Genomic DNA, 57399 nt, shown 5'->3' on the forward strand with positions numbered 1-57399 from the left:
TGGGTGGTCGGGTTAGGCGCCGGTGGCGACCGGCAGGTCCGAGCGGGATGACCATTGGGACCAGGACCCCGGATAAAGCGCCGCCGGGTAGCCAGCGATTTCCAGGGCAGCGATCTGGTGGGCGGCGGTAATGCCCGATCCGCAGTACACTGCGACGTCGACGGCGTCGTTGACGCCAAAGGCTTCGAAGCGCCGGCGCAGATCGGCGGGTGTCTTGAACCTTTGGTCGGGGGCAAGATTCTCGCTGGTGGGCGCACTCACCGCACCCGGAATGTGGCCGGCTTTGGGGTCGAGTGGTTCCACCTCGCCGCGGAAACGCTCTCCGGCACGCGCGTCCAGCAGCACACCGTGCTCGGCGATGCCCTGCACACCATCGATGTCGGTGACCGGCATTGCACCACTGCCGCCCTCTTCGTCGAGGCCCAGCTCCACCTCGCCGAGGCAGTGCTGTTCCTCGCCCCCTTCAGTCTCGTACCCGGCGTCGACCCAGGCAGCGAGGCCGCCGTCGAGCAGCTGTACCGTGTCGAGACCCGCCCACCGCAGCAACCACCAGAGCCGGGCGGCGGAGGTATTACCTGAATTGTCATAGGCCACCACCACGTCGCCGTCGTTGATGCCCCACTGCCGGGCGGCTTCCTGCAGTTGCTCGAGGCCAGGCAGCGGGTGCCTGCCCTCCCGCGCCGACGGTTCACCGCTCAGTGTGGCTTCGAGGTCAACGTACACGGCGCCGGGGATGTGGGCTGATTGGTAATGACCGTGGCCGTGGGGATCGCCCAACGCCCAGCGGACATCCAGCAGAACCGTCTGCAGGCCGGAGGTCATCCGGTCCCGCAGGGTCTGCACGTCCATCAGAGTCTTCATCAAGATCTCCTTTTAATGTGACCGGCAACACTGCCGGACCTGATGCAATCCAGTCCACCACAGCCCGGGCCGGTACTCCAATCTCGCCGCCAACGACTTTCCGCCCCTCCGTTGGGCGGCCCGGTAGGCTGAACCAGTGAACATCCCGAGCCCCCTCTCCAACCGGTCCTGGGCTGCTGAGGCCATCCGCCGGATCGAGGCTGAAAACAACCGGTCAGCCGACACTCATCTCTACGCGGTCCCCCTGCCTGAACACTGGGGAGTCGACCTGTTCCTGAAGGACGAGTCGACCCACCGGACAGGCAGCCTCAAACACCGATTGGCTCGGTCGCTCTTCCTGTTCGGACTGGTCAACGGCTGGATCAACGAGCATACGACGGTCGTTGAGGCGTCCAGCGGGTCGACGGCGGTTTCCGAAGCGTACTTCGCGCAGCTTCTGGACCTGCCGTTCATCGCTGTGATGACCCGCACCACGAGCAAGGAAAAGATCGACCAGATCGAACAGTATGGCGGCGCCTGCCACTTCGTTGACCACGCCTCCGAGGTTTACGCCGCCGCAGCAGGCCTTGCCGCCACGACTGGCGGCCACTACATGGATCAATTCACTTACGCTGAGCGGGCAACGGACTGGCGTGGCAACAACAACATCGCCGAGTCGATTTTCGGGCAGCTGGCCCTGGAGCAGCATCCGGTTCCCGACTGGATCGTGGTGGGCGCCGGGACGGGCGGCACCAGCGCCACCATCGGGCGTTACATCAGGTACCAGCGCCACCACACCCGGCTGGCCGTGGTCGACCCGGAGAACTCGGCTTTTTATCCGGCCTGGCGTACCCCCGGCACCGCGGCGGCGGGGAGTCCTTCCCGGATTGAGGGCATCGGACGGCCGCGGCTGGAACCAAGTTTTGTACCCGGCGTCATTGACCACATGATTCAGGTCCCCGACGCCGCGTCGGTCGCGGCGATGCGCCACCTACGCCAGCTCACCGGACTGCATGCGGGCCCGTCAACCGGCACCAACCTGTGGGGAGTCTGGGGGCTGATCGCGGACATGGTCGGCCAGGGTCGCCGCGGCAGTATTGTCTCGCTGATGTGCGACGCCGGCACCAGATACACCGGGTCCTACGACGACGACGCCTGGCTGGCAGCGCGGGACCTGGATCCAGCCCCCTACCTGGCAGTGCTGGAGCGCTTCTTTGTCACCGGGAGTTGGCCCGGTGATCCTGCCAGATAGCGGCGGTCTCGGGAACCGGGTAGAACTGAATAATGACTGATTCCCTGGTACTTGGCCCCATGATGCGCTACGTCGATCTGACCTCGGCCAGCATCTGGGTGGAAACCCGCCAGACTGCACGGGTCACGGTGACGGCCGGTGACCAGTCCTGGACTGCCCGGACGTTCGGTGTGCATGGCCACCACTACGCCCTGGTGGAGGCTAACGGTCTGGAACCGGGAAGCGTCACCGCCTACACGGTGTCGATTGATGGGGAGCAGGTGTGGCCCGTGGAAGGGTCAGCGTACCCGCCGTCAATGATTGCGACGCTGACCCCTGACAAGCCCATCAAAATGGCGTTCGGTTCGTGCCGGACCAGTGTCCCCCACAACGAAGCGAGAAACAGTAAACACGGTGTCGATTCGATGCGTGCCTACGCCCTGCAGATGGCCGCGGGAGTGGACGACGTCGCCTGGCCCGATCTGGTGGTGTTCCTGGGCGACCAGGTGTACGCGGATGTGACGAGTGACGCGATGCAGGAGTTCATTAGGGCGCGCCGGGACATTGACGAGGAGCCCGGGGAGGAGCTCAAGGACTATGAGGAGTACGCCCACCTGTACAACCTGGCGTGGTCCGACGACGCCAACCGCTGGCTCCTGTCCACCCTGCCCAGCGCAATGATTTTCGACGACCACGACATTCGGGACGACTGGAACACCTCCCTGGCCTGGAAGCACGCGATGGAGGCTACCTCCTGGTGGCAGGGCCGGATCGTCTCGGGGCTGGCTTCCTACTGGGTGCACCAGCACCTGGGCAATCTTTCACCCGAGCACCGGGACCAGGACGAGATCTGGCAGTTGATCAGCTCGCACGACGGCGAGACGGAACTGGACATCAGCAACGTGCTGGACCAGTTCGCTGACCGGGCCAATCAGGAGCCGTCCACCTACCGGTGGAGCTTTGCCAGGGAAATTGGTGACGTCCGACTGGTGGTCCTGGACTCCCGTGCGGGCCGGGTACTCGACCCCGCCCAGCGGTCAATCCTCGACGACCGGGAAATGAAGTGGCTGGATGGACAAATGCAGGGCGGCTTCCGGCATCTGCTGATCGCCACCTCGCTGCCGTTCCTGCTCCCTGCGGGTTTGCACCACATCGAAGCCTGGAACGAGGCACTCGCCGACGGCGCCTGGGGCAGGTTTGGGGCGAAGATCGGCGAAAAGATGCGGCGCACTGTGGATCTGGAGCACTGGGGTGCGTTCCAGCGAAGCTTCCGACAAGTGGCGACGATGGCGGTTGAGGTGGCAGATGGGAAGCGTGGCAAGGCACCCGAAACCGTCACCTTCCTGTCGGGGGACGTGCACTTCTCGTATGTCTCCGAGGTGGAGCGCACCTCCGGGAGCCGGATCATCCAGGCGGTCTGTTCGCCGATCCGCAACCCGCTCCCCCGCGCCATGCGTTTTGCTACCGCCATCCTGTCCTACGGCGTCGCAAGCCCGGTGGGGGCACTGGTGGCCCGGTCGGCGAAGGTGCCGAGTCCGCCCTTCCGCTGGTCCGGGCTGAAAGGCCCCTGGTTCGACAACAACCTGGCCGGCCTCGAAGACGGCCCAGCCGGTCTGCGGTTCTGGTGGGAGCGCGGGGTGGTGGTCGACGGCGACCACCTCTCACCCCGGTTGGAAGAGGTCTCCACGGTGACCGTCTCACCGCGGAACTAGCTCATCACGGAGTTTGAATCCGTCACTGCGTTGGATGTACTGACCGGAGCGGCTGATTGAGTGACTCACCCGCTCCGAGCGTGCACCGGTCTGGCGTTCGCTGGGGGTTCTCCGACCTCGTGGATGGTATGGCCGACGCAAGCCGTCCTGGTTACGCTGGCTCGTTCGATGCGAGACACAGTGAACCATCGCATTGCGTTGCGCAGTCGGCACCACCCCACCAGGTAGCACTGGCCGTTCGTGGCGGCGAACAGCACTGGCTCAGCGTCGCGGGTGGTCGTGGTCTCGTCTCCCGATGTGTAGGAAATGCGGAGTACCCGCTGCTCGGCCATCGCCTCCTCCAGCGCCGACTTGGTTGCGCGCGAAGAGGAGGGAAGCGCGTTGACCCAGACGCGGTGAGCGAGTTCGTCGGCTCGGGCTCGGGTTTTAGGATCTAGGACGTCCATAATCTTCTGGATACCTGCTGCCGCCAGATCGGCGTAGGGGGCATCGGGTGCAGCGGATACGGCTGCCATGAGGGCCACGGCCTGGGCTGGGGACAGGCTGACCGGCGGCAGGGACCCTTCTACAGCCAATCCGTAGCCACCGCCCGGACCTGGGCGGGACCATATCGGCGCACCGCTGTTCTCTAACGCATCGAGGTCTCTCTTGATGGTGCGCACGGATACCTCAAACTCTCTCGCCAACCGCTCAGCGGAAACGCCGCGCGCACCGCTGCGGCGCAACATCTCGGATAATGCGTGGAGCCGTTCGACTCGTCTCACAGTTCAGCACCCGACAAATTCATGACATAAATAGTGACACACCGTTGTCTTGGGTGCCTGCGATGGTTGAGGCATGACAACTACTACAAGCAATCCGATCATCATTCTCATCGCCGGCCACTGGCTGGGGGCCTGGGCGTGGGATGAAGTCCTTGAACACCTGACCACCGACCACTTTCGTGCAATCGCGGTGACACTGCCCGGTCTTGACGGGGACGATCCCGAGCGTGCGGCGAAGACTCTCGACGATCAGGCCGCAGCGGTCCTGGATGTCATCACCCAACTCGGGATTTCCGAGGATCAGCCCGCAACTCTCGTCGCTCACAGTGGGGCGAACGCCCCCGTCAGCCTCGTCCTTGACCGACACCCTGAGTTGGTTCATCGAGTAGTGTGGGTCGACTCCGGCCCGGTGGCGACGGGAACCGCCTTCGCCCCAGACATCCCCGAGGAGTTGAAGGAACTTCCGCTGCCACCCCTCGACGTCCTCGCACAGCAGGCGAGCCTCGAGGGCCTGAGCGCAGAGGTCCTCGAGCGTTTCCGGGCCCGGGCCGTCCCCGAACCCGGCCCCGTGCTTCGTCAGCCCGTCGATCTCACGAACGATGCCCGCCGCAAGGTCCGGACCACCCTGGTGTGCTGCTCGATCCCGAGCGCGCAGGTGCTCGAGCTTGCCCGCGCGGGCCATCCCATGTTTGCCGAAGTCCCGACCATCGAGCACCTCGACGTCATTGACCTTCCGACGGGGCATTGGCCTATGTGGAGCCGTCCCCGCGATCTCGCCAGGGCCATTCAGTCAGCGGCTTCTCAACCCGACGCTGCCCTAGATCGTCACGCTCTCACCGGGGGCAAGATGACGGAACTCGGTGCCATATAGGCCTCCGATCCGCGCCAGATGGCCTTCGACCAGCTGCAGACCGGTTTCGTTGAGGAGCGCATCGTGGATCTGGAACGCCCGGGCCGCCCGCACTGAAGTGACGAAATCGATCACTTCGGCTGTCTTGGACCACGGCGCGTGCACCGGCACCAGAACCGTCGACACGTCAACGCCATGCGGGACAATGAACGAATCGCCCGGGTGGTAGAGAGAACCATCGATGAGGTACCCAATATTGGCCACCATCGGAATATGCGGGTGGATCAGCGCATGCTGACCACCGAAGGTCTGCACCTCAAAACCTGCAACACTGTACCGCTGCTCGGGCTCGGCCGTATGCACCCGGTCCAGGCCATCGGCGTCGAGCCGCTCGGCCAACATACCGGCCACCTTCGCTGGTGCATAGATCAGCAGTGACTGGTCCCGTTGCAACGCCGCCACCACCTTCTCCTCGTCGAAGTGGTCGGCATGCTGATGGGTGATCAGCACCGCGTGTGCCCCCGCCAGTGCCGTCTCGGCCTCCGAGAATGTTCCCGGGTCGATCACGAGCACGGCACCGTCCTTCTCCAACCGGACACAGGCATGAGTGAATTTGGTGAGCTTCATCGCGTCAGCCTACCGCCGACCACCCCGGCAGCAACAGGACCGGCAGCTGAGCGCTGGTAACCTTATTCGCGACAGTCAGTAACACCCGAGCCGTCAGGAGGCGATCCGTCAGTGCCACCAACAGCAGAACCGACAGCACGCAAGGGACCGGAACAACGGGTCACCAAGCAGCGGCTGGCGGTAGGCGCGGCGCTGGATAAGCTCGACGATTTCGTCAGCACCCAGGAGCTTCACCGGCGCCTGCACGAAGCCGGCAACGCGGTGTCACTGGCCACCACCTACCGGATTCTCCAGTCGATGTCCGAAGACGGGTTGGTTGACGTGCTGCGCAACGGCGAAGGCGAAGCCGTCTATCGCCGGTGCGACGCCCCACATCACCATCACCATCTGCTCTGTCGGAGTTGCGGGCGCGCTGTCGAGATCGAAGCGCCGGCCGTTGAGAAATGGGCTGCACGGATTGCTGAAGAGTATGGCTACACCGAGGTGGCCCACACCGTTGAAATTTACGGCCTCTGCCCCGCCTGCACTGCCGGCGCTGCGGGTTAGGCCGGGCGCACCACTGCTGGTGTTGAAGTGGTCAACGCGGTGCGTCTTCCGCGCTGCCAGCTAATTCCCCGGCAGACGAGGTAGATCACGAAGGAAATTGTGGTCACGTAGGGACTGATGGGGATCCGGCCACCCAGGGCCAGAAGGATCCCGCCGACCACTGACACACAGGCAAAAATCACGCTGAGCAACACCACGATTCGTGGCGACGACGTCACCTTCAGCGCCGCTGCTGCCGGGGTGATGAGCAGGGCCAGGACGAGCAGCGCTCCCACCACCTGAATGGACAGCGCAACCGACACGCCCAGCAGGAACATGAACATGATGGAGAGCCCCCGCACCGGCACGCCGCGAGCCTCGGCGAGGTCGGCGTCGGCGCTGGCAAAGGTGAGCGGCCGCCAAATGGCGAGCAGCGCCACCATCACCGCCACTGCGCAACCCGCCAGCAGGGACAGCTGGACATCATCGACCGAGACAATCTGCCCAGTCAGCAGGCCAAACTTGTTGGCAGCGCGGCCTTCGTACAACGCCAGGAACAGGATGCCCAGGCCGAGACCGAAGGGCATAATCACACCGATGATCGAGTTCCGGTCCCTCGCTCTGATCCCCATGACGCCGAGGACCACCGCTGCGAGCACTGAACCCACCAGGGATCCGTAGATCACATTCGCCCCGATGAGGAGGGCAAACGCTGCGCCGGCAAACGACAGCTCGGCGATGCCGTGGACGGCGAAAGCGAGATCGCGCATCATCACGAACGTGCCGATCAACCCGCCGAGAAGCCCCAGCACTGCGCCCGCCCAGAGCGAGTTCTGCACCAGAGGAAGCAGATCCGAGTAGTTGTCGAAGTTGAAGATTGCGGTCAGGATCTCCTGCAGGTCCACTGTCAGTGTCCTTCCGCGTGATGGTGGGTGGTGTCATCGGGCAGCCCGACGACGATGATCCGGCCCTTGCTGTGCAGGACCTCGACGTTGCTTTTGTAGAGCTCGGACAACACTTCACTGGTCATTACCTCGTGCGGTGCGCCGACCCTGAACTGGCCTTCGGCAAGATAAAGCACCCGGTCGACGTAGTCGATGATCGGGTTGATCTCATGCGTCACGAAAACCACTGCCGACTCGTTGACCCGGCACTGCGAGTTGATCAACCCGCTCACTGCCTGCTGGTGGTGGAGATCAAGGGAGAGCAGCGGTTCATCGCAGAGAAGCACCTGCGGATTGGTCGCGAGGGCCTGGGCTGCGCGCAGCCGCTGTTGCTCTCCCCCGGAAAGCCGCCCGACCGGCGCGTCGGCATAGGAGGATGCACCCACCTTTTCCAGCAGGGCATCGACCGTGGCGTTGTAGTCCCGGCCCCTCCATCTGAGCCCCCACCGGTGACCGTCGACGCCGAGGCCCACCAGGTCACGGGCCCGCAGCGGGGTTTCCGGCGGAAAGGACTTCTGCTGGGGGATGTACCCGATGTCGCGGCTGCCGCGACGCACCGCCGAGCCGTTGACGGTCGCCGAGCCGGAGTCAAGTTGCTGAAGGCCCAGGAGGACCTTCAGGAGACTGGTTTTCCCTGAACCGTTGGGGCCGAGGACAGCGAAAAACTCGCCCTTACCGATATCGAGGTCAAGATTCTGCCAGAGGACACGGTCGCCGAAGGAGAGCGACGCCGATCGGAGCCGAACCATAGGTGCTGTTTCCGGCCGCTCGGCCGTGCGGTGGTCTTGGGTCAAAGCCAGTAGGTTCATCTCCAGCGAAAAGGTAGGTGGCGTGGCGTTTCCACCATCAGTTGATCAGGGGGCGAGGACGCTCTCGATACCGTCCACATTGGAAGTCATCCAACTCAGGAAGTCTTCCCCCTCAGGCACTGTCTCCGTGAAGTTGACGATTTCCACCCCGGCCTCGTCCGCGGCGTCACGAACGGTCTGGGTCTGGGGACTTTCAGTTTGCTCATTATAGGCAAGGAACGCCAGCGATTCGTCCTCCATGAGGCTCATCATTTCGTTCAGAACGGCAATTGAGACATCCGATCCCTCTTCAATCGCCTCACTGTAGCCATTCGGCGTGACGTTCTCCAACCCTGCCGCTTCGAGCAGGTAGACGGGGACCGGTTCGGTGATTGCGACAGTTTGGCCTGCGGAGGCCTCACCCAGTTCCGAGAGCCGCTCGGTCAGGGCGGTGATGCCCGCGTCAAACTCCTCAACATTGGCGCTGTACACCCCGGCGTTGTCGGGATCCAGCGCGGTCAGCTTCTCGCCAATCGCAGCGGCCACGGCCCGCATGGTGTTCAGGTCATACCAGACGTGCTCATTCGCCGAGCCGTGGGCATGTTCCTCTGCCGACTCACCGGCATGTTCCTCTGCCGACTCACCGGCATGTTCCTCTGCTGACTCGCCGGCATGCTCGTCCTCACCAGCATGCTCGCCCTCATCCTCGTGCTCCTCCTCGAAGCCCTCGAAGCCTGACTCGCTGACTGCAGAAATCAGGTAGTCATGGTCCATCTCCACCTCGTCGGCCAGCAGGTGCAGGAACGGGTCGTACCCACCACCATTCTCGATCAGCAGGTCGGCCTCGGAAACCGCCAGCTTGTCCTGAACGGTCGCCTCATAGGAGTGCGGGTCCTGCGCCAGGCTGTCAACAATCGAGTTCACCGAGACGTTCTCTCCACCGATGGTCTGCGCGATGTCTCCGTAGACATTGGTGGAGGCAACCACCTGGATCCCATCCTCGGAGGTGTCTGCTGCAGTATTGCCGCTGTCCGCCTGACCACAGCCGGTCAGGGCCAGCGCCATCGCTGCTACTCCGAGGAGGCCGGTTGAGGTGGAAAGACGTTGCATGTATCCCTCGATCTACGTGATTGGAACTTGGATCAATAACTCCTGACCTTGAGTCTAACGCAAACGCGAATCATTCGCATATCGAGGGATACGCTGTCGAAGCCGGGTGCCTAGCTAATGCTGCGGTCGAGGCCGAGCTCGTCCACACTGGAGCCAGTCCGCCGGTGTCCCTGATTTTGCGTGGCATCCCGGATCTCTCCGATCAGCTGCTCAATAACATCCTCGAGGAAAAGGACTCCGTGGGTTGCGCCGTCGGGACCCAGTACCCGAGCCAGGTGGGACCCGGTGCGTTGCATGGTGGTCAACGCCGTCTCGATCTCATCATCCATTCTCAGGTTCGCAAGGGTGCGGACCTTGTTTTCAGTAATCGGTTTGGAGTACATCTCCTCGGAAATCGACATGATGTCCTTGAGGTGCATGTACCCGGTGAGGACGTCGTTCTCATCCATCAACACGAACCGCGAGAATCCGGTTCGCCCCACAGTCTTCTCGAACTCTGCTGGGGTGGAGTCCGTCCTGACGCTCACCAGCTCATCCAGCGGCACCATGACCGTCCCGGCAGTCTGGCCCGAGAACTCGAGGGCGCCGGAAATCAGACCGGAGCCGTCGTCAACGAGCCCGTGGCGAGTGGATTCCTGAACGATCGACTGCACTTCCTCAAGGGTGAACGAAGAGGTCACCTCGTCCTTCGGCTCAACGCGCATAGCCCGAAGAATATGGTTCGCCAGCCAGTTCAGCGACCCAATAATGGGATTCACCACCCGCGCAATCATCACGAGCGGTGGTGCCAGCAGAAGCGCAGCCTTATCGGCGACGGATACCGAAATGTTCTTCGGGACCATTTCGCCGAACGTGACGTGCAGGAAGGTCACGATCAGCAAGGCGATGGCGAAAGCGATGATGTCAGCGGGTCCCGCAGGGATCCCCACTGATTCAAACGGAACCACCAGGAGGTGATGGATCGCGGGTTCGGCGACCTGCAGGATCAGCAGCGAGCACACGGTGATGCCCAGCTGCGCGCAGGCGAGCATCAACGAGACGTGCTCCATCGCCCAGAGCGTAGTTTTGGCACGCTTGGAACCCTGGTCGGCCAGAGGTTCAATCTGGCTGCGGCGCGCCGACATGACAGCGAATTCGGCGCCAACGAAGAAGGCGTTTCCGATCAACAGGACAATCAGCCATACGATTCCGGCCCAGTCGCTCATCGCTGACCTTCCATTGCGGCGTTTGATACTCCGCCAGTTTCATCTTCAGGGGGCAGCGGGATGAAGCTGACCCGGTCGATTCGACGACCATCCATACGTTCCACCTCAAGGATCCCCTCGGGGACATCGACCCGGTCACCTGGGGCAGCAATCCGGCCCAGCTGGGCATGATGTACCCGGCGACGGTTTCATAACCAGCCTCGTCGGGTACCGAGAGGTGCGGAATCTGCTCGGTGACCTCGTCCGGACGCATCAGGCCCGGAAAGAACCAGTTACCCGAAGCGCTCTGCAGCACCCCAGGTTTCAGCTTGTCGTGTTCGTCCGAGACCTCGCCGACAATCTCCTCGACCAGATCCTCGAGGGTGACGACGCCGGCAGTGCCGCCGTACTCGTCGAGCACCACCGCCAGCTGAAGATTCGCTTCACGCAGCTCTGCCAGGAGGGAATCCAGGTGTACCGTCTCGGGCACTCGTAGTACCTCGGTCATGATGGTCCCGGCTGGCAGCCCCGCACGCTTGCTGCGGGGAACCGCCACTGCCTTCTTGACGTGGACCACGCCGCGAATGTCGTCGGGTGAGTCAGCGATCAGCGGGAACCGGGAAAAGCCGGTCCGACGGGCCAGGTCGACGACGTCGGCCACGGTTTGATCCGAATCGATCGTTTCCATCCGGATCCGCGGGGTCATAACATCGGCGGCGGTCCGTTCGGAGAAGCTGAACGTCCGGGCCAGGAAGTTGGCGGTGCCAGCGTCAAGGGTGCCCATCTCAGCCGACCGGCGGACCAGGGAGGACAGTTCCGAGGGGGTGCGGGCGCCGGAGATTTCCTCTTTCGCTTCCAGTCCAAAGAGGTTCAGGACACGGTTGGAAAAACCGTTCAGCACCACAATCGCTGGCTTGAACACCCCGGTGAAGATCAGCTGAGGCCGCGCCAGCAGCTTGCCGATCTTGAACGGAAGGGCGATCGCCAGGTTTTTCGGAACCAGCTCGCCGATCAGCATTGAAAGCAGGGTGGCAAGTGTCATCGCGATCACCAGCGAGACCGTGCCGAGGATCGCGGCGGGGATACCGATCGCGCTCAGCGGGCCCTGGATCAGGCGGCCGACGGACGGTTCCATGACGTAACCGGTCAGCAGCGTGGTGAGGGTAATTCCCAACTGGCAACTGGAGAGCTGGGTGGAGAGCGACTTCAGACATTTGAGGAGGGGCACAGCCCCCTTGTCGCCATTGTCAACGGCCCGTTGAACGTAGGTCTGATCCAGCGCCACGAGCGAGAACTCGACCGCGACGAAAAAACCAGTACCGAGGATCAGCAGCAGGCCCGCTATCAGGAAATAGATTTCCACGGTGCACTCACCGCCAGCCGGAATTGATCGTGTAAATCACCCTGGTGGCATCGAAAAGACCCGGGCTCAACCGGTCTAGAAGGCTCCGATAAAGACTCCACTGAGCTGGCACCGGAAACGCTTGGTCCGTTGGGATCTGGTTCGATGGGGCTCAATACTGCCTGGAGTTGGCGATGGGCATTAATGCGGGGTCTGCCGGCGCAAGTCGACCGTTTTGCGGGAAAATGCCGCGAACGCATCGAGGGCCAGCCCCTAGAGGAACTGTCCATAAGAGCTTCAGTTTACATTAGGGACCGGCCCGCGCCAGTTCTGTTTCTACCAGCTCTGCGGCAGGGGCCTGCCCTCTTCGTAACCTGCGGCCGACTGCACCCCGACCACCGCGTTCTCCCTGAATTCAGCCAGGCTACGTGCCCCTGCGTATGTCATCGAGCTGCGTAGCCCCGCCGTAATCAGGTCCAGAAGATCCTCAACCCCGGGCCGGGCCGGATCCAGGTACATTTTCGAGGTGGAGATACCCTCCTCGAAGAGGCCCTTCCTGGCTCGCGCGAAAACGTCGTCGCGCTGGGTCCGGTTCTGGACCGCACGAGCGGAGGCCATGCCGAAGCTTTCCTTGTATTGCCTGCCGCTGCTGTCAGTCTGCAGGTCACCAGGGCTCTCATAGGTGCCAGCAAACCAGGAGCCAATCATCACCTGGCTGGCGCCCGCAGCGAGCGCCAGGGCAACGTCGCGTGGATACCTGACACCGCCGTCGGCCCAGATCTGCGCCCCGAGCTCGCGCGCCGCCTCAGAGCATTCCTGGACCGCGGAGAACTGGGGGCGTCCCACCGCGGTCATCATTCGGGTGGTGCACATGGCACCTGGGCCGACTCCCACCTTGACAATGTTGGCGCCGGCCTCCACCAGGTCACGCACGCCATCGGCGCTCACCACGTTTCCCGCGACGATGGGCACTGGCCGCGCGAGGCCATTGACGACACCTCTAACGGCTCGCAGCGCGTCGATCATCTTTCGCTGGTGGCCGTGGGCGGTGTCCACCACCAGCACGTCCACGCCGGCGTCGAGAAGTTCAGCAGCCTTCGCCTCGACGTCGCCGTTGATGCCCACCGCTGCTGCGACGCGAAGGGAGCCGTTCGCGTCGAGCGCCGGCCGATAGATTGTCGACCTGAGCGCACCCGTGCGGGTCAGGACGCCGAGCAATTCACCGTCACGGGAGACGGGTGCAAGATTGGTGCTCGCCGCGTCGAGTTCCTCGAACGCGAGTTGCAGTCCCGCCGCGGTGTTGCCCTCGAACCGGGAGGACTCGAAACTGATGAAGCTGGTGCGCATCACCGACTCCAGTGAAGCAAAACGGTCGACTCCTTCACAGTCGGATGCCCGGATTATTCCTACGCAACGATTTTGCTCGTCCACGACCATCACTGCCCCGTGGGAGCGTTTGTTCATCAGGTGCAGCGCATCGATCACCGTGTGCTCCGGCTTGAGGCGCAACGGAGTCTCGTATACGGCGTCCCGGCTCTTCACCCACTGGGTAACCTCGGCGATGACCGCCGAAGGAATGTCCTGAGGCAATACCGCCAGCCCTCCTCGACGCGCCACCGTTTCCACCATCCGCCGTCCGGTGACAGCCGTCATGTTGGCCACCACCAGGGGGATGGTAGTTCCGGTCGAATCGTCGCTCGCCAGGTCGACATCAAACCGGGAGATCACTTCGGAAGCGGAGGGGACCAGAAAAACGTCCGAATAGGTGAGGTCGGTGGCTGGCTGATTGATAAAACGCATGAGGGTTGCTCCTGGATCGGCATCAGCAAAAAGTCTATGTGCTGCACCGGACACTTCGAGCATTCGAGGGATTGGCTTGTTACCTCGGACTGTCATTAGACTGGCAACGGGTCTGTATACAGTTTTATCTCGCAATAAAACACGCTGCAGGCGACTGAACCGGGCTCAGGGCAACTTACGGAAGAGGCGTATTACTAGTGCCAGAACAACCCAACCACCGTTTACCTGAAGAATTCGGCGGAAACGAGTGGCTTGTCGACGAGTTATACGAAAAGTTCCAGCAGGACCGGAACTCGGTGGACAAGAAGTGGTGGACCCTGTTCGATTCCTTCGCGGCCGACGACTCAAAGTCCGAGAACGGCCGCCACACCGCCCCCCGCGCCGCGACAGCCAGCGCCAACACCAGCAGTGTCGATAACAGCAGTGTCAATAACGGCAGTGTCGCTAACAGCAGTGGCGATCTAGGCCACAACCCCGCCACCCGCGAGTTGCCCGTGGTGAACGCCGAATCCAACTCCCCCAAGTCGTCTGGCGAGTCTCCGGCCAGCTTCGAGGAGTCGGCAAAACCGCCGGTTCCCAAAGAGACCCATTCTAAGGCCGAGGTCAGAGCCGAAGACAACGCTGATCGGGCGATCGAAAAGGCAGCCCAGGAAAGAGCCGAGAAGCCCGTGTCCAGGCAGTCCGACAACGCCAAGGCCGAGAAGCCCTCGACGACGCCGATTCCCGCCCAGCTGCCCAAGTCGGACCGGACCACAGAGATGGACGAGGACACCGTCAAGGTGCTGCGCGGCCCGGCCAAGGCCATTGCCACGAATATGGACGCCAGCCTGACCGTTCCCACCGCCACGAGTGTTCGTGCCATTCCCGCCAAGCTCCTGATCGACAACCGGGTGGTCATCAACAACCACCTGGCCCGGGCCCGCGGCGGCAAGGTGTCATTCACCCACATCATCGGGTACGCCATCATCCGGGCGCTGGCCCAGTTCCCGTCCCAGAACGTGTACTACGACGTCGTCGACGGCAAGCCCGCAGCGGTGCAGCCGGCGCACGTAAACTTCGGCCTGGCCATCGACATGCCGAAGCCTGACGGGACCCGCCTGCTGGTGGTGCCCAACATCAAAAAGGCCGAGACAATGAACTTCTCGGACTTCTGGCACGCCTACGAGGAGCTGGTCAAGAAGGCCCGCGGCGGAAAGCTCGGCGCCGACGACTACGCAGGGACAACGGTTTCGCTGACCAACCCGGGCGGGATCGGTACCGTCCACTCGGTGCCGCGCCTCTCCAAGGGCCAAGCCTGCATCATTGGTGCCGGCGCCCTCGAATACCCGGCCGAGTTCCAGGGCTCCAGCGAAAAGACACTCGCTCAGCACGCGATCAGCAAGACCATCACCCTGACCTCAACCTACGACCACCGTGTCATTCAGGGTGCCGGTAGCGGCGAGTTCCTGCGGATCATCCACCAGTTGCTGCTCGGTGAGCAGAACTTCTACGACGAAATCTTCGAAGCCCTGCGGATTCCCTACGAGCCGGTGCGGTGGAGCGCCGACATCCAGGTTGATCCGATGGATGAGATCAACAAGGTTGCCCGCATCCAGCAGCTGATCCACGCGTACCGGGTGCGCGGCCATCTGATGGCCGACACCAACCCGCTGGAGTACGTGCAGCGCAAGCACGCCGACCTCGATGTACGGACCCACGGGTTGACCCTGTGGGATCTGGACCGTGAATGGCCCACCGGCGGGTTCGGTGGCAAGCCGATGCTCAAGTTCCGCACCATCCTCGGTGTGCTGCGTGACGCCTACTGCCGCACGACCGGCATCGAGTACATGCACATCCAGGATCCCGAGGAGCGTCAATGGTTCCAGGATGAGCTGGAGCACTCATACTCCAAGCCCAGCCGCGAAGAACAGATGCGGGTGCTGCACCAGCTCAACGCTGCTGAAGCGTTCGAGACCTTCCTCCAGACCAAGTTCGTCGGTCAGAAGCGTTTCTCCCTTGAGGGCGGCGAGTCGCTGATTCCGCTGCTCGATTCGATCATCTCCAACGCAGCCGACGACGGCCTCGACGAGGTAGCGATCGGTATGGCCCACCGCGGCCGGTTGAACGTGCTGACGAACATTGCCGGAAAAACCTACGGTCAGGTCTTCCGCGAATTCGAAGGCACCCAGGATCCCCGCTCGGTGCAGGGATCGGGCGATGTGAAGTACCACCTCGGCACAGAGGGCACCTTCACCTCGGACAGCGGCAATGAGACCAAGATCTATCTGGCCGCGAACCCGTCCCACCTTGAGGCAGTCGATTCCGTGCTGGAGGGGATTGTCCGGGCAAAGCAGGACCGCCTCGACCTGGGCGATGCGTTCCCGGTCCTCCCGATCCAGATCCACGGCGACGCGGCTTTCGCGGGCCAGGGTGTTGTTGCCGAGACCCTGAACCTGTCACAGCTTCGTGGCTACCGCACCGGCGGCACCATCCACATCATCGTGAACAACCAGGTTGGTTTCACCACCTCCCCCACTTCGTCACGGTCCTCGGTGTACTCCACCGACGTCGCGAAGATGGTCCAGGCCCCGATCTTCCACGTCAACGGAGACGACCCTGAGGCAGTGGTTCGGGTAGGCCAGCTTGCTTACCAGTTCCGGCAGAAGTTCAACAAGGACGTTGTGATCGACATGGTGTGCTACCGCCGTCGTGGTCACAATGAGGGCGACGATCCGTCGATGACCCAGCCCATGATGTACAACCTCATCGAAGCGAAGCGTTCGGTGCGCAAGCTGTACACCGAGGCGCTGATCGGTCGCGGCGATATCAGCCAGGACGAGGCGGAGCAGGCACTGCGGGATTACCAGGAGCGCCTGGAGCGGGTCTTCGCTGAAACGCATGCTGCCCAGACCTCCCCTATCCCGATCGTCACCAAGGACGCCGCAGCAGTATCGGACATCGAACGCCCCCTGTCGCAGCAGTCCGACACGGGGGTCGGCGTACCTGCCAGCACAGCGATCACCCCGGAAACCCTCGCCCACATCGGCAAGGTTCACACCGCAGTCCCCGAGAACTTCACCGTTCACCCGAAGCTGAAGGCGCTGCTCGACAAGCGCGAGCAGATGTCCCGCGAGGGCGGCATCGACTGGGGCTTCGGCGAACTGGCAGCGTTCGGCTCGCTCCTCATGGAAGGTGTCCCAGTCCGGCTGGCAGGCCAGGACTCACGCCGTGGAACCTTCGTGCAGCGCCACGCGGTCTTCCACGACCGGGCGACCGGCGAGGAATGGTTGCCGCTCGACGACCTCAGCGACGCCCAGGCGAAGTTCTGGATCTACGACTCGCTATTGTCGGAATATGCTGCCATGGGGTTCGAGTACGGCTACTCGGTGGAACGCCCTGATGCCCTGGTGCTCTGGGAGGCCCAGTTCGGCGACTTCGTCAACGGCGCCCAGACCATCATTGACGAGTTCATCAGTTCGGCAGAACAGAAGTGGGGTCAACGCTCCTCACTGGTGCTAATGCTGCCGCACGGTTATGAAGGGCAGGGGCCCGACCACTCGTCGGCCCGCATTGAGCGCTTCCTGCAGATGTGCGCCGAAGACAACATGGTCGTGGCCAACCCCACGTCCGCGGCATCCCACTTCCACCTGCTGCGGCGCCAGGCCTACACCCGGCCGCGGAAACCGCTGATCATCTTCACGCCAAAGCAATTGCTCCGGTTGAAGGCGGCGGCCAGCTCTGTCGAGGACTTCACCAACGGCACCTTCCTCCCGGTCATCCCGGACAAGCAGGAACCCAATGCCAAGGACGTCGACCACGTCATCCTGGTCTCCGGTCGCCTGTACTACGATCTGCTGGCATCGCGCCAGAAGACCGAAGACCAGAAGAGCGCGATTATCAGGGTGGAACAGCTCGCACCCCTCCCGGTCGAGGACATCAAGGCGGCCGTCGGCAAGTACCCCAATGCCGACCTGGTATGGGCTCAGGACGAACCGGCGAATCAGGGACCGTGGCCGTTCATCGGTCTGAACCTGCCGGAACACCTTGACCGGCCATTGCACCTGGCGTCGCGTCCAGCCTCGGCTTCGACTGCCACCGGCTCGGCCAAACGCCACGCAGTGGAGCAGGAGATCCTGGTGAAGAAGGCATTCGAACGGCAATAACAACCGGCCCATAGGTAGTTACGTATGATGTTGGGTGGGGTGCCGTGCACCCCACCCAACAGTTTTTTTGAGCTCGGTTCGAAACCCGGATCGCAGTGGCGCAACCAAGTGATAAAACGATGAGCGGACAAAGGTAACCAACCAGTGGAACAACGCAGAATCCGGCTCGCAGCCGTAGGTGACGAACTGCTCGCAGGCCTGGGCGATCCTCGAGCCCTTGGCTGGTTTGGCCGCGTCCTCGCCCGGACAGCCCCCGACGGCGTCTCCCTGCAGGCGTTCACCCTCGCCGCCCCGCAGGAGGGCACTGAGGCACTCGCGAACCGGTGGCTGCAGGAAACCGGACGCCGTTTCGATGACGGATTCGAGAACAGGCTCGTCATTGGCCTCTCCGATCGGGACCTCGATCTGGATCTGTCAACGGCGCGCAGCCGGCTCAACCTCGCCAACATCCTCGACGGTGCCGCGCAGATGAGCGTCAAGGTACTGGTGGTGGGGCCTCCCCCCGGTCTGGATGCCGAGCGTAACCGGAGACTGGCTGACCTTTCGGCGGCCTTCGCCGATGTCACCACGCGTCGGAAACATGTCTACGTGGACACGTTCACTCCCCTGCAAGCCCATGAGCAGTGGCGGAGCGATCTCGCGGCGAATGGTGGCGGGCCTGGTCAGGCTGGCTACGGTCTGATGGCCTGGCTGGTTCTCCATCGTGGCTGGTTTCAGTGGCTCGACGTGCCCGCACCGGAGTAGGGCCACTTCCTGATGGGGCCCTACGTTCCGTGACTCCGCCGCGCCCACTCCCGGTCCGTCGCGGAATCGGGTTCGCCACCGAAATACTGGTCCAGAGCGTCACGGAATAGTCCGCCGTCGGGGTCTGCCAGGCTGAACAGGGTCATCGAAGAGCGGAGCTTCTGCGCGTCTACTGTGCCGAAGATCTGCTCCGCACTCCCGGGCTGCAGGGTCCTGAGAATTCCGGTGACGTTCAGCAGCCGTGGCCCCAGGACCGGATGTCTGAGATACTCCCTCGCCTCCTCGGGCGACGAAATGGCGTACCGCCTCGCGGTGGCGCTGCGACCCAACCCGGCAATCTGCGGGAAGACGAACCACATCCAGTGGGATTCTTTTCGGCCGTCCGCAAGTTCCTTCAGTGCGGCATCGTAGGCCCCGCCGGCATCCTGGGCGGACACAAAACGCTGCAGATCATAGGTGTCCATGGTTTTGGCCTCCTGCGGGTGTCCAGGTACTGGGACCTAGTGAGTGAAGACGATCTTCCCGAATACCTCGCCCTCAAGCATTTTCCTGAAGCCCTTCTCGGCCTGCTCGAGGGGAAACACCTCGTCGATTTCAGGGCGCACCCCCGTGGCAACCAGGAAGCGGGTGAGCCTGATCAGTTCTTCACGGGTCCCCATGGTGGACCCCAGGACCTTCAGCTGGAGAAAGAACACCCGGTTGAGGTCGGCCCCTGGCGCGGCGCCGCTCGTGGCACCACAAGTTACCACCGCACCGCCGGGCTTCAACGATTTCAGTGAGTGGGACCAGGTGGCCTCGCCGACTGAATCGAAGACAACGTCAACCCGCTCAGGCAGGCGCGCGCCGTCGTCGAACACTGCGGCAGCGCCCAGTTCCAGCGCGCGCTGCTGCTTGGCCTTACTCCGGCTGGTCACCCAGACCCGGAAACCTGCCGCGCTGGCCAACGAGATGACAGAGGTGGAAACCCCTCCCCCCGCCCCCTGCACCAGGATGGTGGACCCGGGCGCGGCGGGTGAGACGGTGAACAGCATCCGATAGGCGGTCAGCCATGAGGTGGGCAGGCAGGCGGCCTCCTCAAAGCTCAGCTCGGGAGGCTTGGGAATCAGGTTGCGTTCCGGGACCCAAACGACGTCGGCCATCGCGCCGGGCAGCTTCTCGGAGAGAAGCGAACGCCGCGGGTCAAGGGTCTCATCCCCCTCCCAACCGGGTGAGGAAATCACCCCGTGAACCAGCACCTCGTTGCCGTCGTCGTCAACTCCCGCCGCATCACACCCGAGGACCATCGGAAGTTTGTCGGCGCTCAGGCCCACACCGCGGAGCGACCACAGGTCGTGGTGGTTCAACGCAGAGACCCTGACCGTGACCCGGCGGTACCCCTCGGGCGGATCGCTGGCTGTCAGCTCGCCAATCACCAGACCATCCAATGGGTCCTCGGTGGAAAATGAGTCAACGTATACGGCGCGGGTCACGTGGTGCTCCTTCGGTTCGACTGTCCTACCATCCTAGGACCGCTGGACCCTGCCAACGACGATCCCCGGTTGACGGCTGAGACGACGAAGTGTGGGAGACTGGATGGTAGTCCAAATACTTTAGAAGCAAGGAGGCAGCCATGAGCAAGCGAGCACGCAAGAAGCGCGACCGCAAGAAGGGCGGCGCTAACCACGGTAAGCGCCCCAACGCCTGAGCAGTCGGGCTAATAGCAAAGAGGAGCCCCCGCGCCGATTATCGGCAGCGGGGGCTCCTTTTTGCTGGGCTCAGTTTTGCCGGGTCTAATGCTCGGCTGTCTTGATCTGGCTGATCCGGTCCAGGATGCTTGTCTTCAGAGTAGTGGGAGCTACCTCGGTGCAGGATCGCTTGACCACCGAGCGAATGACGCACTCGAGGTCGTGCTCCTCGGCACACTCGGGGCAATCCTCGAGATGGTTCTTGATCTCCACCAGGTCGTCGTGGGACAACGCCCCGTCCAGATAGTCGTACAGGCGCTCGATTCGGGAATCGGCGCAGTCGCCAAGGCTCTGACAGTCGCTCATTTGCCACCCTCCTGTGTCTTCGCCGTGCCGCTACCCGCTACAGCCTTCGCGGCGCCAAGGCCCCGATCGTGAGCATATTCGGCGAGCAGTTCACGCAACAGCTTGCGCCCCCGGTGCAGCCGCGACATTACGGTGCCGATCGGGGTGTTCATGATCTCGGAAATTTCTTTGTAGGCGTACCCCTCCACATCGGAGAAGTAGACGGCCAGCCGGAATTCCTCCGGAATGGCCTGCAGCGCCTGCTTCACATCTGAATCAGGAAGATGATCCAGTGCCTCTACCTCGGCCGACCGGAGGCCGGCGGGGGTGTGTTCCGCCGCTTTGGCGAGCTGCCAATCCTCGATCGTGTCCGAATGGGACTGCAACGGCTCGCGCTGCCGCTTGCGGTACAGGTTGATATAGGTGTTCGTGAGAATGCGGTATAGCCAGGCCTTCAGATTGGTGCCCGGTTTGTACTGATGGAACGCCGAGAAAGCTTTGGTGTAGGCCTCCTGCACCAGGTCTTCAGCATCGGCCGGGTTCCGTGCCATCCTCATGGCAGCCGAATATAGCTGATCCACATACTGCATGGCGTCCCGTTCGAAGCGGATCTTCCGATCTGCATCCGATTCCGTTGACACATCCAGTTGATCGTCTTCGGCTGGGGCACTACCCGCCGCGGCTGTTGTATTCATTGAGGAAAAGTCTACGCGCCCACGCCCTGGGGGACGCACTGGCGCCACCGTCAGCTGGAAATCGGGCGTCTCACTGACTGTTGCGGCGATCGCCGTCATCATCCGCCTCTCATTAGTTCGGTTGGTTGTCTACTGCTCATAACCGACGGCGCTGGTTGGTTATTCCACTGCTGCATGTCAACCGGCCCCAACCGGACACCCCGGGATGGGCTCGCCAGAGATACCCGTGTCGCCTTACCAATTTAAAAGTGCAAAACTAGGACTCAAGTGCCCGATCAGTCAATAGCCAGGAGGCAATCATGACCCTTGTTCGCGTAGTAGCCCGCCCAATGCTTGCAAGTTCGTTCGTGGTGGCCGGGATCGACCGGCTGCGTAACGCCGAAGCCGCCGGCGCACAGCTTCGCCCCACCCTCGACCGGCTCAACAAAGCGGTACCCTCGGCGGCATCGGTCACCGCCAACGAGAAAGTCGTTGCCCAGGCCCTCGGCGCCGCTCAGGTAGGCGCCGCAGCCCTACTCGGCATCGGACGTTTCTCGCGGGTCGCCGCACTGGTGCTGGTCGGCACGGCGGGGCTCAACACCCTAGTCGATTTCAAGTCCGCGGATTCCTCGACGGCCGAGGCACGCAAGAACCGGCGCAACCAGCTCCTGAAGAACGTCTCGCTGATCGGTGCAGTTCTGTTGGCATCGGTGGACACCAATGGCCGCCCGGGCCTCGCGTGGCGTGCCGAGCACTTCGCGTCCGACGCAAAGCGCAACGCCAAGGCCCTTGGGAACGACACCCGCAAGAACGCCAAGACCATTGCCAAAGACACTGAGAAGCAGCTGAAGAAGGCCAACAAGTCGGTCCGCAAGACTGCATCCGAGCTGGTGGGTTAGCAGGTCAATGACCCCCGTGGAACTGTCGCATTGGCCAGCACCCTACGCAACCTCGTCCGTCAATGCGACAGTTCAGGTGCCCGGCTCCAAGTCGCTCACCAACCGTTTCCTGATCCTCGCGGCCCTCGCTGACGGGCAATCGAGGTTACGGGCCCCACTGATCTCCCGGGATTCCATCCTGATGGTGGAAGCTCTTCGGGCCCTTGGCGCCGAGGTGACCGAAATTGCCGGCGACGGCGCATTCGGTCCCGATCTGCTGGTGACGCCCATAGACCTCTCAGTAGGCGGTGACGCCGCCATCGACTGCGGCCTTGCCGGCACCGTGATGAGGTTTGTGCCTCCGCTCGCAGCCCTGCGGCAGGGAACTACTTCCTTCGACGGTGATCCTCACGCCCGCCAACGCCCCATGGGCGCCGTCATCTCCGCACTCCGCGGGCTCGGGGTGGACGTGGATGACGACGACGACGGGCTGTTGCCATTCACCCTCACCGGTACGGGCTCCGTCCCCGGCGGCAGACTAGTCGTCGACGCCAGTGCCTCCTCCCAGTTCGTCTCGGCGCTCCTCCTGGTCGGCGCACGCTTCACTGATGGGCTCCAGCTGGAACACGTCGGCCCACCCGTGCCCAGCCTCGACCACATCGCCATGACCGTCGACGTCCTACGGGGGGTCGGCGTCGATGTCGACGATTCAGTACCCAACCAGTGGCGAGTATCCTCCGGGCGGATCAGCGCCTTTGACCTACGGATTGAACAGGACCTCTCCAACGCAGGACCATTCCTCGCCGCAGCCCTGGTAACAGCCGGCACCGTACACATCCCGAATTGGCCCGCCGGCACTTCACAGGTTGGCGACCAGTGGCGTCAGATCCTCACGCAGCTCGGAGCGACGTCACCCTCGCCCGGGGAACATTGACCGTCACCGGCGGCCCGACCATCCGCGGCGCCAACCTCGCAGACACCAGCGAACTTGCGCCGACCGTGGCGGCGCTGTGCGCCCTGGCTGATACCCCCTCAGTCCTCACCGGAATCGCCCACCTGCGCGGCCACGAGACGGACCGGCTGAAAGCCCTCGCCACCGAGATCAACCGGCTTGGCGGTGACGTCACCGAAACCGCTGATGGGCTGTCCATCAAACCAGCCCCCCTGCACGGCGGCGTGTTCAGGACCTACGAGGATCATCGGATGGCGACAGCGGGCGCCATCATCGGCCTGGCCGTCCCTGGGGTGGAGGTCGAGAACATCGGCACCACCGCCAAAACCATGCCCCAGTTCCCCCAGCTCTGGGCTGACCTCGCCGCTACCGGAAATCCAGCTGACGCCGGGTCCGGTCTCTGACGTGGCAACCGGAGGAAACCGCGGCGGGGCTCGGTCCTGGGACGAATCCGATATCAGGGTGCGGCCCAACAAGAAGGGCACCCGGCCCCGCACCAAAGACCGGCCAGCCTATGACGATGCAGTCACCGGGCGGATTGTCACAGTGGACCGCGGACGGTACACCGCGGTCGTCGATGAGGACGGCGACGGCGAGCGGGTAGTCATCGCGGCCCGGGCCCGAGAACTCCGTCGAACTCCGGTGGTTGCCGGTGACCTGGTCGCCCTGGTGGGCGACCTTTCGGGCGGCCCGGACGCACTGGCACGGCTGGTCCGTGTTCAGGAGCGCCGGACTTTGCTGCGTCGGAGCGCCGATGACACCGATCCGGTGGAGCGCGCCGTCGTCGCCAATGCGGACCAGCTGGTGATCGTGGTGGCCGCTGCGAACCCTGAACCTCGCACCGGTTTCATCGATCGCGCTCTGGTGGCAGCCTACGACGCCGGCATCCAGCCCATCCTCTGCGTCACCAAGGCAGACCTGAAAGACCCCACCGAGTTGCTCGACAACTACCGGCACCTCGATCTTCCGGTCATCATCAGCCGAACAGCCACCGCCGATGAAGGAGTGGAGAGCACCTCGGACGACGGCCTGTCCGCCCGGCTCCTCGGTGACGCCGTCAACCAGTTGCGGTCCCATCTCGATGGGAAAGTCAGCGTGCTGCTGGGACACTCGGGCGTGGGTAAATCGACTATGGTCAACGCGCTCACCGGATCCAACCGGGCAACCGGCGGAGTGAACGCGGTGACAGGCAGGGGAAGGCACACGTCGTCGTCGGCGGTTGCCTTGAAAGCCGGAGATTCCCTGCCGGGGACCTGGATTATCGACACCCCGGGTATCCGCTCGTTCGGTCTGGCCCATGTTGACCCGGATCGAATTCTTCAGGCCTTCCCCGACCTTGAACCAGGTACAGCTGAATGCGCCAGAGGATGCCGCCATGACCGGCTAGCGGTGAAGTGCGGCCTGGACCCGTGGGTGAGCGAGGGGCGGGCAGGCGTTTCGGGCCCAGTCCGGCTGGCCTCCCTACGGCGGCTGCTCGGCTCCAGCGTCCCCGAGCCCAAGGGAAATACGCAAGAAGCTAAAGAGCTCGGCGAACAGTAGACCTGATAGGCTTAAAGCAGTTGTGGTGTTAAGCACTAATTTTCGCCTCAACGAGAACCCCGAAGCACGGGGGGATTCTCACACACAAGGAATATGAAAAAAATGGCAACAGGTACAGTCAAATGGTTCAACGCTGAAAAGGGCTTTGGATTCATTGCTCCTGATGACGGCGGCGCGGATGTATTCGCCCACTTCTCAGCAATCAACTCCAGCGGATTCCGCGCCCTCGAAGAGAACCAGAAGGTCAACTTCGAGACCACGCAGGGCCCCAAGGGACCGCAGGCCGAGAACATCACCGTTATCTAATAACCCAGATACGTAGCCCGTCCCACTGGACGGCTCCCCACAGGACACCGAAGCGGCTCACCGCCGCCGGTGTCCTGTGGCGTTTAAGGTGCCTCCTGCCCACCGTGTCCGGGTAATCGATGGGCAGCTACGGAACTCTCCACCGAACCGGGCCATACAGTGGGCAAGCGAGTGGGCAAGCGAGCAAACTCCGGAAAACCTGGACCTGGTGATGGCCCGTTGGTGCAGGGCTGGTGCCACGGGGCCGGGCACATCCCGCACTATCGCGGGGTTAGGCGATAGGTTGAAGGTATGAACCACCGCCAAAGCTATAACGATGATCTGCGCCTTGCCCACGTCATGGCCGATTCTGTAGACGACCAGACCATGTCGCGATTCAAGGCCCAGGACCTGGTGGTGGAGACCAAGCCAGACCTGACCCCGGTAACCGATGCCGATAAGGCTGCCGAGGAGTCGATTCGTGGCCAGCTCTCCCGCGCCCGCCCCCGTGACGCGGTGCTCGGCGAAGAGTTCGGAAGCAGTGGTGCCGGCTCGCGTCGCTGGATCATCGATCCCATCGACGGCACCAAGAGTTTTGTGCGGGGCGTCCCGGTCTGGGCCACCCTGATCGCGCTGATTGACGAGGGGCAACCGGTGGTCGGGTTGGTCAGCGCTCCGGCTCTGGGCAAACGCTGGTGGGCCGCCACCGGGACCGGCGCCTACATGGGCAAGTCCCTCGCGGCGGCAAGCCGGCTCAAGGTATCCAACGTGTCCCGGCTCGAGGATGCCTCGATGTCTTATTCCAGCCTCTCGGGCTGGAAGGAACGCGGGAACCTGCCGGAATTCCTGACGCTGACCGACTCGGTGTGGCGCAGCAGGGCCTACGGCGACTTCTGGTCCTACTGTCTGGTTGCGGAGGGCGCAGTCGACATCGCCTGCGAGCCCGAGTTGAACCTGTATGACATGGCGGCCCTGGTGCCGATCATCACCGAGGCCGGCGGGCGCTTCACCTCGCTGGAAGGCACCGACGGACCGTTTGGCGGGAATGCTTTGGCCACCAACAGCACCCTCCACAATGACGTGCTGCAGATCCTCAACCCTGATGTTGATGACTTGCTTTAAGAAGCCGTAATAAAAAGCCTGGGGCGCCTGCCGTGCCCTAGGCTTTTTCTATTGGTCACGAGTGTCAGCGCTAAACCCCGGTTTGCTGGCCGGCAACCCTCCTCTTCGCGGCGGGGTGCCCCGGGTGACGACCAGGCCGTCCCTGACTGGGATGGCAAGCGCGGACACCCTGCTGCGGGGTCCACCACCGTTGGAGATCCAGCATGACTATTGCAACCATCGAGCCGTTCCACCATTCCACCTCAACCGTGAATCAGTTGGCGAAGGTGGTGGGAGATGACCTGTTGGTGCCGCTGCTTGGGGGCAGCGAGGTACGCTACGTCAATCTCGACTACGCCGCGTCCGCTCCGGCGCTGGTCGAGGTCCTCGACTTCGTCAATACGGTTATCCCCTTCTACGCCAGCGTCCACCGCGGCGCCGGCTACACCTCCCAGGTTTCCACCTCACTGTACGAAAATGCCAGGACAACAGTCCGGCGTTTTGTGGGTGGACGCAGCGACGACTTAGTGATCTTTACCCGCAACACCACCGACTCGCTGAACCTACTGGCCGGCTGTGTGCCCTCCACAGGGGAGGTGTTGTACCTGGATGTTGAACATCATGCCAACCTGTTGCCCTGGCAGCAGCTCCCCCACCGAAGCCTCACGGCCGGCGTGACGCTCGCCGACACCCTTGAGCGGGTCCGCGCCGAGCTATCCACGGGTGGGGTCAGTCTGCTGGCGGTCACCGGGGCATCCAATGTCACCGGCGAGCTTCTACCGATCAGCGAGTTGGCTGAATTGGCGCACGCCCACGGGGCGCGAATCGTGGTGGATGCCGCCCAGCTCGCACCCCATCGTCGGATCGACATCAGCCGCGATGGTATCGACTATGTGGCATTCTCGGGTCACAAGCTATACGCGCCGTTCGGTGCTGGCGTGCTCGTGGGCCGTCCGGACTGGCTGGACGCTGGCACCCCGTACCTGCCCGGCGGTGGAGCAGTGCGGAGGGTCAAAGTCGATTCAGTCTCCTGGGCCACCGGACCGGCCCGCCATGAGGGTGGCTCGCCCAACGTGGTGGGCGCCGCTGCCCTCGCGCATGCTGTCGAGGTGCTCGCGTCGCTGGACGAGGATGCCTGGCTGACCCATGAACAGGCCCTCCGGTCTGCGTTGACTTCCGGACTCGAAACGCTACCGGGGGTCACAGTGCACCAGCTTTTCCCGGACAGTGCCGACCCCATCGGGGTGGTGAACTTTTCGGTGTCCGGTTACGACGCCGGACTTGTCGCCGCGTATTTGTCTGCCGAACACGGGGTGGGCCTCCGCGATGGCAAGTTCTGCGCTCATCCCCTACTCAAACGGCTCGGGCTGCCGTCGGGTTCGTTGCGGGCCAGCGTGGGTCTGGGATCCCAGCTCGCGGACGTCGAGCGGCTGCTGAGCGGCCTCCGGTCCCTCCTGGCCGATGGTCTCACCGCAGATTATGTAGTGGACGAGGAACGCTGGGTACCGGCCGCCGAGACACGAACCTTTCCGGTGTGGGCTCCCCACACTCCGGGGACGGCGGGCGCTGCGCCGTGCTCGAGGGACTAGCCTCAGCAGCTGGTGGGCCAGGAGGCGATTGACCGGTGCGGGATAGGCTTGGATCCCACCCATCGACAACAGGAGCGCACAGATGCCCCGCGGCGGCCCACGTCTGCACGACACCCGGCGAGTCCACCTCGCCGGCGGCTACCTGGACGGTGGTGCGCAGTACGACCGGGTCCGGCCCGGGTATCCCACCGACATTGTTGACTGGCTGATTCCCACCGGCGCGTCCGCCGCAGCCGACGTCGGCGCGGGCACCGGAATCTTCACCGCAGAACTCGTGAGGTGTGGGCTGAAGGTGACCGCCGTCGACCCCTCGGCGGACATGCTGGGGGTCCTTAGCACCAAGCTCCCCGCTGTGGTCGCTGTCGTCGGGACCGCCGAGGCCACCGGCCTGCCAGCTTCCTCGGTCAATCTGGTAACCATGGCGCAAGCCTGGCACTGGGTTGATCCGGTGGCAGCCACCACGGAGGCTGCACGGATCCTCACACCGGGAGGCCGCCTGGGACTGATCTGGAATCAGTTGGATGTTTCTTTGCCGTGGGTGCACCGGCTTAGCCGGATCATGCATGCCGGAGATGTCTACAAACCGGATCATCGGCCGGCGATTGGACGGGAGTTCGGGGCGCTTGAACAGCGATCGGCGCGGTGGGCGCAGCCGCTGGGCACCTCAGATATCGTCGACCTCGCCAAATCCAGAAGTTACTACCGTCGGGCGGGTCCAGAGATTCGGGCCAGGGTCGAGGCCAACCTCGACTGGTACCTCCACGAACATCTGGGATTCGCCGCCGATGCTCAGGTGGAGTTGCCGTACTTCACCCATTCCTGGCGGGCAGACCGCTTGTAAGAAGACCGGAACACTGTTGCTAAGGCATGCCAATGAGTTAGATTTAGGTATGCCGAAACTTTTCGTTCCGTTGGTTCTTCTTCTCGTACTGGCACTCACCGGCTGCGGTGCCAGCCCGGCCGTGCAGGCGAGGCCAGCCGACGACGATGACCGCCCGCTGGTGCTGACCACCTTCACTGTGCTCGCGGATCTGGCAGATCAGGTGGGCGGCGGGCACGTCAGGGTTGATTCCATCACCAAAATCGGCGCTGAAATCCACGGCTACGACCCGACGCCGTCGGACCTGGTCAACGCTCAGGACGCCGATCTGATTCTCGACAACGGTCTGGGCCTTGAGCGCTGGTTTGAACGCTTCCTGCTTTCGGTGGATGCCCCGCGCGCGGTCCTCTCCGACGGCGTCGAGCCGGTCGACATTCGCTCTGGCGCCTACAACGGACTGCCTAACCCCCATGCCTGGATGTCCCCCGCCGCTGCGCAGATCTACGTTGACAACATCGTGGTGGCCCTGACGGACCTGAGCCCACCGCATGCCAACGATTTTGAAGCCAACGGATCCCGTATCAAGGCCGAACTGCAGTCCATGCTTGACGAGCTACGCGCTGCCTTCGCCGACACCTCAACCCCTGCCCTGGTCACCTGTGAGGGGGCCTTCTCCTATCTGGCGCGGGACGCGGGACTCGACGAGTCATTCATCTGGCCGGTCAACTCTGACGCTGAGGGCACACCGCGGCAGATCAGAGAGGTGATCGGTTTTGTCCAAACCAACGAGGTCCCGACCGTCTTCTGCGAATCGACTGTCAATCCGTCGGCGCAGGAGCAGGTTGCGTTGGCCACGGGCGCGGAACTGGCCGGGCCGCTGTACGTCGACTCGCTGTCCGGTCCGCAAGGCCCGGTTCCCACCTTCCTCGACCTCCTCCGGTACGACATCAAAGTAATTACTGAAGGGCTGGCCCCATGACCTCATCCGTTCCACCGCAGGCCGTCACGCCGGGAACCGAGGCGGTTGCGGCCATCTCTGTCTCCGGCCTCACCGTCAGCTACAACGAGGTGCGGGCACTGAGCGACGTCGACCTCAATCTGGCGAAAGCGCGCATCTGCGGGCTGATCGGCGTCAACGGGTCAGGCAAGTCAACCCTGTTCAAATGCCTGATGGGGCTGGTCCAGCCGCAGTCCGGCGCCGTTGCGATTTTCGGCAAAGACCAGCGCACCGCCCGGCGTAGCAACCTCGTGGCCTATGTCCCCCAATCCGAGGACGTCGACTGGACCTTCCCCCTCTCGGTGGGCGACGTCGTCCTGATGGGCCGCTACGGCCGAATGCCGCCGTCCCGCCGCGCCAGCCGTGCGGACCGCGACGCGGTCGACGCCGCACTGGAGCGGGTCGGCCTGACCCAGCAACGCAACCGGCAGATCGGCGAATTGTCCGGCGGGCAGAAGAAGCGCGCCTTTGTTGCCCGCAGCATCGCCCAGGACGCGCAGCTACTGCTCCTCGATGAACCGTTCGCGGGAGTGGACAGGACCAGCGAAGCCACGCTGGTCAGTCTGCTCCAGGAACTCAGGGACGAGGGACGGACCGCTCTCATCTCCACCCACGACCTCGCCGGGATCCCCGAGCTCTGCGACGAAGCGGTACTGCTGCACAACCGGGTCCTCGCGCATGGGCCGCCCTCCGAGGTGCTGACCCATGAGTTGTTGGCTCTCGCGTTCGGGCCGCTACCCACGGCAGGTGGCGCCTCTCGTCCCCGACCCGCACCCGCACCCGCACCCGAAGAAAGTTAGACCACGCCATGGAAGTCCTCAATTTCCTCACCGAGCCGCTGCAATACGGCTTCCTGACCCGCGCCCTGATCGTCACTGTCTGCGCGGCGGTCGTCGCGTCGGTGCTGTCCTGCTGGCTCATCCTGATGGGCTGGTCGCTGATGGGCGACGCCGTTTCCCACGCGGTGCTGCCAGGCGTCGCCCTGGCCTACATCATCGGCATCCCCTTCTCCATCGGCGCCTTCGTGTTCGGGGCCGGGGCGGTTGCGCTGATCGGGCTGGTGAAGTCGACCACCAAGCTCAAGTCGGACACCGTCATTGGGGTGGTTTTCACCGGACTTTTCGCCTTGGGGCTCGCAATTGTGTCCCGTACTCCCTCCCAGGTTGACCTGATGCATATTCTGTTTGGGAACGTGCTGGGTGTAACCAACGGGGAACTGTGGCAGGTGGTCGTCCTTGGCGTGCTGACCCTCGCCATCGTCCTGTACAAACGCCGCGACCTCACACTCTTTGCCTTTGACCGCACGCATGCGCACGTGATCGGGCTGAATACCCGGGCGCTCTCCACCCTGCTGCTGGGTCTCCTGGCGCTGAGCGTCGTCGTCGGCCTGCAGGCGGTGGGAATCATCCTGGTGGTGGCCATGCTCATCACCCCCGGCGCCACAGCCTTCCTGCTGACCCGCAGCTTCGACCGGATGCTGATTATCGCCTCGAGCCTCACCGCGGCCGCGTCGGTCGCCGGCATCTACGCCAGCTATTACCTGGACATCTCGACCGGTGCTGCCGTGGTGCTGTCCCAGTCGCTGGTCTTCGTCCTGGTGTATCTCTTTGCCCGGCGAACCGGGGTCCTCTGGCAGGCGGCAAGCCGGCGTCGGTTGCGCCGCTACTCCTCACAGGAAAACCACACCCGGACTCGGAGAATCAACACCACTGGCGTCCCCACGAGAAGTGAGACCTGAGATGGCACAACGGACAGCTTCGGCGCTTAGCGCCGGGTCAACGAGCGTTCAGGACTATGTGAAGGTCATCTATACCTTCACTGAATGGCAGGATCGGCCAATAACCGCCTCGCAGCTTGCGGCCCGACTGTCGGTAGCCAATTCCTCGGCATCGGAAATGGTCCGCAAGCTGATGGATCTGGGCCTGGTGAGCCATGAGCCCTACAGCTCAGTCGAGCTGACCGCAGATGGGCTGCATCTGGCGTTGACGATGGTACGCCGTCACCGTCTTCTGGAGACCTTCCTGGTGAACGAACTGGGCTATCAGTGGGACGAGGTTCATGACGAGGCGGAACTGTTGGAGCACACTGTCTCCGACACGTTCATCGAACGCCTCGACCGGAAGCTTGGGCATCCCGGGAGAGACCCGCACGGGGATCCGATCCCCACCGCCGACGGGAAGATCACCCTGCCGAACGCCCATGCGCTGGAGGAGCTCGACGACGGGCACCGCGGCCGTATCACCCGGATCAGCGACGCAAATCCGGAGCTGCTCCGGTTCCTCGCCGCTGAATCCATTGCCCTTGACTCTCCCGTGCAGGTCCTCCAGCGGAAACCGTTCGGAGGCCCCTTGGTGGTCAGCGTCGGCGATACGGGCACCGCAAGGACTTTCGATTTCGGCGAAGAGCTGACGACTTCGCTGTGGATTGAGACTGATCAGGTTCATGCCGGATGCCGCCTGCCCGAAGCGGCGGTCCGCTAGCCCCCGACTAGGAGCGCACCGATGGCGACGCCAGCCGCAGCGGCAAGGAGCGCCAACGTGGCTGTCCCCAGCCCGTTGACGACGGCACTCCTCAACTGGCCGCTCTGGATCAGCCTGGCCGTTTCGACACTCGCGGTGCTGAACGTGGTGAAGCCGCCGAGAAATCCGACGCCCACGATGAGCTCTGCTGCCAGGGGGACCTGCTCGCCGAGGGCCAGCCCGCCCAGCAGCCCCAGCAACCCCGAGCCCAGGATGTTGATGGCCACGGTGCTCCAGGGGATCGCCGTCGCGAACCGGGCCCGGATGGTGCCGTCGAGCATGAACCGCGCGACGCACCGGTGCCGCCTGCAACACCAACCAGCAGGATCAAAAGTACACTCACGGGAGGTCCATCTCCGACCTGGTGTCAGGCCGGCCCTGTCTACCTCTGGCAACCGCTGCACCCACGCCAATCCCGGCGAAACTCAGCAGGACTCCCCCCAGGAGACTGACTGCGACGTACGCGGCGGCGAACCCGCTGGCGCCGTCTGCGGCCAAGACGATGGCTTCCAGGGCAAACGCACTGTAGGTGGTGAATCCCCCAAGGAACCCTGTTCCCAACAGAAGCCGCACCATCAGGTACCCGCCACGGTCCGGACCGGTACGTAGCAGGCCCTCCAGTAACAGGCCCAGCAGGAATGACCCGCCCAGATTGATTGCCAGGGTGGGTAGCGGCAGGTCCTGCGGGGATGGAACCACCCCATTCAGCCAGACTCGGCACAGCGTACCCGCCACACCTCCGGCGAACACCAGGGCAATGAATGTCACGCGCCGGTGGGGCGGCCGGTCCATGACGACCGCGGACGGCTCACCCTGATCTGGTTTGGACACAGCGCACCTGCCTCTATCGAGTGTCAAAGGCAGGAACCATCAGCCATGGTGGCGGTTCGGGCAGCGCCCCGGCGGGATCCATCGCCGTAGCCTCGACTATATCGGATTGCCAGTTGGACCCGGTAGGCGGTCCAGCATTAGCCGTCAGCAATTCGAGGATGCAATGATCACTATCAGCACAAGTTGTTCCACCCCATCTACCCGCACCCATCTAGCCAAAGGTTCCACATGACAACGCTGGGGATCGAAGAAGAGTACCTCCTGCTGGACCCGGCCTCGGGGTTGCCGGTGTACCGGGCCAACGAGGTGCAAGCCCTTTTGGAACAGTCGCCCACGATAGAGGCGGAGGACGTTCAGCGTGAACTCCTCAGTTGCCAGATCGAGACTGCCACCCCTGTCTGTCATACCCTGACCGAGGCCGAAGAGTCCTTGCTGCACTTCCGCCGCCGGATCTCGGCCGCCGCCCGGAAGGCTGGCGTGCGGGCCACCGGCTCGGCCACCGCTCCACGCATTGAATCGGCGTACCCCACCCTGACCGATAACCAGCGCTACCACCAGCTGCGTGAAAGCGCCCGAGGCATTGTGGCGGATCAGTTTGTCAACGGGCTTCATGTGCACGTGGGAATCCCTGACAAGGAGAGCGGCGTGCAGGCGCTCAACCGGATCCGGCCATGGCTGCCGGTCATCACCGCCCTCAGCACCAATTCGCCGTATTGGCTGGACCGGGACAGCGGCTTCGCCAGTTGGCGGGTGATCCATTACCGTAGGTGGCCGATTCAGGGATGCCCACCAGTCTTCGCCGACGCGGCCGACTATGAACGTCGCATCGAACGACTGGTGGCGACCGGGGTGATCATCGACCGCGGGGTGCTGACCTGGATGGCCCGCCTGTCGGATGCGTATCCCACCCTGGAGGTCCGGACCGGCGACGCCCAGCTGGAGGCCCAGGACTCGGTGCTGCTGGCTGCCCTGGTCAGGGGTCTCGTGTCGACGGCGGTCCGCGACGCCGAAGCCGGACTACCTTTCCTGGATCCCGACCCGGAGCTGCTCGACGCCGCCATGTGGCAGGCGGCCAGGCACGGGCTCGCCGCAGACCTGGTCGATCTGGGAACCGGAACCTTGATTCCTGCACGCGAACAGATGGGCCGGCTGCTAGCCTACACGGCGGATGCTATCGAGACGGAGGGCGATACCGAGTGGGTTGCCGCGGGACTGGACACGGTCTGGGCACGCGGTACGGGGGCCGAGCGCCAACGCCAGGCGATGGAAACCGGCGGCATGGCGTCCCTGTTGGAACTCTACAGCTCGGCGTTGACCGCCGAACGCTAACCCGGCTTCTGGTTTGCCCTGCCCTCGGCCAACCGTTGCAGTGTCCTGTTGATCCGCGCCTCACGGGTGGCCTGACGTTTCGCTGACGCGATCCACAGCGCATACTCGCGCTGACGTGAATAGGAGAGGGCTCGAAATGCATCCTCTGCGCCGCCAGCCGTGAGGGCTGCCGACACATCATCGGCAAGTTCAACGACCCGTTCGCTGGTGTCGAGTGTCAGCGACACCCTCACCGTATCGCCCGTGGTTTTGCCGATTTCCGTTTGCACATCCGATCGGACCAGGAGCAGATGGCCGTCACTGTAGGTGACCAGCGAACCGCGGTAACCGATGCCGTCGAACGCGGCCCTGACCGGGATCCTCCCGCTCGCACCGAACGTTTCGGGCACGCTATGGGGGAACTGAACAAACGATGCCGACCCAGCTACGGTTGAGCGCTGGATGACGGCATCGAACTCGATGGGGCCAGGATCTCGAAAGTGGGCCATTCCAGAAGCTTAGCGAACTCGTCTAGGGCCGAGCAGTCTGGAGTACCCGAGCCTCCCACGGCCGCAACCGTCCAGTGTCATCGGCGCCTCCGTCCGGGTAGTTGCTCAGTAGCCGTTTTCCCTGGCCAGCGCCCTGCGGCAGGATCAGGTTCTCCCCCGATACGTTCGCGACCACGGTGAGAGTTTCACCCTCGTGGGTCCGGGTGAACGCGTACAGGGTGGGGTGGTTGCCTTCGAGGAGGTTAAACCGCCCGAGCCTCACCACAACGCTGTCATGGCGCAGCCGGATCAGCCGCTGATAATGCCGAAAAATGGAGCGATCCGAAGCCCGGTCCGCTTTGGCGTTGATGGTGGGGTAGTTCGGGTTGACGCTGAGCCAGGGCTCGCCCGTGGTGAAGCCTCCATGCGTGGCGTCCGACCACTGCACTGGTGTCCTGGCGTTGTCACGGCTCATGACACGGATCGAGGACAGCACTTGTTCCGGGTCCAAGCCCAGCACAGCCGTCGCCTCGTTGAAGTAGTTGATGGATTCCAGGTCCCGGAAATCATCGATTGAGGAGAACGGCACATTGGTCATGCCAAGTTCCTCGCCCTGATAGATGTAAGGGGTTCCCCTGTGCAGATGGAGCAGTGTCGCCCACAGGGTCGCGGACTCGTACCTGAACCTGGTGTCATCCCCGAACCGTGACACCAGCCGCGGCTGGTCATGGTTGTTCAGGTACAGGCTGTTCCACCCGGCCTCCGCCAATCCCGTCTGCCAGCGGTTCCAGGAGGCCTTCAGGTCACCCAGGTTCAGCCCCCGGTAATCCCATTTGCCGCCCGGCCCGTAATCCAGGCCCACATGCTCGAACTGGAAAATCATGTCCAGCTCGCGGCGGGCAGGATCAGTGAAAAGCCGGGCCTCCTCGATTGTTGCGCCGGGCATCTCTCCCACGGTGATCAGCTCAGCGGTCCTTCCGGCGAAAACCTCACGGTGCATTTCCTGGAGGTAGTCGTGGATCCGCGGGCCGGAGATGAAATGCGGAGCACCGTCGCCCCACAGGCCGCCAGCCGGCACTCTCCCGTCCGGGAGGGTCTGATCCTTCGAAATGTAGTTGATGACGTCCATCCGGAAGCCATCGACACCGAGGTCGAGCCACCAGTTCATCATTTCGTAGACGGCGGCCCGGACTTCGGGGTTCTCCCAGTTCAGGTCTGGTTGCTGGGGTGCGAACAGGTGCAGGTAATACTGCCCGGTTTCTGGATGGAGGGTCCAGGCGGGACCGCTGAACGCCGATCCCCAGTTCGACGGTTCGGCCCCTTGCTCCCCAGCGGCGAAGCCGTCGCGGGGGTCCCGCCACCAGTACCAGTCCCGTTTGGGGTTATCGAGTGAGGAGGACGATTCCCTGAACCACTCGTGTTCGTGGGAGGTGTGATTGACCACCAGGTCCATCACGAGCTTCATCCCGCGGCGGTGCACTCCATCAAGGAGTTCCCCGAATTGTTCAAGATCCCCGAATACCGGATCGATGAGCCGGTAGTCGCTGATGTCGTAGCCGTTGTCGTGGTGCGGGGATTGGTACACCGGAGAGAGCCAGAGAACATCCACGCCGAGCTCAGCCAGATAGTCGAGTTTACCGATGATGCCGGGCAGGTCGCCGACGCCGTCGCCGTCGGAGTCGGCAAAGCTGCGTGGATAGATCTGGTACACCACCGCGCCGGTCCACCAGGCCGGCTCACTCGGTGTCGGCTCTTTCTTCGCTTCGCTCACGGGGTTAGCGCCCTTCGTTCCGGCGGACCATTCCAACAATGAGGCAGATCAATCCCACTGCCAATGGAATCAGGGTGTACAGGGTGTGGGTTCCGCCGACAAAGCTCATGTAGAAAATGAAAATGAAGGATCCGATCACCAGAATCAGCCCGGTGTTGACCAGGAAGCGACCTCGATTGGGCGGCGGCAGGGGGGGAAGCCAGGGTGGTGGATCGTCCGTCCAGTTCATACCGTCAGTCTACGTCCGGCTGGCGGTGACCCAGCGCGACTGCCGGTGTTAACGACAAAACGTCCCTCCCCCAAAGGGTAGGGACGTTTAGCCGTCGGGCTGTTTCGTGGAGATGGCGGGAATTGAACCCGCGTCCGATGCAGTGTAGTCAGGGCTTCTCCGGGCGCAGTTTGCGTCGGTTTTTCTCAGCTTCAGCAGTTCTGCAAACAGACTGCTGCCAAGCTCAGTTACATAAGAGTCCCCCGGAAACCTGTAACAAGTTTCAGGAGCAGTGGCCCTCTAAATGACGCCAGGATCCGGGACGAGAGCATTCCCGGGCTGACGGACTTGGTCTTACTGCTTAGGCAGCGAGAGCGAAGTCAGTGCGTTTTTGTTCGGCACTTATATTTTAACAAGGAGCGTTAACGAGATAGCCTTGTAAATCCTCGGCCCGCTTCCCCTGTCGCGACTAACATCGTCGAAACCTGTCATCCCCGTGTGTAGTTATCAATGTACTTCTCCCCGAATTGCTTCGGGTCTACCAGTATAACGCACCCTCCCCAGCGATGTATTCCCGGGTCGGCCCCACGTCTGGACTAGAGGGTAATCCCGAACATGACAATGGGCGACTGCCACAGGGTGACTACCACAAACGACACGGCCACGAAGGCGAGGCCCAGCGCGGCGAGGGCGGTTGTCGCTGCCTGCTTGCGCTTGAAACTCCACCAGAACACCAGGATGTTCATGAGTACCAGCAACGGCGCCACCCAGATGATCAGTTGGGCCAGGTACAGGTAGATCAGGAAGAAGAACGGGATCAATGCGAAAATGCCCACCGGAACGATTGCCAGCAAAAGCAGCAGATCGATCAGGGCGACCAGCGTGACCCACCAGGGTCGACGGTAGCGCAGTTCTGATACGTCGGGATCCTCCCTGGGTTCCTGCGCATCCCAGAAAACGTCGCTCATACCTTAGCTGCCCCGGTTCTTGTCGCGCATGTCCCGCAGAGCTTCACGGTTGTCTTGTTTTTCCCGCAGGGTCTGACGCTTGTCGTAATCCCGTTTGCCGCGTGCGACAGCAATTTCGACCTTCGCGCGTCCATTCAGGAAGTACAACTGAAGCGGCACCAGGGTGAATCCGCTTTCCCTGATGCGCTGGGAGATCCGGGTCAGCTCGTCCCGGTGCAGCAATAGCTTGCGACGACGGCGGGCTGCGTGATTGGTCCAACTGCCCTGCGTGTACTCGGGAATGTGGATGCCCTCGAGCCATAGTTCGTCATTGTAAAAAATGGCGAACCCGTCCACCAGGGACGCCCGCCCGGCCCGGAGCGACTTCACCTCGGTGCCCATCAGGGCGATGCCGGCCTCGTAGGTATCCAGCACCTCGTAATCGTGCCGGGCCTTCCGATTGGTGGCCACTACCTGTCGGCCACTTTCCTTGGGCACGGTACAACTCCTTCATGTCTGGGGGTCTTGCTCCTGGCTCACGCCTAGGGGCCGATTTGCTGTCCCCTCAGTCTACGGCGTCGGTGACTACAGCAGGCCCAGCGGGTCGACCAGGCTGCCGTTGAGCACCGTTTCAAAATGCAGGTGACAGCCGGAAGAGTTGCCGGTGGTTCCAGTGCGGCCGATCAGCTGACCGGCGCTGACCTTTTGCCCCGGTGAGACGTCGAAGCTGGAGAGGTGGTAGTAGTTGGTCGCCAGCGCGTTGCCCTGGACCACACCATGGTTCAGGACAATACGGTTTCCGGCGCCGGAGAGCGCGTTGGAATCAGCAAACCAGACTTCGCCTGCTGCGGGAGCGTAGAGCGGGGTACCGCAGCCCACACCGTAGTCGAGGCCCGTATGGGTGTACCCGCCCGACCCGTTGAAGTCGATGGTGCCGACCGGAGTTGCACGCCAGCCGAATCCTGAGGAGATGGGACCGCTGACAGGTGCCCGGAGACCGAACGCTGAAGGACTGCCGGATTGAATCGGCGCGATTGGCCTGACCGTGGCCGGGACGATTGGTTCAGGCGCGACTGGCTTGGGCGCCGGTCGTTGCGCGGCTGCGGCCGCTGCAGCCGCAGCGGCGTTGGCTGCTTCGGCAGCTGCTGCTGCCTCCGCTGCGCGGCGTTCATTTTCGATGCGGGCCCGCTCTTCAGCCTCAGCCTTGAGCCGCGCTTCCTCCCGCTTCCGCGCCTCTTCAATCAGACGTGCCTGGCGTGCGGCGATATCGGCGGTGACCTGCTCGTGGGCGGATTCCACCTCGGCGAGCTGAGCCTCAATGACCGGCTTCTGTTCTTTAAGCTCATCGGACAACGCCGAGGTGTCGGCGACCAGGGTGTCAACCTTGCTTTTCTCGGCCGCTGCATCATCACGGGCTATCTGCTCGGCCGCGAGAGCCTGTTCCGCCTGGGCTTTCAGGTCGAGGATTTCCGCCTCGACCGCCTCAAGACGTGCCTCCGAATTCACATTGGTCGCGTTCTGCTGCGACAACTGGTCCATGGCAGCGTTCTGGCTCCGTAGTGCCTGGTCCACCATGTCGATGGAATTGGTGAGACTTTCAGTGCCCTCAGAGCCGAAGAGCAGGGACAGGTTTGAGGGTACTCCCCCATTTTTGTAGGCCTGGGTGGCAATCTGCCCGATCATCTCCCGGGTCTCTCCCATCGCTTCCTGGTCGAGATCCATCTGTTCGCTGATCTTGTTTCTGGTCTCCTGGGCCAAATCGACCCGTTGAGTGAGTGCAGTGACCTGGCCGGTGGCGGTTTCGACCCGGCCCTGTGCGTCGGCGAGGGCCTGCTGGGCGCCGGGCAGCTGGCCCTGGAAGACACGGAGCTGCGCAATCGTTTCGGAAATATCGGCGTCGAGGTATTCGATTGATTGCTGGACGTCCTCGATTTCCTGCTCGAGGGCGTTCTGGCGGTTATCCAATTCATCGGCGAATACCGGCGCGCTGAACCCGAGGGCGAGCGCGACAATCACCGCAATCGACGTGCCAGCGACGGTCTTGGTCACGACTGATTGTTTGGCCGACTTGGTCGACCAAGGATTTACAGCAGGCATATGCTCTCTTTCGTTCCTGGTCATTACTCTAAACCCTCAAGTAACGTCGGAGGGTCAGGAGTGATGACACCCCAGCCAGCACTCCACCCAGCAAGATGAGCAGGGGCGCAAGGAGCAGTACCTCAGTCGAGGAGATGAAGGCCGTTTCCGGGTACATCTCGGCGAGTACGCCGTTGAGGGCGAAGTGGGCTACCGCCCACAGCGTGCCGGTTGCCAACAGGCCGCCGACCACCGCCGCGATGACTCCCTCCAGGACGAACGGGAGTTGGATGACCGCTTTGCTGGCGCCGACCAACCGCATGATTCCGGTTTCCCGCCGGCGGCTAAACGCAGAAAGCCTGATCGTGGTTGCCACCAGCAACACGGCGCAGAGCAACATCACCCCCGCTATGGTCAGGGCGATCGCCGACGCGACATTCATATAGGTGAAGAGGCGTTCCAGTAACTCCCGCTGGTCGCTCACGACGTCAACACCTGGGGTCGAAGAGAAGGCTTCGTTGATGACCTCGTACTTTTCCGGGTCAACCAGATTCACCCTGAATGATTCGGGGAGCTGGTCGGCTGTCACCGAATCGACAATTGGAGAATTCGCGAACTGGTCCTGGAAATGGCCCAGGGCTTCTTCCTGGGACTCGTATTCGACCGTCGAAACATACTCACTGAAGGAATCGGATTCGAGGATGGCCTGGATATCATCCCGTTGCTCGTCGGACACGGGTCCCGCCGCGCAGCTCGGTGAGGTGGAGTTATCCACGCAGAGGAATACGGCCACCTGAACGCGGTCGTACCAATACCCCTTCATCTGGTTGATCTGTAGCTGAAGGAGTCCCGCAGCCCCAACGAAGGTGAGGGAAATGAAGGTGACCAGAACGATGGAGATCACCATGGCAAGGTTCCGGCGGAGACCAGACCCTAACTCACCGAGGACAAACGCGAACCTCATTGCGCCGACACCTCGGTCTCGCCAATGTAGATGCCCTGTGCGTCGTCACGCACCACTGAACCGTTGCGAAGCTCGACCACTCTTTTGCGCATGGTGTTCACGATGTCGTCATCGTGGGTTGCCATCACCACTGTGGTGCCGTTCGAGTTGATGCGGTCCAGTACTTTCATAATTCCCATCGACGTGGTGGGGTCCAGGTTGCCGGTGGGCTCGTCGGCCAGCAGGATTCCGGGCCGGTTCACGATGGCGCGGGCAATGGCCACGCGCTGCTGCTCGCCACCTGAGAGTTCATGGGGCATCCTGTTGTTTTTACCCTCCAGGCCCACTGTCTGCAGTACGTCGGGCACTGTCTCCCGGATCACTGCACGGCTCTTGCCAATCACCTGCATGGCAAAGGCGACATTTGCGAAGACGGTCTTGTTGGGTAGCAGCCGGAAGTCCTGAAACACCACACCGATGCCGCGGCGCAGCTTGGGCACCCGCCAGCTTGGGATGTTGGCAACGTTTTGCCCTGCGACGTAGACGGCACCCCGGGACACCCGGTCCTCTTTGAGGACCAGCCGGATGAACGTTGATTTACCGGAGCCCGAGGCCCCGACCAGGAAGACAAATTCTCCACGATCGACTTCGAGGCTTACGGCGTCGAGGGCGGGTCGAGAGTTGTTGTCGTAGACCTTGGTGACAGTGTCGAATCTAATCATGACTACTTTGCGCCCATATGAAACTGCCAGTGCACGGGCATTTGCTGGGGGGAAGAAAGTACCGGCCACTAGACTATAGCCACGCCGCTGCGCCTTGCTGGCTCACCGTCGCGGTGTGTCGCAGAGCGTTTGGTGGGCCGGCAGGCCGCCCAAATCCGCCTACTCGGCCGGTGCAGCCCTGTTGTTGGCCCGCCACCTGATGCCAGCGTCGATAAAGTCGTCGATCTCGCCGTCGAACACTGCCGAGGTGTTACCGACCTCGTGGTCGGTGCGTAGATCCTTGACCATCTGGTACGGGTTGAGCACATAGGAGCGCATCTGGTCGCCCCAGGATGCCTTCACATCGCCGGCCATTGCCTTCTTCTCGGCGTTCTCCTGTTCCTGCATCTGAAGCAGGAGTCGGGATTGGAGGACCCTGAGCGCAGCCGCCCGGTTCTGGAGCTGGGATTTTTCGTTCTGCATGGACACGACAATCCCGGTGGGGATATGGGTCAGCCGCACCGCCGAGTCGGTGGTGTTCACCGATTGGCCGCCGGGCCCGGATGACCGGAAAACATCGACTTTGATCTCGTTGTCGGGGATCTCCACCGAGTCGGTTTGCTCAATCAGCGGAATCACCTCGACGGCCGCGAAAGAGGTCTGGCGGCGACCCTGGTTGTCAAAGGGGCTGATCCGGACCAGGCGGTGCGTTCCGGCTTCCACCGACAGGGTGCCGAAGGCGTACGGCGCCTTTACCTCGAACGTGGCGGACTTCAGTCCGGCCTCTTCGGCATAGGAAGTGTCAAGGACCTGGGTGGGGTACCCGTGGCGTTCGGCCCACCGCAGGTACATGCGGAGCAACATTTCCGCGAAGTCGGCGGCGTCCACTCCGCCCGCGCCGGAACGGATGCTCACTACCGCCTCCCGCTCGTCGTACTCGCCTGCCAGCAGGGTCACTACTTCGAGCCGGTCCAGGGAGGCGCTCAGGGACGAAAGTTCCTTCACTGATTCTTCTCTGGACGCCTCATCATCCTCGTCCTGGGCCAGTTCCACCAGCACTTCGAGGTCTTCGATCCGCGAGTAGAGGGTCTCGAGGCGTTCAAGCGCCGACTGGCGGTGGGAAAGTTTCGACGTGATCTTCTGTGCGGCGGCAGGATCATCCCACAGGTTGGGTTCACCGGCCTGTTCGCTCAGCTCCGCGATGTCGGTGCGGATCGCTTCAACATCAGCAACCTGCTCGATGTTGGCGTATTTGGTGCGGAGCGCGCGGATTTCTGCGGGAAAATCGATGTTTGCCATGATTGAACCAGCCTACGTCATGGCGCTGACGGCGGCCGCTGGCTGATGGCGCCGCTGCTAGTCAAGCGGGCCCTGCTGGGTCCGCTCCACTGCATCGGTGATGAGGGCATCGGCACCTTCGCGCATCATGGCACGCTGATAGTCGGCGCCGGTGCCCCGGCGCTCGATCTGGTGCAGAAGCCGAAGCACGGTCGCTTCGTCGTCGTAGTCGCGCAGTACCGGAAGCACCCGCTCAATGAGGAGGTGCACGGCGTCGGCCGCCTCGCACAGCCCGCCCAGGACTGGGTTCACCAGAGGTCCACCCAACCCGTACCTGCTCGCCGTCCAACTCGCCGCCCGGAGATCGGCGGACGTGGCGCCGGGTGCTGGTTCACCGGTCCGCCAGGCTCTGGCACTTTCCTCCACGAGGGCCCTCGCCAGGGCGGCAACCAGAACGGCGTCGGCACTGAAAAGGCAGACATCGCAGACCCTGATCTCGACCGTTGGGTGCCGCTGGGCGAGCCTCGCATCCAGGTAGACCATTCCTTCGTCGAGGATGACCCCGTCTTTCAGCCGGGCGCGGATCATCTTCTCGTACGAGGACACGGATCCAAACGCTTCATAGGTCCCCGAGGTGGGCCAGCGCAAATTCAGGGGGTACCGGTAGCTGGCGTAGCCGCTGTCCGCTCCGTTCCAATAAGGAGAGTTGGTGCTGAGTGCCAGCAGGACGGGCAGCCACAGCCGGATCCGGTCCAGAACGGCAACCCCCTCGTCGGGGGATTCAATCGAGACGTGGATATGAAATCCGCAGGTCAGGTGTTCGGCGAGCGCAAGCCCATAGAGGTCCCTCATCCGGGCGTACCGGTTGTCTGGTGCCAGCCGGAGGGCCGTCGGGTGGATGCTGGTGGCCAGCGCCGCGACCCGCGCGCCGACCTGTTGGGCCGCGCGGTCGGCCTGGCGTCGGCCCGCCTGAATTGCTGCCGCCAGGTCCCCCAGAGCGGAATAAGGCTTGCTGATGACCTCCAGTTGTTGTTGCTGCAGTTCCAGCGTCAGTTCGCTGACGTCGTCGGCGGCGGGTACAACGCCGGACAACACCAGCGGCGCGAGCGGCGCCGGCCGGCCGGTGTGTTCATCCAGGAGCAGCAGTTCCTCTTCCACACCGAAGGTTCTTACCGCGGGACCGGTGGAGTTGATGTCTGCTGGCTGCACTGCCTGCCCCCTTCTGGGCGTCAGCTCTGCCAATCATCATCGGATTCGAAGATGAGAGCTTAGTCAGAAGGTTCCTCAAATCTGAAAATGGTGTCAAGGGTCAATCGCGGCCACGGCACCTGACGCCCCTTGAGCCATTTGGTGTGGATGGGGGTGGAATAAGCGAGGCCTGAGGTCAGTTTTAGCGGTGGAAGACTACGCGCACGAGTGAGAGGGCAGAATGCTGAGGACGGTCGTGATCGGAGCCGGGCAAGCTGGCCTGTCCGCGGCATACTATCTGCGGCGGCAAGGGCTTGAACCCGATGAGGACTTCGTGGTCCTGGACGCCAATGACGGCCCCGGTGGCGCCTGGCGTCACCGCTGGCCGTCACTCACCTTCGGCACTGCCCACAATATTCACGACCTGCCGGGCCTTGAGGTTGGCATCCCCGACCCGACCGAGCCCGCGTCGTCGGTGGTCAGTCGCTACTACGGCGACTATGAAAGGCAATTCGACCTCCCGGTACACCGCCCCGAGGCGGTCACCGAGGTGGTGTCCCCCTCCCCAGCCGGTCCATTGCGAGTAGTTACCCAGTCAGGCAGCTGGGATGCCGAGCTAATCATCAATGGCACCGGGACCTGGGACCGGCCCTATTGGCCGTTTTACCCCGGCCGGGAGCTGTTCCTGGGGAGCCAGCTTCATACCCACGATTTCCAATCTGCGCAGCACTTCCGTGGCCTGCACGTGGTGGTGGTGGGGGCGGGGACGTCAGCGGTCCAGTTCCTTCTCCAACTTGCCGGCGCCGGCGCCACAACGTCCTGGGTCACTCGCCGTCCGCCGTCCTTCACCGGGCGGGAGTTCAATGCCGAATGGGGCAGGGAAGTCGAAGCCCGGGTCAACGAACGGACGGCGGCCGGACTCCCTCCTGCGAGCGTGGTGTCGACCACTGGTCTGCCACTGACCCGCCAATATCAAGACGGGATAGCTGCAGGGAACCTCGTCTCGGTGGGTCCGATGCGGGCTGTCACCCCAGAGGGCGTCCTGTTGGCAGACGGGACAGAAGTCCGCGCGGATGTCATCCTGTGGGCCACCGGGTTCCGTCCGGCACTGGACCACCTCGCTCCGCTGAAATTACGGGAGGCCGGGGGCGGAATCCGGATGAAAGGGGTGCATGTGCTCAAGGATCCACGCGTGCTGTTGGTGGGGTACGGTGCCTCGGCCTCAACACTTGGCGCTACCCGCGCGGGCAGGGCGGCCGCCGTCGCCGCTGTGAAGCGACTGCGGGAGGTGGGGAGCGTGAGGGCTGGCGTGGCATCAGAAGATCAGGTTCAGTCCATTCCACCCAGTGCCCACCTGCACTCGGGGCAGCCAGCCCCCTGAGCCGTTGCCCGGATACAGCCACAGAATCCCCCGGCTGTCACGAGCAAGGACATCGGCGGTGCGATCCCCGTTAAAGTCGCCGGGGCTCATCACCGCTGTCATCGAGTTCCAGCCGTGCCCCACCCTCGAGCGAGGCAGCCAGCCCCCTGTGCCGTTGCCCGGATACAGCCACAAATAGCCGTTCGCTTTGTCGCGGGCCAGCAGATCAACCCGGCCATCGCCATTGAAATCACCGGGACCCACAATGGTGTTGAAGGCATTCCAGCCACTACCAACCCGGACCCGCGGCAGCCACCCCCCGGACCCATTTCCCCGATACAGCCAGAGGTACCCGGTGGTCCGTTCCCGGGCGAGAACATCCACAAACTGGTCTCCGTTGAAATCCCCTGGCCCAAGGATGCTGTTGAAAATGTTCCAGCCACTACCAACCCGGACCCTCGGCAGCCACCCTCCTTTGCCGTTGCCCCGGTACAGCCACAGATATCCGGTAGCCGCCTCGCGGGCCAGCAAATCAGCGGGACCGTCGCCATTGAAGTCACCCGGTGTCTCGAGAACGTCAAATCCGTTCCAGCCCGACCCGATCCGGACACCACTCCACGCAGTGCCATCTCCCTTTCCGCGGTACATCCGGAGATCACCGGTCGCTGTGACGCGAGCCAGGATGTCGTTGTTCCAGTCACCGTTGAAGTCGGCGGTGGAACGGGACAGCGTCGATGCTGGAATGGCCAGGGGTGTGAAGGCGTAGGGCTCGCAGGTCAGGTTGTAGTCCCGGGTGTCGTCGTACCACTGGGAGAGATAGACGCGCCCGCCGGAGAAACTCGGCTGCCGGCAGCGGTCCAGGGCCTCGGTGGGATAGTCCAGCCTCCCGGCCGTCGCCCACACCGGCACCCCGGGAAGTCGCCAGGATCCGGTGATCTCCGCCCACCCCGAGGCATAGGAGTAGAGGCCGTAGGAGAAGCCCGCATCGCGGAGCCCGCGCATCAGTCCCTCGATGATGAGCCGGTTGTCGCGTTGCTGCGCCGTGGTGCTGGTGGGCCACGGCTGGGCTGGCCGGGGTTCGACGTCGATCCACACCACCGGTGGCCGGAACCCTATCCGGTTCATGCTGGCGACGGCGAACCGCGCTTCCGAGTACCCCACGTTCGATAGCCGACCCGCACGGGTACTGCTCGCCCACGGCCCTCGTGCACCATAGGTATTCAACTGGGCAGCAGTGGGAAACCCTGCCATTGCGTAGCCGTGGGTCGACTTGTTATTGGTTTTGGTCCAGGTGACCTGACTTGCCAGGCATGGGTTTTCGGTGAAGGGCAGACCCTTGGTGAGTCCGATAACGACGAACTGGGTTGAAGTCGGCGGCATAGGCAGGCCGAAACCGCCGGCCGCTGGTGGGCATTGGGGCCAGGAGATATCGTGACCGTAAAGGGGGGCGGCCTGCGCAGGGGGTGCAACTGTCACGAAGCCGAAGAGAAGCGCCAGCGACGTTCCAATCGCCATTGCCATCCGTCTGAGCGAGCGAGCCATCATGTGAACCACCTCATCCAACTAGATCATTTTACCGCCGATCAGGGGTTTGGGATGGGTCAAATTCCCGCCAATTTGATCGTTCCGAAGTCTCAGCGGGTCAACACGGAGCGGGCCTCGGCGGTCACGGCGATGGGGATCCCCCCCGGTACGAGAAAGTTCACGACGGGTGGATGGACAACCGCAGTCAACACCACCTGGGCTGTCCTGTTGTCAGGTGCTCCGGTCCCCGGATCCATCGTCAGCCCGTCGAAGCGTGCGCTGGCACCGGTCAGGTAAAGGTACTCCTGCACCGTTGTCCGGACCAGCGTGGCATCCAGTGCTGGCAGGGGGGCCTCCGCACCCGGAGGTGGCTCGGCCAGTCTGAAGGTGTCGGCGGCGGTCAGGGCCGCGCCGTCGGCAACTGACAATAGCTTTTGCCGGTCGAGGTAAACAGCCGATGCGGCGAGCACCACGGTCAGAACTAACAGGGATAAAAACAGGTATCCGATCACCATGACTATGACCTGTCCCTCCTCGGGTCCGGACGTATGAATCTCCCGGATCGAAGGGAACTTGGGGCGAGTCATCTGAACCGTTCCACCAGTTGTGTCGCCGACGAGTCGACGACCACTACCGAATCGTCGACGCTGTGTCCGGGCGGCATGAACGGCAAGTTGATGCCGAGTCGGACACCGACCGTCACTCCTGAACCGGGGGTGAGGCATTCGCCGTTGCAGTTCACCTCGATCTCCGCTTCCGACGCGTCGAACCCGAAATCGTTCAGGACGAGGATCGCTGCCTGATGCGCCTGAGAGGTCGCCTCAGGCAGCGATTCCTCGGTGACGTAAATTTTGGCTGCCTGATCAGCGGCCCCGACCACGGCGAAGGAACCCGCCTGCAACCGACCAATGGTCAGGACAAAGTAGATCACCGGCACCAGCAAAACGAGTCCGAGGAAGACAAATTCGACGACGGCGCTCCCCCTCTCCTGTTCAGCTGTCGGTGGGCTCGCGTGGAAGCACCGCATGACCAGTCACCTCCAACACTCCCGCGGGACCGATCAGGCCGATCACTGGCAGTGGCGCCCGGACGGTCACCGCCAGCAGCGACAATCCGTTCTGGTTGATTTCGTCGACGGAGATTTCCTCGGCGTATCCATCGCTGAGTGCGGTGGAGATGATGACTCCAGTTCGCTGTTGCGCGTCGGCTGCGGTCCGATCAGCCAGCGTTCCGTAGCGTGCCCCTGACGACGCCGCATCAATCAGGGTGTTCCGGACGTGAAGCACCAGGGTGAGCTGGATGACCGCAACGAAAATGACGGTCAGGAGTCCCCCGATCAGTGCGAAGTCCACCACCGCTGCCCCACGCTCGTGGCTGGTATTGCCGTCCGGTTCTCTCCTCACCGCTGGCCGATCAGGGGCTGACGCGACTGATCGCGTCGTTGAAGAGGTTCTCCAATGCGGGACCGGCCAGAGCGAGCAGCGCTGCTACCAGTACCGCGGACATTAGGGTGATCATCACCCAGCCGGGAACATCTCCTCGCTCGGGCGGGTCATCCGCTGCGTTGTTCACCGTTCTCACCAGCCGGGTGAGCGCGAGCGCCAGGTACAGGTGAAGAGCTTGCAGGATCCGGTAAATGATTCGGTTCAGTTTCACTTTTTCCTCTTCCGTCGACACTGGTGGGTGGATTACAGGCCAAGGCTGATGAGTGCGATGCCTGGGTACACGGCAAAAAGGACCGTCAGGGGAAGCACCCCAAAAACCAGGGGGATCATCATGGCGATCTCCTTCTTCCCGGCTGCTTCCATCAACTCGCGTTTGGATACATCACGGACGTCCTGCGCCTGCGCCCGGAGAACATCGGCGAGCGGAGTTCCACGCTGCACAGCGACAGTGATGCCATCCACAAAACGCACCAGTGGTGTCAGCCTGGTCCGGTTCGAAAAATCCTGCAGAGCAGTCATTAGCGGCGACCCTGCTCGGGTTTCCGCGAGCACCCGCTCGAACTCCCGGGAAAGCTCCCCGTTAGATGTTCGACAGATCCGCTCGAGGGCACCCGTCGCGCTTTCGCCTGCGCTGACCGCGAGGGCCATTAGCTCGGCCAGGCTCGGGAACTCGGCCAGCATCCTAGCTTCCCTTCTCCGAATCTGGACCGACAGGAAGTAGTCCCGCAACACGTAGCCTCCCACCGTGCACCCGATCACGATGGCTACAGCGGGAAGCGGGCCGATGCTGCCCGACATTGCCAGGGATACCATCAGGAAAGTGGATGTGCCAAGGCCGAAAGCTGCCCACAGTATTTGCTCGGCCCGAAAGTCGGCCACCTGTTGTTCCTGACCCGCCTGCGATAGGCGTCTCGCGAGGGCTGCGGACGCCGGGTTGAACCGGCCCAGCCAGCGGACGACGTCGTCCAGTACCGGCCGTGCGATGCGCTCGATTGGCCCAAATGGGCTCACTGATGACGGCGGTCCATCCAGTAGCCGGGAACGAACGTCCACTGATTTCAGCTGCGGTGCTACACGGTCAACGAATCGTGCTGGTCTAAAGAAGGGGACCCGCACCAGAATGAGCCAAAGACCAGCCCCGAGGGAGCCGCCCATCAGGATGGCCAGTGCCTGGTGGTCCATCATCGCAGTACCCGTTCGTCCTGGGGCAAGGCGCCGATCCGGAGCATAATCCGGTAGCAGACCACCGAAACCACCAGACCGCCAATTAGCACTCCGGCACCCGTGGCGGTGTTATAGGCTCTTACCGCTTCCGGGCGGGTAGCGAGCAGCATCAGCACGAGCCAGGGGGCAGCAACAGCCAGCCGCGCAGCATTGATGGTCCAGGACTGGCGGGCTTCCAGTTCGCTTCGCGTCCGGGCGCTATCCCGCAGAAATTCCGCGAGCGTACCCAACAGCCGTCCAAGGTCGGAGCCACCTACATCCCGAGTCATTCTCAGCGCCTCGATAATGCGATCTGCGACTGGATCAGCGAGTCTGGCTTTCAATCGCTCCAGGGCATCATCGAACCGGGCGCCCGCGCGGTAGTCGTCGCTGAACGCGGTGAAGGCATGACGCAGCTCTGTAGGACCCTTCTCGCCCAGTTGGCTGATGGCTTCGGGCAGGGACAGCCCTGCGCGGATGGCTGATCGCAGGTGATCGACGACGTCGGGCCAGAGTTCTCTGAGTGAAGCCGCCCGACGACGCGCGCGCCACCTGACGACGCCCACGGGTAGCAGCGAACCGAACAGACCGAAGCAGGCCGCGATCGGAGGAGACCCGGTGAGGACGAGCACCGCCAGGAAGACCACCCCTCCGATGCCCAGTGACGTGGCAATCAGGCCTCCCGCTGAGACAGCTTCGATACCCGCGCGCAGCAGCAGGTCGTCAACTCGGCGGTTTCGGCGAGTAGTCTGCTGACTTTTGCGGGGTTCAGCCCAGAAGGACCACCAGATCATGAACAGACCCGTTCCGAGTCCTGCCCCGATGACCGTAATCATGTCGCTGGTCCCAGGAGGCGGGCAATCTGGAAACCTGCACTGGCGAATTTTTCTTCGGAGGGCATGGCGGACGCTGTGACAACGAGGTCACCGTCGACTCTTTGAAACACGGCCGATGATTCGATGATGCCGTTTTCCACCCGCCTGCCGAGGGACAGAATTTCAGTGACCCTCCTGCGTCCGTCTCGAAAGCGTTCGCAGTGAACCACGAGATCGATGCATGACGCCACCGTGGGCACCACAAAAGCACTAGAGATGTTGTCCCCAGCCAGCAAGGGAAGAGTGCAGATCTTAGTCACTGCATCATGGGCGCTGTTGGCATGCACGCTACACATCCCCGGCAGCCCGGAATTAAGGGCGACCAGCATGTCAAGGCTTTCCGCCTCCCGAACCTCACCCACGATCAGCCGGTCGGGGCGCATCCGAAGTGCTTCCTTGACCAGTCTCCGGAGCGGAATCTCCCCCTGTCCCTCCAAATTGGGTGGTCGGCATTGCATCCCCACCACGTCTCGCAGCGGAAGCTTGAGTTCGAAGATCTCCTCGACCGTCACCACCCGCTCCCGGGAACCGATACTTGAACCAAGACAGTTCAGCAGGGTTGTTTTACCGGCCTGGGTGGCACCCGACACCAGGATGTTCAGCCCGCTCACTACCGCTGCGTCCAGGAATCGGGCAGCTTGCGGCGACAGGGTCCCCAACCCGACGAGGTGTTCCAGCCGGGTCGCTTTGGCAATGAACTTTCGAATATTGACTGACCAATGACGGCGCGTCACATCCGGGATGACCACATGGAGGCGTGATCCATCAGGCAGTGCCGCATCCACAAACGGAGAGGATAGGTCGAGCCGTCTGCCCGATGATTTGAGCATACGTTCGACCAGGTCGTGGATTTGCTGCTCGCTCAAAACCAGCGAGGTCAACTCTGATTCACCGGACCGTGCAACGAAAATCTCGGTCGGTGAGTTGATCCAGACCTCTTCGACTGTCGGATCATCGAAGAACGGCTGCAAGGCGCCAAAACCGGCGACTGCGTCGAACACGAACTTCTGCGCCACGTCGCGCTGCCCGAGTTGCGGGAGTGTACCGAGCATGGTGCGCTCGTCGTAATCGTCAACGGCGGCCTGCACCAGCCGCAACACCTCATCACTCTGCCGGGCCGGGTCTAGCCCACGACGGCGGATGAGCTCACGAACCTCATCCTCGATAATGCGTACGGCGTCCATAGGAGTCCCTTGAAACAGGGCAGCCCGGCCTCTGGGGCCGGAACGCCCGAGACCGTGGGTGTAACCGGTGAATGCACTACAGGATAAGGGAAACAGGGGTCTTCGCCCACCCCCTGGTCAGGCGCTGTGGATAACGATCACCCTTGCCGAAACAGCTGCATCTGTAGTCACATCAGTCACAGTGGGCTATCCTCGAGGGGACGACGCCCTCTCTCGCCTCGGGCTCGCATTACTCGGAGACTTTTCTGTGAACCACTCTCGCGCCTCTACTGTCCTTGCCGCCGCATTCCTTACCGCAGCGCTAGCTGCGGGGTCCGTGCCAGCCATCGCCACCCCGCAACCCGTCCCACCAGAACCGACCATTTCGGCGCCGGCTGACGCAACGCCACCCGAATTGACACCTGCTGGTCCTCCCGATGGCCCCACGACGCCGGCTCCTGCCGAGGTGGCGACCGTCGACCCTGAGATCGTTGATCCGGCGGCTGAGACTCCGGTGCCCGCTGAGGTGGCGCCCGCCGAGGTTGCACCGGAAGAACTTACCGCTGCCGAATTAGCCGCGGATCCTGAAGCACTTGCGAAACTGATCGGTCCCCATGGTGCGAGCCTGGGGCAAGGCGCCGAGCGGATCGCCGAGTCCGGTGATCCGCAGATCCCAACCGCCCGGGAACTTCAGAACCAGTCAACTTTGAGCGACGCGCCTGCAGCAGCTACCGATCCTGCGGCGGTGAACCTGTGGCGCCCCCAAGGCACATTGGGCGTTGACGTCAGCAGCTACCAGGCAACGTCAACTGGTCGGCGGCGTGGAATCAGGGTTCCAGGTTCGCCTACACCAAGGCAACCGAGGCGACGAGTTACAAGAACCCCTACTACAGCCAGCAGTACACGGGTTCGGCAAGCGCTGGCATGGTCCGCGGCGCCTACCACTTCGCCATTCCAAGCATCTCCTCGGGAGCCGCGCAGGCCAACTACTTCATTAACAACGGTGGCGGTTGGTCGGCCGACGGTAAGACCCTTCCCCCGCTGCTCGACGTCGAGTACAACCCCTATTCCTCGCTCGGCAACTCCTGCTACAACATGAGTCCCTCGCAGATGGTGAACTGGATCCGGGACTTCTCGAACACCATGCTGGACCGCACCGGTCGCGTACCCATGATCTACACCACCACCGACTGGTGGAACAGGTGCACGGGAAACTCGACAGCCTTCGCCAACCACCCGCTGCACATCGCCTCCTACAACAATGTGGGCGCGGGCACCCTCCCCTCCGGCTGGAACAAGTACAGCCTCTGGCAGTACACCAGCGAAGGTCCAGTGGTCGGCGACTGGAACGTCTGGAACGGCACGTCCGCCGCCCTTCAACGCTTCGTCCGGAACGAGGCAGCGCCAGCTCCGGCACCTCAGCGGCCCTCAATCCGTTCAACAGCCGACGTGATAGCAATCGACAGCTTTGGCAAGCTCTTCAACTATCCGAGCACCGGGCGCGGCTCACTCGGGACCAGGGCACAGATCGGGTCTGGTTGGGGATCCGCCAAATCAATTCACCAGGTGGATTGGAACGACGACGGAGTCCTCGACATCCTTGCCCAGTGGAATAACGGCCGGCTGAGCGTCTACTACGGGCAGCCAGCAGGAGGATTCCAGTCGGCCATAATTCTGGCAGCGTCAGGATGGGGCGGCATGCAGCTCTCCGTTGGCGATTGGATTAGTGGCGCCCGCCCATCCATCACAGGCGTCCGCACAGACGGATCACTCCATTACTGGGCACAGACCCGCAGCGGATCCTTGGCTGCTCCCCGCCAGGTCGGCCACGGGTTTAATGGAATGCAGATAGTGATGACCGATTACGACACGAACGGCACCCAGGATCTGCTCGCTCGCAACGGCCAGTCACAGCTGGTGTTGTACAAAGGCAACGGCGACGGTCGCTTCGCTCCTGCGTCGAGGCCGGTAGTTGGCTCAGGGTGGGGAAAGATGGTGACTCTCAACGCGGTGTCGGGCTTCAAGGGCAGCGGCACCCAGGGCATTATTGCCAAACGCAACGACGGCAATCTGTATTACTATTCGATCGTGGACGGGGCCCGGTGGGGTACCTCAGGGCAGATCGGCCACGGCTGGTCGTCCATGAGGATCACTGGCGCTCAAATCAACTAAGCGGTAACCAGCACCCGACCGTGCGCCCGGCCGGCGCCGCGTTCGGGTGCTTACCTGCGGGAGCCGCGTTGTTCGATCACGGCCGAGTACAGGTCAAGGAGGGTCGCCACACCGACCTTTGCGTCATGTACCCGCCCGATAAACCCCGGCCCGTCCTGGACGGAAGCAGCTCCCCGAACGTCGTCAATAACTGAGAAGACGCTGGCGGCGACTGCTGCTGGCCCGGCGGCGCCCAACAACTGGAGCAGCGGATAATACTCAGGATTGGCGCTGCTCACGACTGGTACGCCGGTGGCTAACGCCTCAAGTTCGCTGACGCTGAGGACGTCAGTCATTTGCCCAATGACCACCGACGCCGTCGCCAGCCACTCACGGTAGTCATCGTGTGGCATTTTCGGGACGAGGGTGACGCCCACGTTCCGGGCTTCTTCCGTCTCGGACCCCCAGTCCAGTCCTAACAGTTCAAGGTCCGGTCGTTCCCGCTTCAGGCGTGCGGCTACCTCAATCTGGGCTTCAGCACCCTTCACCGGATCCCAGCGGGAGGCGAAGATCACGCGGCCCGTCACTGGTCGCCACAGCGGGGCTCGGTCCAATCGCACCGTCACGGGAAGGTACACCGCCCGGTCTGTGAGATTCTCGACGTGTTCCCTCAGATCAGGGGTCGAGTAGAGAACCCGATCGGCGTGTTCAGTGCCATAACGCAGCTTCGGAGTCCAGTCCTCTTCGTACTGGCGGGTCCGCACGTCAGTACCGTGAAGGTGAAGGACCCATGGTGACCGCAGCCAGCGCGCGTGGGGAGCCAGTCCGCCAGTGTGAATATGAACGACGTCCGAACGCGCACTTTCCAACGCTAACGTCGCATCCCAGGCAACCGGACGCGTTCGTTTCACGATGTGTCCCAGCGGGCCCGACCACTTGCGCCTGTAATACCAGGGAATGCCGGTCATCCTCCAGGGTTGGCCCATTTCGTTGGCCATATCCACCAGGTTCCGGCCCACCATTGCCGCATCATGAACGTGGAGGGCTCGTATGTGATTCGGGTATCCGCACACTATGCGATACCGCTCAGCTTCTTGACTGCCTTGGCCCAGATGATCGATTCATTCGCCGCACCAAGGATCTCGGCGTTCTCGTGGGAAGCCTGTTTCATGGCCGCAATTTCCTCGGCTGTGGCAGCCACGAGCAGTTTCGCTGACGTCTCGGCGTCAAAATCCTCCGCAACAATGCCGATTCCGTATTGGTTCACTATCCCAGCCATCTCTGTCGATGGGCCGATGAGGAGAGCAAGACGGGCCTGGACGAATTCGAAGAGCTTATTCGGCAAAGCGTGCCGCATGTTGAAGTTTAGTGGCGGGCACAGGTAGAAACCTACGTCGTAACCGTGCAGGAAAGGCACAATCTGATCGAAACTCACTGGGGGCAGTACCCGGACTGCGTTGTTGGGTATGGAATCTGCCAATGCTGTGAGCTCGTCAATATACTTCTGCTCCCCGGGAACGAGCACCACGTCGAAGGTGGCAGTTCCAGGTTTGATCTCGTTCGCCCGCTTGACGGCTTCCATCATTACTTCGATTCTGCGGCTTCGCCCAGCAGCCCCAGCGTGGACCAGGCGTAACGGCAGCTTCACTGGCGTCGGGGAGAACCGCGGATCATATGGAGAGGCATTCTTGACAACTCCCGGCTCTGGAATTCCGTATACCTTTGCGTACTCCTCAGCGATGCCTTTAGCGACAGTTGTCACGGAATCGGCTTTCGTCACATACTTGCGGCAGGCCCACTTCATCATGGGGCCGATAAGCAGGCGCCAGACGATCTTGTCCTCTCCCTGCCGGGGTGCGTACTCATGCAGATCGGCATGAACACCCAGGCGGGGGCGCAGAGCGACCGCCAAGGGCACGGCCAGTGCGTCGTTAGCCACGACGACGTCAACGCTGCCTGCGGGCACAAGCCGACGAACCAATTTCACACGTTCCGAATCGAAATACAGCCGTTCATGGAAGCGGGCGCCCAACAATAGACCGAGGCTGACCGACCCAGTCCTCAGCCGCTCAAGGTTCCTCGGTACCTCAAAATGCTCCACGGCCCCTTCCACCGCTTTCCCATAACCGCAAGTCACGACGTCTGCGAACTCACTGAACAACCGAATCTGGCGTAGAACACGCGGATCCCTTTGGATCTCGGAAAACGATAGAACAAGAATTCGCGGTCGAACCGCCGGGGCAACTGCTTCGGTCATTTCTTCACTTTCATTGTCGGTGCGTGGGTCGGTGTACCGTTCTAGCTATTGTCCTCGGTCCAGGAGCGCCTTGACCGCATCAGTCCAGGGTGCCGACAGGGTTTCTGCGCCCAATTCCTTCGATGCGCCGTGCGATGCTCGCTTCTTCTCCGATACCTCGTCGGCCGTCAGTCGAAGCAACAAGTTGGCTGTCGACTCAGCGTCGAACCCCTCGGCCACCCACCCGACACCGTGCCTGATCACCACCTGCTCCATTTCGGGCGACGGCCCGATGACCACGGCGAGTCGAGCCTGAATGTATTCAAACAGCTTGTTTGGGAGTGCGTATTTCAGATTGAACGTGGTCGGCGGACAGATAAACAGCCCCACGTCGTAGCGATGCAGCAGCGTGACTATTTGGTCGAATCTGACGGGTGGTATTACCCGGATGGCCTCACCCGGGACAGCCTTCGCCCGTTCAATGAGCTCAGCTATGTAAAGCTTCTCCCCGGGGACCAATACCAGGTCCAACGTAGCTGTCCCAGGCACTTGGCGGTTTGCCTCCGCCACCGCGTCGATCATCACTTCTACCCGCCTGCTTCGTCCGGCCGCGCCGGTATGAACGATACGGAGCGGGCTTTCCACCGGGGTCGGGCTGAGCTGGCTCTCATAGGGTGCGGCGTTGGGAACAAACGATGGTTCCGGAAAACCGTAGACCTTGTTGTATTCCCGTGCAATCCCCTTCGCGACAGTCGACGTGGACGATGCTTTGCTCACGTACCGCCGGCACGCCCAATCCATGAAGGGTCCCACGAGGAGTCGCCACCGACGTCGGTCCTCACCCTGGCGGGGTGCGTACTCGTGAAGATCCACATGCACGCCCTTGACCGGCCGTAAGGCGAACGCCAGAGGCGCCGCTATCGCATCGTTGGCGATGATCACGTCAAAACTGCCTTCAGGAACCCTCTGCCTGACGTAACGCACTTTTCCCGACCCAAAGTACAAACGCCGATACATTCTCAGGATGCTGAGCGAGACCACCAACTTGTAGTTCAGGCGCCAGGGCTCGAGGCTCTGCGGTATTTCAATATGATCAGTTACACCCGATGGAGCACCCCCATATCCACACGAAACGACATCGGCGGAACCGCGGAACAGGCTGATCTGCCGAAGAACCCGGGGGTCGCGTTCGATCTTGGAAAAAGATAAGACGAGGATGCGCGGACGCACGGTAGGTTCGCGGGTATCGGTCATATCAATTCACTTTCAGCGCCCCATCAGGATCGCGGATCGCAGGTTTAAGGTGCTTCGGATCAAGCCAGACCTGCAAGAGCCGCTTGCTCGGCAAAGTCGGGCATTTGCGCGACCACCTCGGAGAAGGTTCCCTGGGCTGCGAGACGACCATCGGCGAAGAAGAAGACAATGTCGCTGTCCCGGATCGTTGAGAGCCGGTGTGCGACGGTGATCGTTGTGACGCTCCCGGCCAGGTTCCTGATGGCCTTGGTTACGGCAGCCTCAGTGGTTGTGTCGAGGGCGCTTGTCGCTTCATCCAGCACGAGGATTGCCGGGTCGGCGTAAAGGCCACGGGCAATACCGAGGCGCTGCCGCTGTCCACCGGACAGTGCCATTCCCCGCTCGCCGGCGGCACCGAGGATGCCGTCGGGCCGAGCCTCAACAGCGTCGAGCATCTGTGCGCGCTTCAGTGCCCGTCGAACGCGGTCCGGATCGACCTGGTCC

54 protein-coding genes, 1 other RNA gene, 3 pseudogenes and 2 riboswitches (1 of these 60 only partly in view) are annotated in these 57399 nt (G+C 62.7%); of the genes and pseudogenes, 20 read left to right on the forward strand and 38 right to left on the reverse strand.

What is annotated here, in order from left to right; genetic code table 11:
• Positions 1-12: 12 nt before the first annotated feature.
• On the reverse strand, positions 13-861 hold the full coding sequence (locus DDA93_RS08190) for a sulfurtransferase (protein ID WP_116778480.1): 849 nt from the start codon (positions 859-861) through the stop codon (positions 13-15).
• A 136-nt stretch (positions 862-997) separates the two neighbouring features.
• Here DDA93_RS08190 and DDA93_RS08195 point away from each other — a divergent pair, with 136 nt between their 5' ends.
• Both DDA93_RS08195 and DDA93_RS08200 read left to right on the forward strand, forming a co-directional pair.
• Positions 998-2092: a PLP-dependent cysteine synthase family protein gene (locus DDA93_RS08195; RefSeq protein ID WP_024475942.1), complete on the forward strand. Its 1095-nt coding sequence runs from the start codon at positions 998-1000 to the stop codon at positions 2090-2092.
• A 32-nt stretch (positions 2093-2124) separates the two neighbouring features.
• The gene (locus tag DDA93_RS08200) at positions 2125-3783 is read left to right on the forward strand and encodes an alkaline phosphatase D family protein (protein ID WP_116778481.1); all 1659 of its coding nucleotides are present in this window, start codon (positions 2125-2127) and stop codon (positions 3781-3783) included.
• Positions 3784-3848: 65 nt separating this feature from the next.
• Here the strand turns inward: DDA93_RS08200 and DDA93_RS08205 are convergent, their stop codons facing one another.
• Positions 3849-4547, reverse strand: coding sequence for a YafY family protein (locus DDA93_RS08205; RefSeq protein ID WP_116778482.1), 699 nt, complete (start codon positions 4545-4547; stop codon positions 3849-3851).
• 73 nt (positions 4548-4620) lie between these two features.
• Between DDA93_RS08205 and DDA93_RS08210 the strand changes: the two genes are divergently transcribed.
• Positions 4621-5418 (forward strand): alpha/beta hydrolase, encoded by a 798-nt coding sequence (locus DDA93_RS08210; protein ID WP_116778483.1) that lies wholly within the window; start codon positions 4621-4623, stop codon positions 5416-5418.
• Here the strand turns inward: DDA93_RS08210 and DDA93_RS08215 are convergent.
• On the reverse strand, positions 5365-6024 hold the full coding sequence (locus DDA93_RS08215) for an MBL fold metallo-hydrolase (protein ID WP_116778484.1): 660 nt from the start codon (positions 6022-6024) through the stop codon (positions 5365-5367). The genes DDA93_RS08210 and DDA93_RS08215 overlap by 54 nt on opposite strands.
• A 111-nt stretch (positions 6025-6135) precedes the next feature.
• Between DDA93_RS08215 and DDA93_RS08220 the strand changes: the two genes are divergently transcribed.
• Positions 6136-6570: a Fur family transcriptional regulator gene (locus tag DDA93_RS08220; RefSeq protein WP_116778485.1), complete on the forward strand. Its 435-nt coding sequence runs from the start codon at positions 6136-6138 to the stop codon at positions 6568-6570.
• Here the strand turns inward: DDA93_RS08220 and DDA93_RS08225 are convergent.
• From DDA93_RS08225 to DDA93_RS08250, 6 genes and pseudogenes are all read right to left on the reverse strand, one after another.
• Positions 6567-7454 (reverse strand): metal ABC transporter permease, encoded by an 888-nt coding sequence (locus DDA93_RS08225; RefSeq protein WP_116778486.1) that lies wholly within the window; start codon positions 7452-7454, stop codon positions 6567-6569. The two genes, DDA93_RS08220 and DDA93_RS08225, sit on opposite strands and share 4 nt — an antisense overlap.
• 2 nt (positions 7455-7456) lie before the next feature.
• The gene (locus tag DDA93_RS08230) at positions 7457-8242 is read right to left on the reverse strand and encodes an ATP-binding cassette domain-containing protein (protein ID WP_026041121.1); all 786 of its coding nucleotides are present in this window, start codon (positions 8240-8242) and stop codon (positions 7457-7459) included.
• Between the two features lie 105 nt (positions 8243-8347).
• Positions 8348-9391: a zinc ABC transporter substrate-binding protein gene (locus tag DDA93_RS08235; protein WP_207771327.1), complete on the reverse strand. Its 1044-nt coding sequence runs from the start codon at positions 9389-9391 to the stop codon at positions 8348-8350.
• Between the two features lie 110 nt (positions 9392-9501).
• On the reverse strand, positions 9502-10596 hold the full coding sequence (locus DDA93_RS08240; RefSeq protein ID WP_019483113.1) for a hemolysin family protein: 1095 nt from the start codon (positions 10594-10596) through the stop codon (positions 9502-9504).
• Positions 10593-11938, reverse strand: a pseudogene (locus tag DDA93_RS08245) (hemolysin family protein). The gene DDA93_RS08240 and the pseudogene DDA93_RS08245 overlap by 4 nt, the downstream one beginning before the upstream one ends.
• Positions 11939-12253: 315 nt before the next feature.
• Positions 12254-13717 (reverse strand): GuaB1 family IMP dehydrogenase-related protein, encoded by a 1464-nt coding sequence (locus DDA93_RS08250; RefSeq protein WP_116778488.1) that lies wholly within the window; start codon positions 13715-13717, stop codon positions 12254-12256.
• Between the two features lie 197 nt (positions 13718-13914).
• Between DDA93_RS08250 and DDA93_RS08255 the strand changes: the two genes are divergently transcribed.
• Both DDA93_RS08255 and DDA93_RS08260 read left to right on the forward strand, forming a co-directional pair.
• A complete protein-coding gene (locus tag DDA93_RS08255; RefSeq protein WP_116778489.1) occupies positions 13915-17859 on the forward strand; it encodes a multifunctional oxoglutarate decarboxylase/oxoglutarate dehydrogenase thiamine pyrophosphate-binding subunit/dihydrolipoyllysine-residue succinyltransferase subunit in 3945 nt (1314 codons plus the stop codon).
• 144 nt (positions 17860-18003) lie between these two features.
• Positions 18004-18603: a GDSL-type esterase/lipase family protein gene (locus DDA93_RS08260; protein WP_019483108.1), complete on the forward strand. Its 600-nt coding sequence runs from the start codon at positions 18004-18006 to the stop codon at positions 18601-18603.
• Between the two features lie 20 nt (positions 18604-18623).
• On the opposite strand, the gene DDA93_RS08265 is transcribed toward DDA93_RS08260, so the two are convergent.
• The 4 genes from DDA93_RS08265 to DDA93_RS08285 form a co-directional block, all read right to left on the reverse strand.
• Positions 18624-19067: a DUF1810 domain-containing protein gene (locus DDA93_RS08265; protein ID WP_024475933.1), complete on the reverse strand. Its 444-nt coding sequence runs from the start codon at positions 19065-19067 to the stop codon at positions 18624-18626.
• A gap of 36 nt (positions 19068-19103) precedes the next feature.
• A complete protein-coding gene (locus DDA93_RS08270) occupies positions 19104-20072 on the reverse strand; it encodes a zinc-binding dehydrogenase (RefSeq protein WP_116778490.1) in 969 nt (322 codons plus the stop codon).
• A 300-nt stretch (positions 20073-20372) separates the two neighbouring features.
• Positions 20373-20633: a mycothiol system anti-sigma-R factor gene (gene rsrA / locus DDA93_RS08280; protein ID WP_019483104.1), complete on the reverse strand. Its 261-nt coding sequence runs from the start codon at positions 20631-20633 to the stop codon at positions 20373-20375.
• Positions 20630-21409: a sigma-70 family RNA polymerase sigma factor gene (locus DDA93_RS08285; RefSeq protein WP_116778491.1), complete on the reverse strand. Its 780-nt coding sequence runs from the start codon at positions 21407-21409 to the stop codon at positions 20630-20632. The genes rsrA and DDA93_RS08285 overlap by 4 nt, the downstream gene beginning before the upstream one ends.
• Before the next feature lie 197 nt (positions 21410-21606).
• Here DDA93_RS08285 and DDA93_RS08290 point away from each other — a divergent pair, with 197 nt between their 5' ends.
• From DDA93_RS08290 to DDA93_RS08340, 11 genes and pseudogenes are all read left to right on the forward strand, one after another.
• A complete protein-coding gene (locus DDA93_RS08290) occupies positions 21607-22185 on the forward strand; it encodes a DoxX family membrane protein (protein WP_019483102.1) in 579 nt (192 codons plus the stop codon).
• A gap of 7 nt (positions 22186-22192) precedes the next feature.
• A pseudogene (aroA, locus tag DDA93_RS08295) lies at positions 22193-23520 on the forward strand (3-phosphoshikimate 1-carboxyvinyltransferase).
• 1 nt (position 23521) lies between these two features.
• Positions 23522-24655: a ribosome small subunit-dependent GTPase A gene (gene rsgA / locus DDA93_RS08300; RefSeq protein WP_116778492.1), complete on the forward strand. Its 1134-nt coding sequence runs from the start codon at positions 23522-23524 to the stop codon at positions 24653-24655.
• A 102-nt stretch (positions 24656-24757) separates the two neighbouring features.
• Positions 24758-24961 (forward strand): cold-shock protein, encoded by a 204-nt coding sequence (locus tag DDA93_RS08305; RefSeq protein WP_019483099.1) that lies wholly within the window; start codon positions 24758-24760, stop codon positions 24959-24961.
• A 291-nt stretch (positions 24962-25252) separates the two neighbouring features.
• Positions 25253-26062 (forward strand): histidinol-phosphatase, encoded by an 810-nt coding sequence (hisN, locus tag DDA93_RS08310; RefSeq protein ID WP_019483098.1) that lies wholly within the window; start codon positions 25253-25255, stop codon positions 26060-26062.
• A gap of 53 nt (positions 26063-26115) precedes the next feature.
• Positions 26116-26229: riboswitch (SAM riboswitch) on the forward strand.
• Positions 26230-26265: 36 nt separating this feature from the next.
• Entirely contained in the window at positions 26266-27630 is a 1365-nt protein-coding gene (locus DDA93_RS08315; RefSeq protein WP_116778493.1) for an aminotransferase class V-fold PLP-dependent enzyme, read from the forward strand.
• A gap of 82 nt (positions 27631-27712) precedes the next feature.
• On the forward strand, positions 27713-28471 hold the full coding sequence (locus DDA93_RS08320; protein WP_116778494.1) for a class I SAM-dependent methyltransferase: 759 nt from the start codon (positions 27713-27715) through the stop codon (positions 28469-28471).
• Between the two features lie 49 nt (positions 28472-28520).
• On the forward strand, positions 28521-29429 hold the full coding sequence (locus tag DDA93_RS08325; protein ID WP_024476756.1) for a zinc ABC transporter substrate-binding protein: 909 nt from the start codon (positions 28521-28523) through the stop codon (positions 29427-29429).
• On the forward strand, positions 29426-30247 hold the full coding sequence (locus DDA93_RS08330) for a metal ABC transporter ATP-binding protein (protein ID WP_024476757.1): 822 nt from the start codon (positions 29426-29428) through the stop codon (positions 30245-30247). The genes DDA93_RS08325 and DDA93_RS08330 overlap by 4 nt, the downstream gene beginning before the upstream one ends.
• A gap of 8 nt (positions 30248-30255) precedes the next feature.
• Positions 30256-31185 carry a metal ABC transporter permease gene (locus DDA93_RS08335; protein ID WP_024476758.1) on the forward strand — a complete coding sequence of 310 codons (930 nt, stop codon included), beginning with the start codon at positions 30256-30258 and terminating at the stop codon, positions 31183-31185.
• A gap of 1 nt (position 31186) precedes the next feature.
• Positions 31187-31927: a metal-dependent transcriptional regulator gene (locus DDA93_RS08340; RefSeq protein ID WP_024476759.1), complete on the forward strand. Its 741-nt coding sequence runs from the start codon at positions 31187-31189 to the stop codon at positions 31925-31927.
• On the opposite strand, the gene DDA93_RS08345 is transcribed toward DDA93_RS08340, so the two are convergent.
• Positions 31924-32247, reverse strand: a complete 324-nt coding sequence (locus tag DDA93_RS08345) for a CrcB family protein (RefSeq protein ID WP_165802598.1) — start codon at positions 32245-32247, stop codon at positions 31924-31926. The two genes, DDA93_RS08340 and DDA93_RS08345, sit on opposite strands and share 4 nt — an antisense overlap.
• A 58-nt stretch (positions 32248-32305) precedes the next feature.
• Entirely contained in the window at positions 32306-32797 is a 492-nt protein-coding gene (locus DDA93_RS08350) for a CrcB family protein (protein WP_237742136.1), read from the reverse strand.
• A gap of 23 nt (positions 32798-32820) precedes the next feature.
• A riboswitch (Fluoride riboswitch) is annotated at positions 32821-32892 on the reverse strand.
• Between the two features lie 133 nt (positions 32893-33025).
• Between DDA93_RS08350 and DDA93_RS08355 the strand changes: the two genes are divergently transcribed.
• Complete coding sequence (locus DDA93_RS08355; protein ID WP_024476762.1) at positions 33026-34126, forward strand: glutamate--cysteine ligase; 1101 nt, start codon at positions 33026-33028, stop codon at positions 34124-34126.
• Here the strand turns inward: DDA93_RS08355 and DDA93_RS08360 are convergent.
• The 11 genes from DDA93_RS08360 to DDA93_RS08410 form a co-directional block, all read right to left on the reverse strand.
• Entirely contained in the window at positions 34123-34614 is a 492-nt protein-coding gene (locus tag DDA93_RS08360) for a YdeI/OmpD-associated family protein (RefSeq protein WP_019483088.1), read from the reverse strand. The two genes, DDA93_RS08355 and DDA93_RS08360, sit on opposite strands and share 4 nt — an antisense overlap.
• A gap of 22 nt (positions 34615-34636) precedes the next feature.
• A complete protein-coding gene (locus DDA93_RS08365; RefSeq protein ID WP_024476763.1) occupies positions 34637-36364 on the reverse strand; it encodes an alpha-glucosidase in 1728 nt (575 codons plus the stop codon).
• A gap of 4 nt (positions 36365-36368) precedes the next feature.
• Complete coding sequence (locus DDA93_RS08370; RefSeq protein WP_019483086.1) at positions 36369-36593, reverse strand: hypothetical protein; 225 nt, start codon at positions 36591-36593, stop codon at positions 36369-36371.
• Between the two features lie 104 nt (positions 36594-36697).
• Positions 36698-37068, reverse strand: a transfer-messenger RNA (tmRNA) gene (ssrA, locus tag DDA93_RS08375).
• A gap of 100 nt (positions 37069-37168) precedes the next feature.
• Positions 37169-37540, reverse strand: a complete 372-nt coding sequence (locus DDA93_RS08380) for a hypothetical protein (protein WP_019483085.1) — start codon at positions 37538-37540, stop codon at positions 37169-37171.
• A gap of 3 nt (positions 37541-37543) precedes the next feature.
• A complete protein-coding gene (gene smpB, locus DDA93_RS08385) occupies positions 37544-38017 on the reverse strand; it encodes an SsrA-binding protein SmpB (protein WP_024476764.1) in 474 nt (157 codons plus the stop codon).
• Positions 38018-38104: 87 nt separating this feature from the next.
• A complete protein-coding gene (locus DDA93_RS08390) occupies positions 38105-39568 on the reverse strand; it encodes a peptidoglycan DD-metalloendopeptidase family protein (protein WP_337459701.1) in 1464 nt (487 codons plus the stop codon).
• Positions 39569-39644: 76 nt separating this feature from the next.
• Complete coding sequence (ftsX, locus tag DDA93_RS08395; RefSeq protein ID WP_024476767.1) at positions 39645-40559, reverse strand: permease-like cell division protein FtsX; 915 nt, start codon at positions 40557-40559, stop codon at positions 39645-39647.
• Positions 40556-41260: a cell division ATP-binding protein FtsE gene (gene ftsE, locus DDA93_RS08400; protein ID WP_019483081.1), complete on the reverse strand. Its 705-nt coding sequence runs from the start codon at positions 41258-41260 to the stop codon at positions 40556-40558. Before ftsE ends, ftsX begins: the two co-directional genes overlap by 4 nt.
• A 159-nt stretch (positions 41261-41419) precedes the next feature.
• Positions 41420-42538, reverse strand: coding sequence for a peptide chain release factor 2 (prfB, locus tag DDA93_RS08405; RefSeq protein ID WP_019483080.1), 1119 nt, complete (start codon positions 42536-42538; stop codon positions 41420-41422).
• 57 nt (positions 42539-42595) lie between these two features.
• Positions 42596-43726: a glutamate--cysteine ligase gene (locus tag DDA93_RS08410; protein ID WP_165802599.1), complete on the reverse strand. Its 1131-nt coding sequence runs from the start codon at positions 43724-43726 to the stop codon at positions 42596-42598.
• Positions 43727-43946: 220 nt separating this feature from the next.
• Between DDA93_RS08410 and DDA93_RS08415 the strand changes: the two genes are divergently transcribed.
• The gene (locus DDA93_RS08415; RefSeq protein WP_116778496.1) at positions 43947-45086 is read left to right on the forward strand and encodes an NAD(P)-binding domain-containing protein; all 1140 of its coding nucleotides are present in this window, start codon (positions 43947-43949) and stop codon (positions 45084-45086) included.
• Here the strand turns inward: DDA93_RS08415 and DDA93_RS08420 are convergent.
• From DDA93_RS08420 to DDA93_RS08455, 8 genes are all read right to left on the reverse strand, one after another.
• Entirely contained in the window at positions 45021-46619 is a 1599-nt protein-coding gene (locus tag DDA93_RS08420) for an FG-GAP-like repeat-containing protein (protein ID WP_243400563.1), read from the reverse strand. The genes DDA93_RS08415 and DDA93_RS08420 overlap by 66 nt on opposite strands.
• An 80-nt stretch (positions 46620-46699) precedes the next feature.
• Positions 46700-47176, reverse strand: coding sequence for a pilus assembly protein TadG-related protein (locus DDA93_RS08425; RefSeq protein WP_024476771.1), 477 nt, complete (start codon positions 47174-47176; stop codon positions 46700-46702).
• Positions 47173-47616 carry a hypothetical protein gene (locus DDA93_RS08430; RefSeq protein ID WP_024476772.1) on the reverse strand — a complete coding sequence of 148 codons (444 nt, stop codon included), beginning with the start codon at positions 47614-47616 and terminating at the stop codon, positions 47173-47175. The genes DDA93_RS08425 and DDA93_RS08430 overlap by 4 nt, the downstream gene beginning before the upstream one ends.
• Positions 47582-47992 (reverse strand): TadE/TadG family type IV pilus assembly protein, encoded by a 411-nt coding sequence (locus DDA93_RS08435; RefSeq protein WP_051317681.1) that lies wholly within the window; start codon positions 47990-47992, stop codon positions 47582-47584. Before DDA93_RS08435 ends, DDA93_RS08430 begins: the two co-directional genes overlap by 35 nt.
• A gap of 10 nt (positions 47993-48002) precedes the next feature.
• Positions 48003-48194 (reverse strand): hypothetical protein, encoded by a 192-nt coding sequence (locus tag DDA93_RS08440; protein WP_237715293.1) that lies wholly within the window; start codon positions 48192-48194, stop codon positions 48003-48005.
• A gap of 83 nt (positions 48195-48277) precedes the next feature.
• On the reverse strand, positions 48278-49219 hold the full coding sequence (locus DDA93_RS08445) for a type II secretion system F family protein (RefSeq protein ID WP_024476774.1): 942 nt from the start codon (positions 49217-49219) through the stop codon (positions 48278-48280).
• Positions 49216-50073, reverse strand: a complete 858-nt coding sequence (locus DDA93_RS08450) for a type II secretion system F family protein (RefSeq protein WP_024476775.1) — start codon at positions 50071-50073, stop codon at positions 49216-49218. Before DDA93_RS08450 ends, DDA93_RS08445 begins: the two co-directional genes overlap by 4 nt.
• Positions 50070-51296 carry an ATPase, T2SS/T4P/T4SS family gene (locus DDA93_RS08455; RefSeq protein ID WP_024476776.1) on the reverse strand — a complete coding sequence of 409 codons (1227 nt, stop codon included), beginning with the start codon at positions 51294-51296 and terminating at the stop codon, positions 50070-50072. The genes DDA93_RS08450 and DDA93_RS08455 overlap by 4 nt, the downstream gene beginning before the upstream one ends.
• Before the next feature lie 837 nt (positions 51297-52133).
• On the opposite strand from DDA93_RS08455, the pseudogene DDA93_RS08460 reads away from it, so the two are divergent.
• Positions 52134-53447, forward strand: a pseudogene (locus tag DDA93_RS08460) (GH25 family lysozyme); the annotation flags it as partial.
• A gap of 50 nt (positions 53448-53497) precedes the next feature.
• Here the strand turns inward: DDA93_RS08460 and DDA93_RS08465 are convergent.
• The 4 genes from DDA93_RS08465 to DDA93_RS08480 form a co-directional block, all read right to left on the reverse strand.
• Entirely contained in the window at positions 53498-54448 is a 951-nt protein-coding gene (locus tag DDA93_RS08465; protein ID WP_116778497.1) for a glycosyltransferase family 4 protein, read from the reverse strand.
• 50 nt (positions 54449-54498) lie between these two features.
• On the reverse strand, positions 54499-55527 hold the full coding sequence (locus DDA93_RS08470; protein WP_133185470.1) for a glycosyltransferase family 1 protein: 1029 nt from the start codon (positions 55525-55527) through the stop codon (positions 54499-54501).
• Positions 55528-55728: 201 nt separating this feature from the next.
• Entirely contained in the window at positions 55729-56604 is an 876-nt protein-coding gene (locus DDA93_RS08475; RefSeq protein ID WP_165802600.1) for a glycosyltransferase, read from the reverse strand.
• Positions 56605-56975: 371 nt separating this feature from the next.
• Positions 56976-57399, reverse strand: partial view of an ABC transporter ATP-binding protein/permease gene (locus tag DDA93_RS08480; RefSeq protein WP_165802601.1) — the final stretch only. Its footprint extends 1376 nt past the window's final position; only the last 424 of its 1800 coding nucleotides appear in the window; its start codon lies beyond the right edge, outside the window; its stop codon occupies positions 56976-56978.

It is taken from the genome of Arthrobacter sp. Bz4, from assembly GCF_003075455.1.
Taxonomy (GTDB): Bacteria; Actinomycetota; Actinomycetes; order Actinomycetales; family Micrococcaceae; genus Arthrobacter_D.

Bases quoted from the DNA above. Each gene is read 5' to 3' on its own strand.
- DDA93_RS08190 (WP_116778480.1), bottom strand. From the start codon at position 861: ATGAAGACTCTGATGGACGTGCAGACCCTGCGGGACCGGATGACCTCC.
- DDA93_RS08200 (WP_116778481.1), top strand. From the start codon at position 2,125: ATGACTGATTCCCTGGTACTTGGCCCCATGATGCGCTACGTCGATCTG.
- DDA93_RS08210 (WP_116778483.1), top strand. From the start codon at position 4,621: ATGACAACTACTACAAGCAATCCGATCATCATTCTCATCGCCGGCCAC.
- DDA93_RS08215 (WP_116778484.1), bottom strand. From the start codon at position 6,024: ATGAAGCTCACCAAATTCACTCATGCCTGTGTCCGGTTGGAGAAGGAC.
- DDA93_RS08230 (WP_026041121.1), bottom strand. From the start codon at position 8,242: ATGGTTCGGCTCCGATCGGCGTCGCTCTCCTTCGGCGACCGTGTCCTC.
- DDA93_RS08235 (WP_207771327.1), bottom strand. From the start codon at position 9,391: ATGCAACGTCTTTCCACCTCAACCGGCCTCCTCGGAGTAGCAGCGATG.
- DDA93_RS08240 (WP_019483113.1), bottom strand. From the start codon at position 10,596: ATGAGCGACTGGGCCGGAATCGTATGGCTGATTGTCCTGTTGATCGGA.
- DDA93_RS08250 (WP_116778488.1), bottom strand. From the start codon at position 13,717: ATGCGTTTTATCAATCAGCCAGCCACCGACCTCACCTATTCGGACGTT.
- DDA93_RS08265 (WP_024475933.1), bottom strand. From the start codon at position 19,067: ATGGACACCTATGATCTGCAGCGTTTTGTGTCCGCCCAGGATGCCGGC.
- rsrA (WP_019483104.1), bottom strand. From the start codon at position 20,633: ATGAGCGACTGTCAGAGCCTTGGCGACTGCGCCGATTCCCGAATCGAG.
- DDA93_RS08285 (WP_116778491.1), bottom strand. From the start codon at position 21,409: ATGATGACGGCGATCGCCGCAACAGTCAGTGAGACGCCCGATTTCCAG.
- DDA93_RS08290 (WP_019483102.1), top strand. From the start codon at position 21,607: ATGACCCTTGTTCGCGTAGTAGCCCGCCCAATGCTTGCAAGTTCGTTC.
- DDA93_RS08305 (WP_019483099.1), top strand. From the start codon at position 24,758: ATGGCAACAGGTACAGTCAAATGGTTCAACGCTGAAAAGGGCTTTGGA.
- hisN (WP_019483098.1), top strand. From the start codon at position 25,253: ATGAACCACCGCCAAAGCTATAACGATGATCTGCGCCTTGCCCACGTC.
- DDA93_RS08315 (WP_116778493.1), top strand. From the start codon at position 26,266: ATGACTATTGCAACCATCGAGCCGTTCCACCATTCCACCTCAACCGTG.
- DDA93_RS08320 (WP_116778494.1), top strand. From the start codon at position 27,713: ATGCCCCGCGGCGGCCCACGTCTGCACGACACCCGGCGAGTCCACCTC.
- DDA93_RS08325 (WP_024476756.1), top strand. From the start codon at position 28,521: ATGCCGAAACTTTTCGTTCCGTTGGTTCTTCTTCTCGTACTGGCACTC.
- DDA93_RS08330 (WP_024476757.1), top strand. From the start codon at position 29,426: ATGACCTCATCCGTTCCACCGCAGGCCGTCACGCCGGGAACCGAGGCG.
- DDA93_RS08335 (WP_024476758.1), top strand. From the start codon at position 30,256: ATGGAAGTCCTCAATTTCCTCACCGAGCCGCTGCAATACGGCTTCCTG.
- DDA93_RS08340 (WP_024476759.1), top strand. From the start codon at position 31,187: ATGGCACAACGGACAGCTTCGGCGCTTAGCGCCGGGTCAACGAGCGTT.
- DDA93_RS08345 (WP_165802598.1), bottom strand. From the start codon at position 32,247: ATGCTCGACGGCACCATCCGGGCCCGGTTCGCGACGGCGATCCCCTGG.
- DDA93_RS08355 (WP_024476762.1), top strand. From the start codon at position 33,026: ATGACAACGCTGGGGATCGAAGAAGAGTACCTCCTGCTGGACCCGGCC.
- DDA93_RS08360 (WP_019483088.1), bottom strand. From the start codon at position 34,614: ATGGCCCACTTTCGAGATCCTGGCCCCATCGAGTTCGATGCCGTCATC.
- DDA93_RS08370 (WP_019483086.1), bottom strand. From the start codon at position 36,593: ATGAACTGGACGGACGATCCACCACCCTGGCTTCCCCCCCTGCCGCCG.
- DDA93_RS08380 (WP_019483085.1), bottom strand. From the start codon at position 37,540: ATGAGCGACGTTTTCTGGGATGCGCAGGAACCCAGGGAGGATCCCGAC.
- ftsX (WP_024476767.1), bottom strand. From the start codon at position 40,559: ATGAGGTTCGCGTTTGTCCTCGGTGAGTTAGGGTCTGGTCTCCGCCGG.
- ftsE (WP_019483081.1), bottom strand. From the start codon at position 41,260: ATGATTAGATTCGACACTGTCACCAAGGTCTACGACAACAACTCTCGA.
- prfB (WP_019483080.1), bottom strand. From the start codon at position 42,538: ATGGCAAACATCGATTTTCCCGCAGAAATCCGCGCGCTCCGCACCAAA.
- DDA93_RS08415 (WP_116778496.1), top strand. From the start codon at position 43,947: ATGCTGAGGACGGTCGTGATCGGAGCCGGGCAAGCTGGCCTGTCCGCG.
- DDA93_RS08425 (WP_024476771.1), bottom strand. From the start codon at position 47,176: ATGACTCGCCCCAAGTTCCCTTCGATCCGGGAGATTCATACGTCCGGA.
- DDA93_RS08430 (WP_024476772.1), bottom strand. From the start codon at position 47,616: ATGCGGTGCTTCCACGCGAGCCCACCGACAGCTGAACAGGAGAGGGGG.
- DDA93_RS08445 (WP_024476774.1), bottom strand. From the start codon at position 49,219: ATGATGGACCACCAGGCACTGGCCATCCTGATGGGCGGCTCCCTCGGG.
- DDA93_RS08450 (WP_024476775.1), bottom strand. From the start codon at position 50,073: ATGATTACGGTCATCGGGGCAGGACTCGGAACGGGTCTGTTCATGATC.
- DDA93_RS08455 (WP_024476776.1), bottom strand. From the start codon at position 51,296: ATGGACGCCGTACGCATTATCGAGGATGAGGTTCGTGAGCTCATCCGC.
- DDA93_RS08465 (WP_116778497.1), bottom strand. From the start codon at position 54,448: ATGGTGGGCCGGAACCTGGTGGATATGGCCAACGAAATGGGCCAACCC.